Origin of the sequence: Halalkalibacter lacteus, from assembly GCF_036663595.1 — a bacterium.
In the GTDB taxonomy this organism is placed as follows: Bacteria; Bacillota; Bacilli; order Bacillales; family Bacillaceae_D; genus Halalkalibacter; species Halalkalibacter lacteus.
The window spans coordinates 57,672-105,522 of record NZ_JAWRVL010000015.1; the positions used below are offsets into that span (position 1 = coordinate 57,672).

A 47,851-nucleotide genomic window follows, 5' to 3' on the forward strand; every position below is an offset into this window, starting at 1 on the left:
GGAAAGGCCAGATCGGTTATCTAGAATATTAACGGAAGGAAAGATAGCCATTTTTGTGGAGGGAACACCATTTGCTCTCGTTGTCCCTAATGTATTTCCTGACTTCCTTAAATCAACTGAAGATTACACATCTCGCTATAGCATAAGTAGTTTAATAAGAATTTTGAGATACATCACTTTTCATTTTTCATTATTTAGTTCTCCTATATATATTGCATTAATTACATATCATCAAGAAATTATCCCGACTCATTTCTTGATTAGTCTTATGGCCCAACGTGAAGGGGTTCCTTATCCAGCTCTAATTGAGGCCATGTTATTAGAAATTACATTTGAAATTTTAAGAGAAGCAGGTGTTCGTATCCCTCGGGCTATTGGCCCGACAATATCAATCGCTGGAGCTCTCGTTATTGGTGATGCAGCTGTATCCGCAGGTTTGGTTTCTCCTGCGATGACAATTATCGTTGCTTTAACTGCCATTTCAAATTTCACAATACCTTCATATACTTTGGCGAATACGACTCGAATTCTGCGTTTTTCATTTATGATTGTGGCGTCTATTTCAGGTCTTTTTGGGGTGGCTTTAGGGTATTTTATTATGATGGCACACTTATGCAGCTTACGGTCATTTGGACTTCATTATTTATCACCATTTGCCCCATTTTATTTAGCTGGCAATAAAGATGCCATTCTTCGGTTTCCATTTTCTCTTTTAGAAAAAAAGAAAAAGGCTAATACTTTTAAAAACTAATGATTCATGTAAATGAGTTGATGATATGAAATCTAGTTGGTCAAAGGGAATGTCCATTATATGTATGGCAGTAATCATACTTTCAGGGTGCTGGGATCAAAAAGAATTAGATAACATTGCTTTAGTTACTAGTGTTGGAGTTGATACAGCCCCTGAAGAAGATATGTATCTTTTTACGTTTCAAATTCTCATCCCGCGTCAAGTGACTCCAACCATTGGAGGAGGAGGGGGAGACCAAGCTCCTATTACCATTATTACTCAAAAAGGAAAAACGATGTTTGAAGCAGTGCGCAGAGCCGCACAAAAGACACCAGGTCAGCTGTATTTTCCTCATATGCGAATGGTTGTATTCAGTGACGAAGTAGCTAAGGAAGGGGTAAAAGCATTTTTAGACGTTTTTGAAAGAGATCACGAATTACGTCCTCTGACTACTGTATTAATTACCAATGGAATTGCGGCAAAGACTGTTTTAAGCACTCTGGATCCGATTGAAATGAAACCGTCTGAAAGCTTGCTTGAAAAAAGTGAAATGAGTGTAAAAAGAGGAGCTTTTACAGCGAGAGTTGATATTGATGAAATCATTAAGGCTGTTGGGACAGCAGGGAAAGATCCCTATATCGGAGGAGTGAAAGTGATTGGACAACCCCCTGAGGATAGTACTACTAATATTCAACAAGTCGAGCCCAAAGCTGTTATGATTCCCGATAATATTGCCGTTTTTCAAGGTGATAAGCTGAAGGGTTGGCTACAGGAATATTCCGCAAGGGGGTTATTATGGGTGCTAGGCAAGGTGGAAAGTACGATTGTAAATGTGGAGTGTGAAAAGAAAGAAGAGAGTATTAATGTTGAAATCATACGGTCAAAGTCTCAGGTTATTCCTCTATTAAATAAGGATCAACCAGAATTTACTGTTAAGATATTGGCTGATGCAAACATAGGAGAAACGGAGTGTTTCATTAATTTGACAGATTCGAATGAAATTGATTTGATTCAAGAAAAGGTTATGAAAGTAGTGAAGAAAGAGGCAGAAGATGCTATCTCTGAAGTACAGAAGCACCAAAGTGATGTTTTGGGTTTGGGAGCAGCTATATTTCAGGAGGATCCAGAACAGTGGGGATATTGGGAGAAGGATTGGGACAATCATTTTAGTAACGCAAAAGTCAATGTCGAAGCACAAATATTTATTCGTCAATCTGGTTTACGCAATAAACCACTTGAGATCCAGTAATGAGTTTCATTAGACATTAGAGTATCGAACGTTACGAATACTGTAAACGGAAAGGGATGGTAATCCAAGTGAAAAAAGAAAGAATTAACGCCTGGCAACTGTTTTGCTTAATGGTTTTATTTGCATTCGGTACAGCTCTTGTCGTTAGTTATGGGGCTGATTCGGAACGAGATGCTTGGCTTGCGATTCTCATAGGTGGCTCAGTGGGAGGAACCCTTATTTTTGTGATTTATGGCTCTCTCTATAAACTATTCCCTACGCTTTCGTTAATTTCATATTCCCAAAAAATAGTCGGGAGATGGATTGGGCGTTTATTCGGGCTCGTTTTCATCCTTTATTTCCTTCATGGTTCTGCAAGGGTTCTCAGGGATTATGGAGATTTAATTAATGCATCTATGTTTACAAGCACACCCTTATTTTTCATACATTTCTTGATGATACTAACAATGATATTAGTATTGAGACATGGCGTTGAAGTTTTAGGAAGAATGGCAGAGCTTTCTTTTTTTATTATTATTGTCTTAGGTTTTTTGGGGGGTATATCAGTTTTAATATCGAATAAAGTAGATACTGAGAATTTATTTCCTATCTTAGAACATGGTTTTTTGGGGATGCTTTCCACATCGTTTCCAAGTTTATTTGTAGTTCCTTGGGGAGAAATGTTGGCCATTACTTTACTTTTACCTTATTTAAATAAACCACGCTCAGTAATGAAGGCAGGTTTATCAGCCATCCTTTTTAGTACGGTCGTTCTAAGCTTCACCATTATGTTAAATATACTAGTTCTTGGTGTTGATGTATTTACTCGTTCCAATTTTGCTTTGTTTGACACAATTGGAAGAGTGAGCCTGATGGAATTTATTGACCGTTTAGATCCGATTGTTCTTTTAACTCTTATTATTGGTGATTTATTTAAGATGGGGATTTTCTTTTTAGCAGCTGTTATCGGTACTGCGGATCTTTTTAATGTAAAGGATTACAAATCACTTGTTTTTCCTATTGGGATAGTCATCTTGTTACCATCCTTAACGGTGGCTGGGAATTTTGCGGAGCATATTGAAATTGGAGGGGGATTGCTTCCTCCTTATGTGCATGTCCCAATTGCAGTTATTATTCCAGGTTTATTATTGTTCATCGCGTTGATTCAAAAGCATATGAAAAGAAGCTAAGTTTTTTTTGTGCGCATTTTTTTATAAACAGGATAAAGAATCGTTTTAAAAAGAAGAAACAATAAACTTATTAAGATAAGGTACTCAACGGTATCCATCATCTTATACTGATGTACAAAAGATTCGATGGTAGGATAAGAATTTCGACCAATCAATAATTGAAAAGAAAAGTCAACTAAATGAATTAGCAAAAGTAAAATTGAAAAAATTAGCACTATTTTCAAACTCAATCAACTCCTCTAAGTGGTTACACTTCTATGGTTACTGTTTCCCTATTTAAATATTCATTAGAGGGACAGGTACTCTGTCCCTTTTTACTGTAGACGTTGGATTACACTTTTGGAGATACCGGTTATTCTCGACAATTGTCGGATAGATACCCCTTCTAGCTTTTTTAGTTTCCGCAGTATCATCCCTATTTTCTTTATCCAATTGCTGTCGAATACGTTATTTGCAAGACCTGCCTTGAGTGGGTTTTGATGAATATATCTAAGAACCGTTAGAAAGTAGGCTCGTTCTTCTACATTTTCACTCTTAAATCGCTCTTGAAAAAGGTGACCAGACCGTTCATATTTCCTATTCTACCAATAGACGTAGCTGGAACTGATTCTTTTCATGATCAAGGAAACCGACTCCTCTCCCTCCTTCAATAATATATGGATCTTATAAATTGTGTCTTTCACTTCCGTTTTCCCCTTGAATATGGTTCAATAAATGATAAGCCATCGTCTTCATCTCCTCTGATGAGAGTTTATAATTGGAAGTACTGTGGTAGGTCCTTCTATTTTACAATGAAAACGGTGTCTTTCTTATGGCTTTCTTATTTCCTTGAACTATTTTCTATACTAGGCACGAGAAATTCAAACAAGTCAAAGAAGCCGAGGTGAATATCGTGTTACGTGATGATCAACTACGAGTTTTTTGGATATCCCGCATTGATTATGAGAAGAATACTGGTGTTAAAAAGCATTACCATGATGATCTATATCAGCTACTTTATTTTATAGATGGAGAGGGAACCATACAAATAGAGGGAGAATCGTATGCCTTTCTTCCTAAGCATGCTTATTTTATATCAAAAAGGTATGATCATAGTTTTTATTTTAAAAGTATCTCCTCTACAATTGATATTAAATTCGATATTATTAGCGAAGAAGTAGAGGAGCTCTTAAAAGAAAATAGATTGCCAGTTCCATATTTCATTGGTGACTCCCCCAAATTGAAAGAATTATTCAAACTTTCAGTTATTAATTTCAAGCAACCTATTCCTTTAATTCCCTATCGAATCGATGTCGGGTTTAAAGATATTTTACTTTCAATTATACAAGAAAATACTATGTCACAAACGTCAAATGAGCGTTTACTATACTCAATAAAAAATGAATTTCATCCTGATTTCCCAATCGTACAGTACTTATCTGAACATCTACAATCCAAAATTACTCTATCAGATATATCAAAACAATTTAACTTCCATCCTCACTACATCATTGAGTTATTTAGAAAAAAGTTTGATACCACTCCCATGAACTTTTTACAAAGTTTAAGAATTGAAAAATCAAAAGAATACCTAGAATTCAGTAATTTTACGATTTCTGAGATTGCCGAACTTATCGGTTTATCTGCCCCATATTATTCAAGGTTATTTCATATGAAAGAGGGAGTTTCTCCAACAGATTATAGGGAACAAGCTAGAACAGTAGTAGGAAAAGATATTCTTCTTGAAGAAGAATTTTCACCCTCACTCAAAAAACAACCTAAGATCTCAAGTGACCTTTAAAGATGAATTTCTTATAACGGATCTCTATATTACTTTTCATTGAAATAAATTTGGTATAAACAATGTAATTTGTGGTATGAAAGCAACAAGTAACAGGATAACAATCATACTGATATAAAAAGGAAGCAGTGTCTTAACAACATTTTCCATAGGTATTTTTGCAATAGCACTTCCTATAAACAATGCTCCCCCAACTGGTGGAGTAACCAATCCTATCGCCATACATATCATCATCATAATGCCATAATGTACGGGATCCATCCCAATGCTTGTTGCAATTGGTAATAAAATAGGTGTTGTAATTAATATAATTGGCGCAACATCTAGAAGGGTTCCCAAAAATAAGAGAATTATAATAAGTATTAGCGTTATAAGAATAGGATTATCTGTCAAGCTTAATAGATTCTCAGAAATTAGAGCCGGGATGCGAAGCAGAGCTAATAACCAAGCAAATCCACTTGATGTTGCAATTAAGAATAGAACCAGTGCTAATGTTTTAAAGGTTCGTTTTAAGACAGGGATAATCATAGTTATTGAAACGTCACGGTTAAAAACAAAACTAATAAAAAAAGCATAAACTACCGCTATTGCTGCAGATTCTGTCACAGTAAATATCCCTGACATGATTCCACCAATTATTATCACACCAGTCATTAAGCCTGGAACACTTAACCTTGTTGCTACTAATATATCTTTTATAGACGATGGTTTTTCAGCTGGATATTTTCTTTTTACAGCAATACTATACGCTGTTACCATCAGCCCAATTGCGAGCAAAATACCGGGTAGAATCCCACCTAGAAATAAAGAACTAATAGAAATGCCCCCTCCTGCTGCTAATGCATAAATAATCATGTTATGACTTGGGGGTATAACAATGCCTTGCGTTGATGAAGTAACAGTTACAGAAACAGAATAATCAAGATCGTATCCCTTTTTTTTCATCATAGGAATCAAAACTGAGCCAGTGGATGAAGTATCTGCCAGTGCTGAACCTGAAATGCCTCCAAAGAGCATACTAGAGCTTACATTAACCATACCTAATCCACCGCGAAATCTTCCTACGATTACATCAGATAGTTTGATGAGGCGTTGTGAAATCCCACCTGTATTCATAATTTCACCTGCTAAAATGAAAAAAGGAATAGCTAAAAGTGGAAAACTATTTATTCCTGCTACCATGCGTTGGGCAAGAACAGACAACGGAATATCTAATAGAAAGGCTACAACAATGGAAGTTAATCCCATCGCTAATGCAACTGGAACTCCTATTATTAATAAAATAAGAAACAATACAATCAAAGTCGCAATGGCCATTACTACTCCCCCTCACTTTCTTCATTAATGCCTTTCCATTTCCCTAAAAACTCAAACAGTAAATAAACAATAACAAGTACACCAGCTACCGGCACAGCAGCATAAAGAATGGCTGAAGGCATATTGAGTCCTGAAATATAAGAGTCGATCATGTTATATGAGAATTTACCCCCTTCGACAACCATAAATAAACCAAATAGAATCGCTACTACTCGTTGGAATAAATGTAATAATCGTTGAATGTTATCAGGCATTTTGGACACAAAAAAGTTTATTTTTATATGACTGTTATCTTGAATACCAATAGCGATCCCAAGAAAGCCAACCCAAACCATAAATAGCAATGACAAAGGTTGTATCCATGATGGTGTATAGTTAAATACAAATCTTGATATAACTTGGTAACTAATGATAATCGTCATAAGAACGATCATAAGTAAAACAAAGGATTCGGTTAATTTTCTTACTGTTAAGAGAACTTTATTCGTCACATTATCTCTCCTCCGAACGTATTACGCTACTTTTGAATCTGGCAAAGAGTATTTATCTACCCTTTGCCTATGTGATATTGTTATCTTGTTTCGTCAATTGCATCAAAAAGGGAGCCGTACGTTGATTCATACTTTTCATATAGTGTCTGTACACGTTCTCTAAACTTATTACGTTCTTGTTCAGAAAGTTCAATTACGTTATTTCCCGCCTCAACTACTCTATTCATAGCTTTTTGTGAGAATTTATCATATTCTTCTAATTGAGTTTTTTCTGAGTCTAATGCAGCCTCTTGAATAATTTGTTGATCTGCTTCAGAAAGTTTATCCCAAGAGCTTTTACTCATAAATAACACACCTGGGATACGCAAGTGTTCTGATAAAGTAAAGTTTTCAGCTACTTCATAATGACCATCTGCCACATATGTAGCTACATTATTTTCTCCGCCCTCAATAACCCCCATTTGCAATCCACTGTATACTTCTGAAGCAGCAAGTGGGGTAGGGGAAGTCTGTAATTCCTTAAACGCATCAATTAAGATATCGTTTTGCATGACACGAATTTTCATACCTTCTATATCTTCAGCTGTTTGAATTGGTTTTTTTGAATAGAAACTTCTAGCACCAGCATCATAGAAGGCCAGACCAATTAAATTTGATTCCTCTAAATCTGAAAATAATGCTTCCTTTAGAGTAGAATCCAGAGCTTTCCACATATGTTCTCTGTTATCAAAAAGAAAAGGGAAACTGAAAACACCAAGACTATCTGCAAATTGAGTTAAAGGACCGGCATTCGCTCTCCCAAAATCGATAACTCCTACTTGAGTCTGCTCAATTGTGGTTGTTTCATCCCCTAGTTGACCACCTGTATATACTTCAACTTTTATTCGACCATTAGAGAGTTCTTCTACTCTTTTAGCAAATTCTTTTTCCGCTATTGAATCCGGGTATTCATCTACTTGCGGTTCTGATAGACGCAATACAATCTGATCTCCTGACAAATTGTTAGCGCTGTCATTATTCGCAGTTCCTTCAGAAGAACAGCCTACTATAAATAGAACCATTCCTAATAAAAACACAACCAAACCATTTGTCCCTTTCACCATGTTATTTCCTCCTCTTTTTCCAACTGTACTTTAATCTTTTCAATCAGTTGATGATATTCGGATTCAATTACAAACTTTTTTTGTATAGGAGCATTAACAAAAGCTTCTCCCCAGTCTCTTCCATTTTCATATTTAGGTACAATATGAAAATGGAGATGAGACACGAGATCACCATAAATAGCATAATTTATTTTTTGTGGATTAAAAGCCTCTTGCAATGCTTTTGCTACCTTCGATAACTCTTCCATAAAACTATGAAGTTCAATGTTTGATAATTGAAATAACTCTTTCTTATGGGTATGAAAGGCAAGAATACATCGTCCAAGATGTGTTTGATCTTTATTTAAATATAATGTAGAAGTCTTTAATTCTACTACTTCGATCATTAATTCTCTTAAAGTACTATCTTTTTCACAATAAAAACAGGAGTTAGTCATTCTTTTCATTAGATCCTTTTACTTCACAATCAATCATTACATGTATCGTGTCACCTTTATGATTATTTCGCGTTTTAAAAGCTTCATCAACTTTTTCCAAAGGGAAAATATGAGTAATGGTTTCTTTCGTATTTACTAGGCCATCCATGACTAGTTTTAACCCCTCATCAAAATATCGGCGATTATCGATATCTCTCTTTGGTTCAGTAGAAAAAATATCTAACCGTTTTTTATGAACTTTAAAGAAATCGATAGGTTCATGACATGTACCTATGCAACCATACATGACAATTCTTCCATTTTGCGCAGCTGCATCAATTGCATCTACCATTCCCGATCCTTCAAGTAGACATGGAATGACTATGTCAAAACCTTCTGAAAAATCATCCCCTATAATATCCATCGTTTTTGCATCATGTGAAGGGATTTTATAAGTATGAGTTGCTCCATATTTTTTCGCCAACTCTAACTTTTCATCAAACAAGTCCGTGACAACTAAATTTTTAGGACTAAACAGACTTACTACTTGTGTTAATGCAAGTCCACTAACTCCCTGACCCATAATTAACACATTTTTAGTTGGCGAAATATCCGCATTTTCTGCAGCAGATAATAATGCTGGAATGACTTCTATTAAAGACCCTTCAATAAGAGGTAACTCTTTCGGTAAGACTTTAACAGAGAATGGTTTACAGCATACATACTCTGCAAAAGCTCCCCAAATATACCGAAGAGCAACATGATCACCTACATTAAGTCCCAATACATTTTTACCAACTTTGTCGATAACCCCTGCCACTTCATGTCCAAGACGTGTTGGATAAGAAATAAACTCCGGCTCACGAGCTCCACGGTACACTTCGACATCACTGCCACATATGCCGACCCACTTTACTTTTATCCGTACTTCCCCTTCAGCAGGTTCTGGAATCTCTGCACGTTTTATTTCTACTTTTTCTATGTCTGACATAACTGCACATATTTGAGTGCCATCCCCCTCATGATCTACTAATTTCATTGGCGGCACTGTCATTTTTCTTACCATCATTGTTTCTCCCCTAACATTTTTTATTTTGTAAACACTTACATTACATCTCCTACTATAGGGCAGGAACCTATAAATATAAATGTCTATAATTCAATTACATTTAACCAATACTCAGATTCATAAAATTCCGTTGCACGCTAAATCATTCATAGTTTTTCTATTTCACCTAAAATTAAAGGGAATCTGAATTTTGGATAAGAAGTTATTTATTTTCGTCATAGATCATCTCGATTTTATATTTTAAACTTTTAGTATTAAATAAAAATGGAGGGATTCAGATGCTTTTACGTGAGGAATATGATCAAATTAAAGAAGAGACACTAGCCTATTTTCAACAATCGAATATTACGTTAACAAATAGGGAGATAGAAAAATTGGAAATAGCAGATTTCGGTCTTAATAGAATTAGAGAGTTTGGTTTACAGCTAATTGAATACATTAATACTGAACGTTGCTGTGCTAAGGACCTAGTTCTTCTACCTAGACAAACTTGTCCAGAACATTTACACCCTCCTGTTGGAGATTCGCCTGGTAAAGAGGAAACTTTCAGATGTCGAAATGGAACCGTTTACTTGTACGTGCCAGGACCAAATGTCAAAAATCCCAAAGCAGTTATTCCCAAAGATAAAGAAGATACATTTACCGTATGGAATGAGATTATACTAAATGCAGGAGAACAATACACTTTATTTCCAAACACTCTTCATTGGTTTCAAGCGGGCGATGAAGGAGCAATCATTTCTGAATTTTCCACAAAAAGCACTGACGAAAATGATATATTTACCGATTCAAGCATAAAAAGAATGCCTGTTGTAGAATAGGAAAAAGGGACAGGTTCCTCTGTCCCTTTTTGCTGCTTCCAGATCGCCCCGGAGCACAACACATGGTTTTAAAAGTTAGTTGTGACGTGCAGTTCCAAGTTATTTGAAATGTAATTTATAAATTAGTCTTAGTACTAAAGTTCCGATTCCTATTGGGGTTATGATCAGAAATGTATTATCAACCAATGTCGTTTAGAATAGTTTTGACGTATTTCATCTTAAAGATAGGAAAATCAATGAAAAGTAATTTCTTAATCTTTTGTCTTTTACATACAAATAGCTGACTCACCATTTTTCTTGGAGGGCAGGAACACCGTTCGTCGCTTAGAAATAACTCCCACCTCCCCATCCTTTAGCTGCAACGTTAATAATCCCCCCTCAATCCTAACAATAGACTTCCAATCTATTACCAGCATTCGTCTATAGATACTATCGATTGATTTTGCTTACGTTTCTCTTATGGGAAGAAGAGACAAGGAACCTGTCCCCCCCTAAAACGGATTCGTCGCCCAATGTGCAGCGCTTTTAATAAATGTCCGCTGTTCCAGCTTGAGCTGACTTACCATATATTCTGCTAAGTCCTCAGCTTGCATAAATTTTTCGGGATTTGGTTCGTGATCTCTTCCGCGTGTAAAGTCTGTTTCCACAAGACTTGGCGTTAATACACTAACGCGAATGTTATGTTGGCGCACCTCTTGCATGAGCGACTCGCTCAAACCAACCACAGCAAATTTGGATGCACTGTAAGCGCTCGATCCTACAGTACCTTTTAGCCCCGACATGGAGGAAATGTTAATGATATCCCCTTTATTTTTCTCAATCATCCCAGGTAGTGCTGCTTTCGTGACATGTACAATGCCCATAACATTAGTGTCTAGCACCTTTTTCCACTGATCGGTTGAGAGTTCTTGAAAGGATCCTCGTACTCCAACCCCTGCGTTATTAATCAGGATATCAATGCCCCCAAGTTGATCTTCTATCTCTTTAATCGCTTGCTGAACCTCATCTTCTTTAGAAACATCCGCAACAGCAGTGACAAACGTTGCGCCAAGTGCAGTTAATTCGTTTCGAACCACTTCAAAGCTTTCCTCTGAACGCGCAATAAGACCGAGTTCCACACCTTCTTTAGCAAGTGCAATAGCAGTTGCTCGTCCAATTCCTCTGCTTCCTCCTGTAATAAGTGCTTTTTTCCCATTTAACGATTGCATGTTCATCCACCCTTTCTTTATATACGCTTTCCCCTATTTAAACATGGAAAGGTGCAAGAACAAAAGTCTTGAACTCTATCGGGGGATGACAAGAAGGGACAAGGAACCTGTCCCCCTATTATAATTGTTCACCATTCGTCTCAATTACTTGCTTATACCAATTAAACGAATCCTTCTTATAGCGCTTCATCGATCCTTTTCCCTCGTTATTACGATCGACATAAATCATTCCATACCGTTTTTTCATTTCACCTGTTGTAAATGATACGATATCGATGATTCCCCAAGGTGTATAACCGATTAAATCAACACCATCGTACGTGACTGCTTTTTCTAATGCTTCAATGTGTGATTTTAAATACTCGATTCTTTCTGGGTCATGGATTGAACCATCCTCTTCTAACGTATCGACTGCACCGAATCCATTTTCTACGATAAATAAAGGGATTTGGTATCTGTTATAAAAACGGTTTAATGTATATCGTAAACCAGTTGGGTCGATTGCCCAGCCCCAATCACTAGATTTAATGTATGGATTTTCAACACCGTTAGGTAATCCGCCATTAACAATATTTCCAGTGTTATCATTTGTAACATCACTTTTCACAGTTGTTGACATGTAGTAGCTGAAACCTAAGTAATCAACCTTACCGTTTCTTAAGATTTCTTCATCGCCGTCTTCGAACTTGATATTGTATCCTTCTCTTTCAAATTCTTTTAACGCATAACTAGGGTAATAGCCACGAACGTGAACATCAGGAAAGAAGTAGCGTTGTCTCATTTCCTCTTCCGCTAACATCACATCTTCCGGGTTTGAAGAATACGGGTAAATAGGTACATGGGAAACCATTGCTCCAATTTGGAACTCTGGGTTAATTTCTTTTCCTTTTGCTACCGCTAAAGCACTTGCAAGCAGTTCATGATGTCCCGCTTGATACATCACTTCTTTTGCATTTTCTCCTTCTTTTACAGCCACCCCTGAGTTGGTCCATAAAAATAGAGGATTATTCACATCCATTTTATTATTGATTTCGTTAAAGGTCATCCAGTATTTCACTTTCCCTTTATAGCGATTGAAGCAAACCTCAGCGAATTTTGCGAAGAAGTCTACTACTTTTCTACTTCTAAATCCACCATATTCCCTTGCTAAATGTAATGGCATTTCAAAGTGAGATAACGTGATGACAGGCTCAATTCCATGCTTCAGCAATTCATCAAATACATCATCATAAAATTGCAGCCCTGCTTCGTTAGGCTCAGCCTCATCACCTTTTGGGAAAATTCGGCTCCAGCCGATAGATGTTCGTAAGCACTTTAATCCCATCTCAGCAAATAAAGCAATATCCTCTTTATAGCGGTGATAAAAATCGATGGCTTCATGATTTGGATAAAATTCATTCACTTCGATTGTGTCTGTTATCTTTCTCGGTACGCCATGGGCACCGGCTGTCATGACATCGACTACGCTTGGCCCTTTCCCGCCTTGATCCCATCCACCTTCAAATTGATGAGCGGCTAAAGCGCCGCCCCATAGAAAACCTGCTGGCATTTTTGACATGTTAACTTCCCCCTATTTTACTACTGTAAATAATTCCTGGTCTAGTGTACAAGCTGTAAGTTCTTCGATGATTACATCTTTATAAGCGTGTGAATTCGTTATGATGATCGGCGTAATCGTTTTTAACCCTTTTTTCTCGATGAATTCTTTATCAAAACTGACGAGTAAGTCACCTTTTTTAAACTTATCTCCGTCTTTTACATGTAAAGAGAAAGGTGTTCCATTTAATGAAACCGTCTCTAATCCAATATGCACAAGTAATTCAATTCCTGAATTTGAACGCAGACCGATCGCATGCTTTGTCGGTGCTACCATAACAACCATTCCGTCAAACGGAGCATACAATTTGTTGTCTGAAGGTTCTATTGCTACCCCTTTCCCCATTGCTCCTGAACTGAATACTTCATCTGGAACCTCTGATAAAGGGATAACTTTTCCAGTAAATGGAGCATCTACTATTTCTTCATTATTGTTGGAACTTTCCTGTAACTTTTCCCCACTTTGACCTTGCTCTTCTACTAAGCTATCACTGCCTGCTGCTTTTGCTGTATCTTCACCGTACCCAAAAATTTGAATGAAAATGACAGGAAGAATAATGGCAATTGCAACTCCGATTAAAATCCCCCAAATCGACATTGGGTAGTCTGAACTGATACCGTTTACAATCGTTAACGGACCAGGTAAACCCGCATAGGCAAAGTAATAAGGATTAAAGAAACTTGCTACAATTGCACCGACTGCACCTGAAATACAACCAAAAATAAACGGCTTCTTAAACCTCAACGTTACACCATAAATGGCTGGCTCTGTAATTCCAAACAAACCGGTTATCCCAGCTGAAACGCCGACTTTTCGCGTTTCTTGACTTCGTGCTTTCAAAATAACTCCAAGGACCGCACCAACCTGCGCAATAACAGCAATCGTTTGATACGCTTGGAATGAATCTCGGCCATATAAATCATAGTTCGCTAATACCATTGGTGTAATTCCCCAATGCACACCAAAAATAACGAGCACTTGCCAGAAGCCTCCAATAATCGCTCCCGCAAGAGCAGGTGCATTTTCTGCTAAGAAGTTATAACCATTGGCAATTCCACTTGCTCCTGCTGTTGAAATAGGACCAATTAATGCAATCGTTAAAGGAACCATGATTAACATACACAAAAATGGAACAAATAACGGTCGAATGACTTCATTCATGTTCTTATTTAAAAACTTTTCCAGGTAAGACAAAATCCATACTAAAAATAGTGGCGGCAGCACTGAAGACATATACACCGTTTCAGTTAAGCCAAACCCTAAAAACGTAATGCTCTCTCCTGCTGCAATTCGTCCAGCCATCTCTGCCCATGTCGGACTAACCAAGGCAGCACAACAAGCGACTGCAATATATGTGTTTGTTCTAAAATGCTTCGATGCTGTAATGGCAATGAAAATCGGTAAGAAAGCAAATGGTGCCCATGATATAAAACTTAAAACCTCATAAGTGCCAGTTGCTGCAAAACTTGCAAACAATAAATTAATTATGATTAACGAACCTTGTAAAATACCGGCTGCAGCTAAAATGTAAATAAATGGTGCAAACACGGCTGACATTGTAGCAATGACACGGTTTAAGATGGTTCCTTTGTTCTCATTGTTGTCATCAGATGTATCAAGGTTTACTAAGCTTGAAAATTTTTCATAGACCTCTCCAACATGCTGACCAATAACAACTTGAAATTGGCCACCGTTTTCTACAACTGTAATAACACCAGGCATAGATGCTACTTTTTCTTTTGCCTTTGGATCTGAGCGTTTCAGTACTAATCTAAGTCTGGTGGCACAACGTGTAGCTCCAATTACATTTTTTTCCCCGCCAACAGCTTCTAGAATGTCTTGCGCAAGCTTCGTATAATCTCTAACTTTACCCGACACTTTAAACCCCCCTTTTAATATTTTAGTATACATTCACATTATAATTGTACCGGTATAATTTATCAATACCTTAATAACAATTTTATTTGTTTATAATTAGATTAGATGTTCCTTGGTTAAGTTTATGTTATAATGCTGATAATGTAGTGGATAAATAAAATAAAGAGGAATGTCTATGTTAAAGTACCAGCAAATCGCAATCGAAATTGAGAAGTATATTGAAGAAAATGAGCTTCAACAAGGAGATAAGCTGCCAGTATTGGAGACATTCATGGCTCAATTTGAAGTGAGTAAGAGTACGATCACGAAATCTTTAGATCTGTTAGAGAGAAAAGGAGTCGTCTTTCAAGTCAGAGGCAGCGGAATTTTTGTTAGAAGGCATAGGAGAAAAGGATATATCAGTCTGCTATCTAATCAAGGGTTTAAAAAAGACCTTGACGACTTTAACGTAACGTCAGAAGTTATTGAATTAGAAGTAAGAAAACCGACAGAGGAAGCGGCTGTCAATTTAAATATTGAACAAAGTGACGATGTTTATTATGTAAAAAGAATCCGAAACATTAATGGGCAAACACTATGTTTAGAAGAATCTTTTTATAATAAATCGATCATTACTTATTTAAATAACGAAATTGTCTCTGAATCAATATTTCATTACATTAGGGAAGGACTTGGATTAAAGGTCGGTTTTTCGGATATGTATCTTCAGGTCGATCAGCTAAACGCGGAAGAAGCGAAGTATTTACAATTAGAACCCGGATTACCGAAACTTTGCGTTGAAAGTATCTTTCATCTAACCAATGGCCAGCCATTTGACTTTTCAAAGGTTACTTATAACTATCAACAATCACAGTTCTTCATCCAAGCGAATAGTTATTAAGAGGTTGTTCAAGGGGTGTTTTCGCTTTTTGAACAACCTCGAAGCAATGAGCAAAGCCACTACATGCCCTTAAGGCCGTGTTCAAGAAGCCATTGCCAGCTTCTTGAACACGCTCTATAAAATAAAAGCTTGGCTGCCAGTGTCTGGTCGCATCACCTAAAGGGGAATTAGTTGAAAAATTATGTAGCTTACTTCTATACAGACGATATTAGTAAGCTCATTGCAACCAAACCTAATCCCTATTATACAAATCCCTCGTATAAACCTTCTCTTCGACATCAGCCAAATCCGCATCTAATCGATTAGACACAATCACATCAGACATTCGTTTAAACTCTTCTAACTCTCTAACAACTCTAGAATTATAAAACGTATCTTCCTCAAGTACTGGCTCATATACGACGACTTCAATTCCTTTCGACTTGATTCGTTTCATAATGCCTTGGATCGCTGAGGCTCTGAAGTTATCTGAGTTGGTTTTCATTGTAAGCCTGTAGATCCCAACGACTTTCGGGTTCTTTTCGATTATTTTTGCTGCTATGTGGTCTTTTCTCGTTGTATTGGCATCTACAATTGCTCCGATGATGTTATTCGGAACATCTTCATAGTTTGCTCGTAACTGTTTTGTATCTTTTGGCAGGCAATATCCACCAAAGCCAAAGGATGGATTGTTGTAGTGGTCCCCTATTCTCGGATCTAGACCAACCCCTTCAATAATTTGCTTTGTATTTAAGCCTTTTTCTTCTGCATACGTATCAAGCTCATTGAAGTAAGCTACTCGAAGGGCTAAGTACGTATTGGAGAACAGTTTAACTGCTTCTGCTTCTGTAGAATCCGTAAACAGAACAGGAACATCTTTTTTTATGGCTCCCTTCATTAATAAAGAAGCGAACTTTTCCGCACGTTCTGATCGTTCTCCGACAATAATTCTAGATGGGTACAAGTTATCATGTAATGCTTTTCCTTCACGTAGGAACTCTGGAGAAAAGATAATATTCTCTGTCTCGTATTTTTCTCTTATTTCTTTTGTAAATCCAACTGGAACCGTTGATTTGATCACCATTAAGGCAGCTGGGTTAATTTCTAAAACGGTTTCGATCACACTCTCAACTGATTTCGTGTTGAAATAGTTTTTCTCTGGATCATAGTCCGTTGGGGTTGCGATAATTACAAACTCTGCACCTTCGTATGCTTGGTATGTATCCGTTGTCGCAACAAGATGCAATTCTTTTGTCGTTAAAAACTCTTCAATTTCTTTATCGACAATTGGAGATTCTTTTCTATTGATCATGTCTACTTTTTCTTGAATGATATCGATTGCAACGACTTCAAAATGTTGAGATAATAGCACCGCATTTGATAATCCTACATAACCTGTTCCGGCTACTGCTATTTTCATTTGTCAACACATCCTTAATTAATTTAAATTATAGATCCTACCTATTCCTTATAACACAAATAGAAGCACTTTGATCCATTGGAATTTCGCCAGTCCATGCTTAAGCACGAAAAAGATACCAGTCTCCCCACCGTATTTGTGGAAGACAGTCACTCTTTTCACCTAAATTCACTTTAACACACTACTGTGTCAGGAGACAGGAATTAAGATACGCTACCTATTCAATAAAAAGGTTTTCTTTTACTAACAAAGTTTTATGTAATACAATTAACATTCGTTATCGACAAATTCTACCTATCTTTCGGGTTGTGTGGCAATGAATGAATTCTACTTTTGGGAAGGACTCTTTTTTGTCTTGAAAACCTTGCGAGACTAAAGATTCAAATGATGAAATTTACTCAAGAAAAAAATAACATTATGAGAGGTGTTTTTTATGAAGAAGGGATGGGTGATATTAATAAGTCTCTTATTAATATCAGTTATTGGTCTATTAATGCTTACAAATAGCAAGGAAGGTGATGAAGTGTCAGGTCTGTTTAACCGTTTGGAAAATGGACAAGATGTCCGTTTTCTTGTTATTGGAGATAGTATAGGACACAGTACAGGAGTTAGCAATCTAGAAAACAGTTGGACTGAGTTAATTTCTAATTCATTTGAAAATGAATTTAACGTGAGACCAACTATTGATCTTTTGACAAAAGGGGGATCCGACTCTTTTGATGGTTTACTAGAGTTAAATAAATTTGAAACAGAAGACAACTATGATTTGGTATTTTTGGTATACGGACAGAATGACCAGAAACTAATTGAATCTGATCAATTTAGTAATACATATGAAAAATTAGTTAATAATGTTATCGTCAAGTTCCCAACTGCAGACGTTGTAACGATCACCGAAAGCCACGTAGAAAACGAAACGATTCGAAATGCAATTGCAAATATCTCAGCAGATTATGGACTATTACATATTGATACGTATCCTCCAGTTCAAGAGGTAGAACAAAGTGGAACTCCATTAGCTGATGATGGTGTTCATCCAAACGACAAAGGTTATGAAATTTATGCCAATTTAATATTCGATTCATTAAAGAAAAGGTATGAAGAGATGGAAATATATCAGTTACCTTCAGGAAAAGAAGTGATCTATTCTGAAACAAAACTAAACAAACATCCGCAATATATTAATGGTTTTCTAGATAAGGAAACTTATTTAGTTAGTAATTCTAAAAATGCTTCACTAGAATATGAGTTTAAGGGTAATTTAGTTGGAGTGGCAGTAATTAATAATAGAGATGGCGGGAAGTTTGACGTATATATAGATGGTGAAAAAAGAAAGACCATTGATGCTTATTCTGCTAAAAATGTAGAAAGGTACTTCTTAGTTGATGATCAATTAGAGTATGGGGACCACACAGTTACTATCATACCTACTGAAGAAAATAGAAGAACATCAATTGGTAACATTGTCAGAATTTCCGGTATCATTACTTCAGATGAAAATTAGTCTTTTCTTGTAGGAGATAATTACCACTGTCTCCTACTTTTTCTCCTCAATTTAACACACTACCGTGCCAGGGGTCAGGAACCAGAATCCCGCATGAAAATGATAACCCTTTCATTAAATGAACCCTATCAATCTTTCATTTTTTAACACACCACCGCACTAAAGGATAGGCACCATACTTCCTAGGTTCATCTTAGGAAGTATGGATTACTTTATGAAAAATTGTGAATTAATTTCATTGAATTTTCTGGGTCGTCGGCATCGTTTCTTTAAAAGCCCCTTGTAAATGGTCGATTTTTGATGAATCATGTTACAAAGAGCTTTTAAGAGAGGAGTCTTATAAGATGGAACTATTTTTATTAGCCTTTTTCTGTTTATGTCTATTTTTCCCTCTGCTACATTTATTTCATTGCTTGCCCTGGTTTCGTGAAGAGGATGAGCTTGTCAAACGAAACCCGGAGTCAGAAAAGGGAATCAGCATTTTAGTTCCTTGTTATAATGAAGCCGGAATTATCGAAACATCGGTTCATAGTATGAGGTCCTTGGCTTATGCAAATTTTGAAGTTATCTATATCAATGATGGCTCAACGGATGAGACTTTTTCGCTCTTACACCATCATTTAAATTTGAAGCAATGCTGGAAAGCTCCCCTTGGTAAATTGTTGCACATGGAAGTCGTGAGGGTTTATCAATCCGATCTTTATCCGAATATTTATGTCGTCAATAAAGTGAATGGCGGAAAAGCGGATGCTTTAAATGCAGGGATAGAACATGCGTCGAAAGAATTGGTCGTGACATTGGATGCTGATACGATATTGACAGCTCCGTCTTTAACGGTTGTGAATGAAAAATTTGCTGATCCGGATGTTGTAGCTGCGGGCGGGATGATTCATGTATTGCAGACAAAGACAGCCAATCCGTTGAAAAAGTTGTCATTGGCCGGGACAAACATGCTCATTCGTGTACAAATGCTTGAATTTCTGAAGGCATTTTATGTAACGAAATTATCACTTGCACGTTTTCAAGCACTAGCTATCATATCCGGTGCATTTGGTATTTTTACAAAAAAAGCTCTGATTGATGTCGGTGGCTACCGATCATCTGTCGGGGAAGACATTGATATCACGCTAAAGATCCACCGGTATATAGCCAAACAAAAGAATAAAAAAGTCCTGCTGATTACGGAAGCAATCAGTTATACTGAGTTACCTGAAACGTGGAGAGATTTATTCAAGCAGCGGATTCGTTGGCAAAAGTCCTATATGGATTGCCTCGTCCATTTCCGCTACTTCCTGATAAAAACAGTCGTAACAAAAGCTGTTTCGTTTTTCTATATTGTTGAATCTTTATTTGTTGGGATTCTGGCTGCATATTTTACAGTAGGATTTTTTATTACTAATGCTTTCTTGAACGTGCACTTTGCATATATCGGATTTATTATTGTTTATTTATCCTATATTTTCTTATTTAATTTTATTTATAATTTATTGGCACTCCGACAGGTGAAGCGTCACGGATTTACGTTTGAAAAAGGCGACTGGTTTCGTCTATTCCTAACAGTCATTTATGATGTGTTTATTCACCGCTTTGTAACGATGTATTTTGTCATGTACGGCAGTATCGCTTATTTCTTTAACAAAGATTGGAAGAAAGTATCCCGGACCGGTAGAAAATATGAGATGGATCCAGTTTCTCAGGTTCCGGCGTATAAACGAAAAGTTTAGGTGAGATTATGATAAATAAAATAAAATGGAAGAAAATACTGCTCGTCACGGTTACCATGATTAGTGTGATGATTGTAGTTGCAGGAAGCTACGGGTGGAATCTGGTCACGTCAACATTTACAAATATCCAGGAAAATATCGACCGGAAGGATTCGGAAAAGCGCCTCGCATCGATTAACTTTGATGAAGGGGATCCATTTTCTATGTTATTATTTGGGATTGATGAACCTGATGAAGATGAAGGTGACCCTTACCAGCGTTCCGATGCACTCGTTGTTGTAACGGTAAACCCTAGTACGAAGTCCACCCAAATGGTGAGTATACCCCGTGATACATACACCGAAATTGTAGGATTAGGTGACAAGGATAAAATTAACCATTCGTATGCATTCGGTGGAACGGAAATGACGATACGCACCGTCGAAAATTTCCTCGATATCCCGATTGATTACTTTGTACGGGTGAATATGGAAGGTTTCGAAGACATGGTCGATGCACTAGGAGGTATCGAAGTAGAGAATGATTTCGATTTCAAATATAGAGGTACCCACTTTGAGGAAGGAAAGCTTCAATTGAATGGGGAAGATGCTTTGAGCTATGCGCGTATGCGTGCACAAGACCCGCGCGGAGACTTCGGCCGTCAAGAACGGCAGCGGGAAGTTCTTCAAATATTGATCGATAAAGGTGCGAGCTTCTCCTCCGTTACGAGAATTGAAGAAATATTGAGTGTAGTAGAAGACAATATTCGAACGAATTTCAGCCTGGGCGATATCTGGTCTATTCAATCCAATTACAGAGATGCCCTGAATCAGATAGAAGAACACCAAATCGCAGGTGAAGACAGAGAGATGGACGAAGTGTATTATTATTTACCAGATGAAGAGAAAGTTCAGGAACTTTCCGAAGTGTTGAAGGAGCATTTGGAGATAAATAATCAGAGCACTGAGAATTAAGTTCCGTTTGATTAAAAGGTTAAAGCGATTGATATAGACGACTATGTTAGGAGTTCGATACCCTAACATAGTCGTCTTTTACTCTCTTAAAAATCCCACTTTCTCATTGCACACATGAGAAAGTGGGATTTGTTTTTTCATTTTATCTTTTGTTTCTACTTACCTAACAGTGTTGGAACTGTAACAAACTCATAGCCTTGTGCGCGTAATTCGTCAATGATTTCAGGCAATGCCTTAACCGTTTCAAATTTTCCCTCAACATGGTAGTTATGTTGAAGAACGATAGCCCCAGGGCTAGCGTCTTGCTTCACTCTTGAGACAATTTCTTCTGCAGACACTCCGCTCCAGTCCTTTGTATCGGCCGTCCACATGATGGAACGATAGCCTTGTTTAGTAAGCAGTTCTGCCTGCCGATCTTCAATTTCTCCATATGGCGGTCGGAATAAATCTGGTTTGAACCCTATAATTTTCTCAATTTCTGCGGTAGTGGACTGAATGCTTTCGTTCATTTGTTCGTCCGTGAGCTCAGGTAAATGCGGGTGATCCCATGTATGGTTACCGATAGCATGTCCTTCTCTGTACATTTGTTTTAGTCGTTCTGGATACTCTTTGACTCTCTCTCCTACGACAAAAAAGGTAGCCTTTACACCTTTTTCCCTTAAAATTTCTAAAATTTGCGGCGTATAGGTATCTTCTGGACCGTCGTCAAACGTAAGCGCGATTCGTTTCTTACTGGAATCCCCCATATAAATCATTTCATTTTTTATTGGAACATTGATTATTTGTCCAGGATAAATCCAATCAGGATTGTTAATAGTTGGGTTTGCTTCTAATAACTCAAGTAGAGTGACTCTGATTTCCTTAGAAATTTTATAAAGTGTTTCCCCTTCACTAACTTTGTACGTTTTAGGAGTTTCTAAATATTGACCTGGCTTAAGTTGAGTGGATAGCAATTTGTTCAAGTTAACAATTGTATCTACTGATGTTCTATACTTGTCAGCAATTTTCAAAAGGGTACCCCGCTCTTGAACCTTGTACGTCTCAGCCATGGCGGATTTATTAAACAAAGGCAGACAAACTAAGATAATTGCAAAGAAAGCGGTAACGATTTTAAACATGATTTCACCTTATCCTTTTCTATTTTACTGTTCGGATTTAACATATGGCTTTAAGACAGCTGACATTTCCTCTACTAATTGTTTTGAAGTAATAGTAGCAGAGTTTGAACCTTTTTTATACGCTTCCTCTAATATTTTCATTAGACGTTTCTGTGTTAAGGTTTCAACTTCTTTTTTCCTGCTCATTTCTTCTCTCCTCCATACTTGTAAAAAATTTTCACTTTCAAACACCATCTATCTTTTTTACATGCAGGATTGCTTATTACCTTACCAAGACATAATGAATATTGAGTATAGCCAGGCACGCAATCCAAAACTCTTCCTTTATCTCACATCCTACTATACTCAAGGTGTGCAAGCCTATGCCTTTTCTTGTAATTAGTAAATACTATTTATTTCCCCATATTCTACGACTTTTTCACAATTTTCTTCATCGCCTAGTCAAGAATATTAGGAGAATAGACTCTCGATATTTTTATGCTTGTTTAAAGAAGCTCGGAACCAAAAAGCACAAAAAAAGCCGCTCGATCCATACAGGCTGCTATTTCAAAGACCTCTATTTAAATAGCACAATACGGCATTCTACTAATGAACGACGAAAAGCGTCAAATAACCCTCTACTACTATAGAAGAGAATTATTTGACGCTCTATCGAACTTCATCCCCCCAGCCAAATTCGCAAAAACAACACCAGCTGTAGAGGAACAAGGAACCTGTCCCCAAAAAATCTGGCACCTAAACATTCCGGTTTGTGACAGGCACCGACTTCTGCCGCTTTTCTTTTGGGATCGTTAGGGGATTTCCTATCAAATACTTACTATATGGAACATAGGTAAACATTTTTGATACTACCATTGATCCAAACGTACAAAAAACAGCAGCAAATAAAAAATAGCCTAGTGGACTAAGATAAGCAATGGTTGGTAAATAATAAAGAAATACTTTATGAATTAAGTAAATCGTAAAAGAATATTTACTTATTAGAAGGATCATCTCTGGTATCCTCTTTAGTTTTGAAGTCCAGGTAATGATCAACAAAATAACACTCACCGTATAAAAAATATAGTCTACTCTTTTCGATGAAACCTCTGGTAATATGTCGCTTCTCACTAAGAAAACAATCAAAAAGAGTGCTAGTACGGGAGATATCGTTAACACCATTTTATGCTCTTGAAGCTTTCTCTTAAAAGCCTCATAATTTTTCCCACAATAATAGCCTAAAACAAAGTAAAAAAGCCAACCAACACAGAAAAGCCAATACCCTCTTTGCCAAACATACTCTCCCACAGATGTTTGAACTGGTTCTGTAAAGTTAAAGAAGATTAGATAGCTGGCATTTATGATAAAAGCTATGCTTAATACTCTAGCAGGAGACCACTGTCTTAAGTATTTATGAAAGAGTACGTGTAATAAGTAGAATTGAAAGATAATTAAGATAAAGTAGCCAGTGTACCCTCCTAAAAAAACATTTAAGACAACTTGCTGAAGAAATTCGGATTGAGACTTACTTTCAATCGCTGCAAATACCACGCCCATAAAAGCAAATGGTACTAATAAATATTTCACACGTTTCCGAAAAAAGTCTTCAGGAACTCCATTTGGATAGGCATGAGCAAGCAGCATTTCAGAAAGAAAGACAAAAGCCGGTGTTCCAAAAAACGCCATAAACCTTATAAAAATCAAGACATGTTCATCAAACTGAGAAATCGAATGATCATAATTGGCTAATGTCGTGTTAACAGCATGTGTCAAAACAACTGCTAAGCAAGAGATTGATCTAAGCCAATACGCTTCCTTTATGATTGATTTCTCTCCCAATTAGACCTCCCCCTCTCATTTAACCATTTATGAAAAGATTGGTCCAAACTCTCCCTGATTAATCAATTTAGCTGCAATTTGAATCATAGTACCTATTTACTCACTTCAGAACAAGCTGTTTAAACAATCTTTTAGTATTTTATATAATTGAAAAGGGTCAGACCCACTATTGTTGGAGAGTTTTCGTTAATTTTAAATTAAGTTAAATAGTTATACCGTTTTTCAGTTGGTAGCCGCATTTGCCTTTGTACCGTTTAGCGTTTCAATCAATCTCCTCCTATCTTCATCTTCTCAAAGATTAATTGTTTATTGATTCCTCTTAGCATAATGTGGTAAATCCCACTTCTGTTTTTTGTCCTTGATTTTTTAGGCATATTTGATTCACCTCAAGGTTAAATTTGCATGCGCTTTGGATAAAAGATAGTTGACTGGATTTTTCGAAATGAAATAATGAAGGACCTTAGCAGAGGTTTTAAAGTTTTGATGGAGATGGAAATTAGGTATGAGTTTAATTGCAAATGCGAATTGTATTTTGCAAGGGGAAGCGGTGGGACGGTTCTAACAGAAGAACGAAATCGCTCTGCGATGGCAAAAGGTCAAAACCCCAATGCTATTTAAAGAAACATAGAGTATAATGTTGTTATAAAATTGGCAATAAATACACCTATGGAAGGAAAAAGATTGAAATTCCATTATTCGATACAAGTAGCGAAATCTCTTCTTCTGAATGTGGACATTTCGTGTCAGTTTAATAATAATTTGAAGCTATACTGGAGATCGCGACTTCATTCTTCTGGGGCAATCAAAAATTTTGCGTGTAAGTATAAATATATAGATAGATAAAGGCACAACGAGCAGATAAAAATCCGCTAGTTGTGCCTTCTTTCGCGCAAAACTCCCGATTGTCCCCTGTTAGAACCGTCCCCACGCTTCCCGGAGTTAAAAATGAGGAAATTGATATTAGGACGGACTAATTATATTATTTTTGATTGCAAATATTCGACTATAATTCTTTGAACATGTTATTTCAAGATTTTCTATCGTTTTTAGGTATAATGGAGCCATTCTTTATTATAGTTGGGCTTCTTGTTCTTGTTATTTACAAAAAAATAATAATTTGATTAATTTACCTAACGCGCCGGGGGTCAGACACCCGGAACCTAGGGGATGCTGTACTAAATAAGGTCTTGGTACTTTTGTTTGCTGTAAAGCACACGCATGACAACAACTTCTTTTTCAGCTTCACTGACTAGATGAAAAACAATGTAATTATCAATGATAAGCTTACGATAACCTTTAATTTTTTAATATTTCATCTCTTACAAAACTACAGGAAAATGGGAAATCCTTTAACCTCATAATGTTTGTTTCAATTTTTTCTAAAAGGTTATCTGCTGCATCTTCATTGTAAAGCTCATTAGCAATATAACCATATATCTCATCTAGATCTTCATATGCTTTTCGTGTAACTTTAATTTTGTATTTATTTTCTTCCATGCTTTTTCTTTAGGTCTTTAAAGACTTCATCCCCATCTAAAAGTTCTTCCCCGTTTTTAATTTGTGCCTCTGCTTCAGCTAACTTTTGGTATAACTCCAACTTTCCTAGAGACCTTTCATAAGTTTCGATACTCATTACAACTAAATCCCCATAACCGTTCTTCGTGATAAAAAGTGGTTCCTTGATTTGGTGGCACAATTCAGAGATTTCGGTTGTATTTCTTAAATCCTTTATTGGACGAATTTCAGGCATAATCACATCTCCTCGTGTCATTATTATGCCTTAATTATAACATTATTATGACTATCTACCAATCAAGTTACTCATCCATATTCCAATTTTCAGCTACGTTCCTAAATCCACAGAGAAGCGAAAGGAAGAAAAGAGATTGGAAGTAGCTACCCCTAGAGTAATTAGCATTGTAAATGAATACTCCCGCCACTTAATTTCAGAGAAATTTGAAGTGGGGGTTTCTGAGGTATCGACTTCAAACGACGATTAACCATCAGTGGAGTTGACACATTGGTGTGCTAAAAACACCCAACCCCGCTACCCCGTTGAGTTCTGCCTTCGGGATTACTTTTATTTTAGTACGAATAATGTTGGTTGAAGAAGTGTTCGAATACACGCTTAATACGCTTACCTGAAAATGATTTTTTTGAATCATCTTCACCGGGGATATCATCATTATCAAGAAAGCTTGCTTTTGAAGTGTATGATTCTTCGGTCACTTCGACTTTGATTCCATGACGTTCAACCTTGTACGTAATCATTTGAATCAAAAGACTATGAGGAATGGTCGTGAAAGATTGGTTATTCTTTTTACCCATGTTCGAGTTTTGTTTGCAATCTTTGTTTTGTCCAATGATAATGGTATCAACATCTTCCTCTAAAGCAATTTTCTCAATTTGGTAGCTTGCTTTGTGAAACAAATCTTTGATTTGCCTAAATCGTTTTTGATTGATGTTCTCTAAACGTTTGGATGTGAAAGGACCTTAGGTAGGGAAGCGTGGGAACTGTCCCCGTGCTTCCTCACGTTACCAAAGGTTTTAATTTATTTAATACTTCCTGTACTACTTCATTTGGAGCTTCATCTACCACACGTACATTCCTTTTTCTTGACTTAAGGTCTAGACTTTTTACATGGTGAACGAGGACAACGCCTTGAACTTTATGTTCATCATCACTTTCTGGTAATGATACCTCAAAGATATTCCCTTTTTTCTTTGACGTAATCGGACATACAATTGTAAATGGAGTTTTTTGATTAAAAATCTCCGGCGAGATAACTAGTGCGGGTCTGTAGCCTTTTTGCTCATAGCCACTTGCAGGATCAAAATCTAACAGAATAATATCGCCACGTTTAAAAGCCATTAAATGAGTTCCTCGCCTTCAATGCCAAAGTCGACTTCTTTATGCTCGGTAGAAGCATCGTATTGATCCATTAGTTCTTCAAGTGTCCATTCTTTTGATTTTGTTTTTTCAATGATTAATGCATTGTTCTCAATACGCATTTCTACTTCTACTCCATTTTCTATAGCAAGGACTTTTTTGAAGGCGGCTGGAATTCGAACACCGCTAGAATTTCCCCATGCTTGAACGGTTGTTTTCATCTTCAAAACCTCCTGTTTCTTCCTTTTCTTCATTTTATCACTTCTCCCTTTTAACGTATATACAAAAGTATATCCGTTGTGGAAGTAATATATGCTTCATTATGAAATGGTGTAGGAAGCGGTGAGACGGTTCTTCCCCAGTCATATTCACCAATTACTCAAACACTTTATTCTTTATTTTTATATAAATACATAGTAATAGGTGCAAATATCGCCATAATGATTACGGATGCTATAATTACCCATCCAATTTGTTCAAATGTGGCCGTACCGTGCATCAAACCTCGTGATGCTGTTACAAGCAGTGAGATTGGGTTTACATCAACGAAAGCCTGTAACCAGGAAGGTAGTGTCCTTGGATCGACAAAAACGTTGCTGATGAAAGTTAATGGGAACATGACTAACATACTTACACCCATGAGGGATTTCTCTGATCGTAAAATTAACCCGAGTGTCGTCCAAATCCAAGACAAGCTAAATGAAAATAAGATGAGAAGCGCCACTGTAGCAACTATACCAAGTGATCCTCCTTCTGGCCGAAAGCCCATGATAAGACCGAGGGAAATCATAACCGCAGATGCTAACGTATAGCGAACAGAATCCACAAGAAGCATCCCGACTAAAATAGAAGGACGCCAAATAGGCAAGGAACGGAAACGATCGAAAATCCCTTTTGAAATATCATTGTTTAATTCCACCCCCGTGTACATCGTAATCTGTACAACGGTCATTACTAGAATACCCGGAAGGAGAAACTGCAAATATTCACTTGTTGAGCCAACTATAGCACCGCCGAATAAGTAGGTGAACATTAACAGGAACATGATTGGAAATGCGGTAACATCTAAAAGCTGTTCAGGGACGTATTTTATTTTAAGAAGAGCACGCCAGCCTATTGTCATAGAAGAGCTTACACCATTAGGTCTTTGCGGACGTGTACGTACTGATAATACTTTTTGGATTTTATCCGTCATCGATTGGTCTACTGTCGTTTTATTGGATGTTTTCACTGTACTGCCTCCTTTACCTTTTTACCGTTTTATTTGCCCTTATCAGCTTCTTCTTCTAAAGGAGGTCGTCCTGTCAATGTAAGAAATACTTCATCAAGGCTAGGTTGACCAAGTGAAAAATCAGTAAGCGTAATATTAGAACGAATCAATTCTCCTAATGCGTCTGTTGCCTGCTCCGTGTCCGAAACTTGTGCTGAAAGTGCAGTCGGATCGGAGGCAAAAAGAATAGGCACATTTAGCTTTTGAGCAAGTATTGTTTCTGCCTTTTGTCTTTCTTTTGGGTCTAGTAAACGAACATGAAGCGTACTTGAACCGACAGATGATTTAAGCTCCCCACTCGTTCCTTCCGCAATAATTTTACCTTGATCAATGACACCAATCCTGTCAGCAAGTTGATCTGCTTCTTCTAAATATTGTGTAGTCAATAATACAGTAGTTCCTGAGTTAACTAATGCTCGAACGATATCCCACACTTGATTTCGGCTGCGTGGATCCAGCCCTGTCGTTGGCTCATCAAGGAATAACAATTCCGGTGTAACGACAATACTTGCCGCGATATCTAATCTGCGCCGCATACCACCAGAATATTTCTTCACTTGGCGATTTGCAGCCTCCTCCAACCCGAAGGCATTCAACAATTCCATCGCTCTCTCCTTCGCTTGCCTTCTTGAAAAACCTAAGAGCCGACCAATTAAGATGAGGTTTTCTAACCCAGTTAAAACCTCATCTACTGAAGCATATTGTCCCGTCAAGCTTACCCGACTGCGAATTTCATCTGCTTCTTTTACAAGATCATAACCAAGTATACTTGCACTGCCGCCATCTGGTGGAAGTAATGTAGCAAGCATTCTGACTGTAGTTGTTTTACCAGCACCGTTCGGCCCTAAGAAACCATATACAGTCCCTTTAGGTATCGTTAAGTTTACACCATCTACGGCACGATTTTCACCAAATTCTTTGACAAGATTCTTTACTTCAATTGCTAATTCTTGTGACTTGTTAAATGTTTTGTTCAAGCTTTTCACTCCTTCTTAAATTCCATTCCTTTTTAATCTTGGTTGTTTTTCTGTTCAATCACAACCTAAACATTCATATCGAGCATAACCTAGATCAGTTGTACTACATCGAATTGCTTTTTGTACCGTTTCTTTCATATCTTCTAGGTAAGCCTCTGGATAGGAGTCTGAATACATTTTCCAATACCTATTGAAGTGGTCTTTATAAATTTGTTTAATGATACCGCTTTTGTTACCCTTCATGATCGTACATCCCCAATATTTATACAATCATTATACTGAACACTTATCCCCATTTCGATAATTTTTATAATTTCCTTAATCCAGAAAATCGCCCGTTTGTTGAAGAAGAATGATGATCAAGTTATTAATTTACCACATACAAAAAAGCACCACTTTACTTTGAGTAATATGGTGCTTTTTAAAAAGAAAATCAACTATTATTAGCAACTTGTGTTGAAATTTGCCAGGCTACGCCGAATTTGTCTGTTACTTGTCCATATGATGGGCTCCAGAAAGTTTCTTGAAGTGGCATTACTACTTGACCACCTTCTTGTAATTTTTCGAATACTTCTTTTGATTTTTCTACATTATTTATCATGATGGCTACGGTCACTTGTGATCCAATTTGGTATGGTTGACCTGGGAATGTATCAGAAATCATAAGATCAGTATTACCGACTTTTAAATGTGCGTGTAAAACACGGTCTTTTGCATCAACAGGAATACGGAATTCTGGATTTTCAGGCATTTCTCCGAAAGTTTGAACGCCTTCAACTTTTGAAGGGAAATGCTGTCCACTTCTTTTAGAAAAGGATAATTTTCTTTCAACTGGCAAACCGCCTTTACCGAGTCGTACTTATTGAAAAACTCGCCTTTCCATTTGTTTAAAGGCAGTTGACCATTCTGCTTCATCTCTTCGACGATGTACCAATAGGCATCTTTTTCTTTCTGCTTACCAAGGAAGAAGTTGAACACAAATCTGGAACACCCAATCGTTTTATTTATCAGCTCAATTTGTTTTTCATTCGGGAAGATACGGAACTTAAAAGCCTTCTTCACTAGCATGATTTCACCCCACTTCACAGGAACGTATGTTCTCATCATATCACAGTGAGGTTCGTTTTGTCTATCGCCAACCGACATTCATCTCCCCCTTATCGCTGGGCTAAAGCCCTTCTCGCGATTGAAGAGGGAGTCTTCTGTCGTTAATGATAAAACTAAACCCTGTGAATAACTTAGGTTGTGTGGAAAAGTAGCTGTATAACTAGACGTTTATCCACATTTACTATAGATATATTGTTAGTTTTTCTATACTGGAGTTATTAAAAAATCGACAATAAGCTTGTAACAACATAGCCTTATCTAGCAATCTTTAACTCACCACCAAGTCATTCCCTTTTGCAACCTGAAAGGAGAAAACGTTCGTTTCAATTAATTGCCGAATTTGCATTCTATATATGGTCAGAACTAAAAACCCGCTCATTTTTGGAAGTTAGCGGGTTTTTAGCGTTCTACAACATCACTCCGATGTTTCCATGGACGCCTGGACAGCCGGATTAATTTCCGTGTGAGGATAGTTAATTTGTTCATCAAATTCTACCCAGTCGAGATTTGCCATCAGCAGCAGGTAGCGTTTACCGCTGGACGGGTCGCTGATGATGATATGGTCACGGCCAGCCGTTTCAACGCGCCCGTGGTAAACCATTGAATTCCACTCGTTGTTACCTTGGTAAGTAAAGTAGAATGTACCAACCTTGCCTTTATTAAAGCGCAGGATATTTTCGATAAACGATTCTTCCACCACGCCTGTCGGTAGCTGCTGCCCAGTCCCCATCGGGACCACTGGCACAGAATACGCGGGTCCAGAAGGCATACCCGCCGGAAAGCCGTTTGGTTGTTGTGCGGCACCGTTCTGCATCATGGGAGCTGGATAAAAACCACCATTCATTGGATAATAACTAGAGTTTCCACTAGTCATGAGAAGATCAACTCCTTTTTAATTTATCTATAAAACTCTGGGCAGTAGCCCGGTACAGCGACATAGAAGCAATGATTTTTGTACGCAAATTCGAACTGCGTCATAGGGGATCTTGGCATTGTGGCGGTACATGGATCGCGGTATGTTTGCCCCGGACTCGGATTAAAAAACCACAAATTCATTCTGGCTCGAGGGTTCCTATGACCTTGCAACAAATTCCTAGCCCTTTGAAGGTCTTCTTCGTTGGGACGCTGTGTATACAATGCCCCATTTAAAACAGGCTCGAAGTGAGGAATTCCAGTTCCCGGTATGGTTTGATAGATGGCATGTCTGATATTGCGCAAATTTTTGAAGTCCGGTTCACAGTCTGCCTCGACCCGATTGGCCACAACTGTTCCTACCAAGTCCATCCCTTCGGCTCCCTCACCGACCGCCTCCGCCAGCATGAGCCTTGCTAACTCCTCCACGTCACGTGAAGTATGTTTTATTCGCCTACCCATTTTCTCACCCCCTTCGCCTATACAAGTAACTTATTGCCTGAAGTGAGTTTTGGTAACTTGCCTATCCGCCCAAACCTTGGAAATTGCATTTTCAACGAAAAGAGTCTTGTCCTTTTCCCTAGTTTTTCACTACACAAATATGATTTATTTGAATACTTATTAATCAATGTAACTATAGTATTTTATAGTGGATTAGTATTCCTTCTATTTTTTGTGGGTGGGGAATCTACCAAGTATTCAAGATAATTACAAAGAGATTAACATTGCTCGTACCATTCGCTGACGTATCAATCCGAGCGTTTCTTTGAGTAACAACTCATTGATTCTGCAAATCCCCCCTCCCCCTGCTGTTCTCCTCTACTGACACTCTCCCTATTATCCGATGAACTTATAATTTGGAGGAAAATGATTTTTTCTCCTGTTAAAAAAATCAATACAGTGAGCCAGTCGCTCGATCCCTCGTTTAATTTGACTCTCGTTTACTTGCGAAATGCTTAATCGAAGGAGATTGTCCTTTTTGTATTCTGGCAAAAACATCCGTGAGGCGTCATCCACCAATATATGCTCCTCGTTTAGCTTATGAACGACTTGTTTTGCCGTTACATTCTCGGGCAATCGGATCGTTAGATAGAAGCCAGATGTCGGTTTTGAAAAATGAGTATGAGTCGGCAGCAATAAGTCACAGGCTTCTTGGAGGATGTTCATTTTGGTTTGGTAGACTTCTTTTATTTTTTTGAGATGACTAGGAAACATACCACTTTTTAAATAGATTTCGAGTGCCCCTTGCGACAGGGCGGAGCTCGTAAAATCTGCACTAAATTTGTATCGTAAAAATGGATCAACCATTAATGTAGGCAAAACAATGGTCGCTACCCGTAACCCTGGGAGGAAAATTTTCGAAAAGCTTTTCAAATAAATCACTCGCCCCGAAGGATCAAACGAAAACAAAGGGTCTGACTTGGCATTTGGATCAAGGTCCCCTAAAAAATCATCTTCAACTATATAGACATCATATGTTTCAGCTAACTCAACAATTTTTTTCTTTTCGCTATTTGAGTAACTATGGCCAAGCGGGTTGTGAAATCTCGGGATCATATAGAAAAATTTAATATCATTGTTTCGAAAAATGTATTCCAGACGATCAAGATCAATGCCTTCCATCGATAGCTCAATTCCAAATGCTGTAGCTTGTTGTAAATGGATCGACTCAATGATGCCAAAATACGTAGGCTGCTCAATGAGAATATTGCTTTTTCCATTTGGAAACGGCATAGAAACGAGTAAATTAAGAGCTTGCTGTGAGCCTGAAACAACGACTATTTTTTCCGGTTGAGTGAACACTTGTAGATTCTGCAAATATTTCGCTACCTGTGCCCGTAAAGAGGAAAGCCCTTGTTGATCAGAGTACGTAAAAAGCTCCTCCTTATATTGGTCAATGGCTTGATTCATACAATGTTGAAAATCAACATAAGGCATCTCCTTTTTATCTGGACCAGCCGACAAGAAATCAATCACGTCCTTTTCATTCGGCGTATTTTGAAAATCATTGACAACAAAGTAACCACTTTTAGGGACAGCATAAATGAAGTGCTCTTTTTCTAATTGTTCGTATGCTTTAATGACCGTATTCTTGCTACATGAAAACTGCGCAGCTAACTGACGAACAGAAGGAAGTTTGCTGCCTGCCGTAAGCGCTCCACTTGCTAACAGACGCTTCATTTCTTCCATAATTTCAACATATTTTGAGCTCATCCAACGATCCTCCCTTTCATCTGTACAGGTACAGATTGGTTAAATGATGATTTATTTTGATGAGGTGTACCTATTAATATAGTAATTATAGCAGAGCAGTTTTTCAAGAAAATGGTACAGATCTCATTCGAAGAAAAAGGGGTAGGATACGATGCAAAGAGAAACGAGAGAGAAATTGGGGTTACTGTTCGGATTCGTTGGTGTGATTTGTTTTAGCTTAACGCTCCCGGCTACAAGCGTTGCCGTCACGTATTTTGGGACGACGATTGCTGGGTTAGGAAGAACGATTGTTGCCGCTATTTTAGTAGCGATTATATTGATTGTTCGCAAAGAAACACTCCCTTCGTCTAGCCAATTCAAACGTCTACTTGTCGTTGCCCTCGGTGCGGTCTTAGGCTTTCCTCTTCTTACTTCTTGGGCAATGGAATCGCTGCCTGTTTCTCACGGAGCGGTGGAGTTAGCTCTGTTGCCATTAGCGACAGCTGGATTCGCCCTAGTTAGGGCCGGTGAAGTCCCCTCTCTCAAATTCTGGATTTCAAGTATCATCGCCTCTTTGGCTGTAATTGTGTATGCCCTTCATCTGGGATTCGGTCAATTGCAAATGGCCGATTTGGCTTTACTAGCAGCAGCGATAATCCTTGGACTTAGCTACGCAGAAGGTGGAAAACTAGCAAAACAATTAGGTAGCTGGCAAGTCATTGCTTGGGCGATTGTGATCGGCGCCCCGTTTTTCATTGTTCCCGTTGGGTTACATCTTACAACCGACATGCTCGATGCCCCCGTACATGCTTGGGTCAGTTTGATGTATCTTTCAGTTGTTAGTCAATTTCTCGCCTATGTTGCTTGGTATAGTGGAATGGCTCTGGGCGGAATCGCCAGAATTAGTCAGATTCAATACTTACAACCTTTTTTAATGATCCTATTTGCAACAGTGTTCCTTAATGAATCGATCACCTTTTTTACGCTTGTCATTGCCGTCATTGTTGTTTGTTCTGTAATCGTTGGCAAAAATGCCCCCATATCCAAAAAAAAGCACGCTCAGAGAACGACTAAGTAGCTGATCGTGGGTTCGAAGGTGTTATTTTGCAATTGCCAGAACAACAGCAATCGCTTTTTATCCTCGAATTACTGGGAAGCACTGGGACGGTTCTCACGTAGCTAAATTGCACGGGGTCTATAGAAATATAAGTAGTGACAACTGCCTCCCTTACGTAGTTGTTGCAAGAGTAAGGAACTAACAGCATTTCATATTTATCTTCCTACTGTACGTAGCAACTCAACTGTTCTTTTAGAGGAAGCATGGGAACCCGTCCCCTTGCTTCCCACTCTTAACAGAATGGTAGCCCTCATCCGACTTCCTACAATAAATTCTGCCAATCTCTCCTACTGTTGAGCACCCTAATAATTGTTACCGTTTTAATTTTTTCGGATACAATATAAAATATAAAGTAATGATCGACTATTATGGATCTAATTCCCACCTGAGCTAGACGAGCATCATTTATCAAGGTAGCTCTAAGTGGCCTATTTTCTAATGTGCTGATGGCATCTGCAATTCTAGAAATATGCCTTCTTGCCGTATCAGGTTCCAACAACTCCTTCGAAATATACCTGCCAATTTCGAACAAATCTTCCTCAGCAGGATTTGTAATGACAATGTCATATATTGCCTTCATTTTATAAATCCTTTTGCAAATCAGATAATGCCTCTTTAAAAGGACGGACTTTATTCGCTTTCATAGCATGAACACCTTCATCGATCAATTTATAAAGCTCAAATTTACCAACAAGCTTTTCATACGTTTCAATACTCATGACAGCTAAGTCCCCTTGACCATTTTTCGTTATATATACTGGTTCATTGTATTTATGGCAAAATTCCGATATTTCACTATATTTATTTCTTAGATCTGAGCTCGGTCGAATTGATGGCATAAAAGCACCTCCTATAATATATCTATATTTTATCATTTTAACGATACATATTCAATTAAAGCCTTTACCAGTAAAAGACGTGGAACAGAGAGACAGGTTCCTCGTCCCAGTGTTTCTTGCATTCTCTTTAAACCTGTAATATGAGTCATTTCAACTCTATATACGTTTGGGACACAGAAGCTGTTCCACCTAGTCTGATTCAATCCCTAAGTTAAGCAAAGAAAAAGAACCAAAGCCTGTTGGTCCTAGTTCTTCAGAGTTAACGGAAATTATCGTGTCTAATTTTAGGGATAGCAACGCACTGGTATTCAATCTCTGGGACAAGGAACTGAACCCTACCGTTGGGCAACGGATCAAAACTGAACTACATTAAATATTAGCACTCCTATTAAAAAGCAGATACACAATGCCGCACTTACGATTGTTTTCATCCCATCACTCATTGTTTTCCCCTCCAAGTCGCTTGTATCAACATTATGACCAGCTACTTGATTTGATATACTTGGTAACATATGAGTTTGAGAGAATTTCTATAAAAGAAAAGCGACTACCTTTTTCAACATTCGCATCCGTTTGTTGAATAGTCACCATAAAAATTAAAAGGCAAATATAGAATATCGTCTATACCTGCCTTTTAACAATTAGTTTCTAAATATTCGCTTGTCTATGTTTAAGGAGGGACAAACCTGTCCCCTGTTTAGACCTTTAGCGAGCCACGGAACCCCCTGGCAGCATAGTAGGATTCTGCTCCATTGTGGTACACAAAGACAGTGTCGTAGCGACGATCACAAAAGATGGCCCCGCCGAGTTTTCTAATATTAGCAGGTGTTATCACCCAGCTCGATGTTTTCGTATCGAAATTTCCAACTTTCTGCAACTCCCGGTATTGTTCTTCCGTTAAAAGCTCAATGCCCATGTCAGCAGCCATATCAATAGCGTTATTTTCTGGTTTATGCTTTTTCCTTGACTCCAGCGCTTCACGGTCGTAACAAACACTTCTGCGACCCTTAGGACTTTCCGATGAACAGTCATAAAAAATGTATTCGCCCGTCTTTTTATCATGACCAACAACATCCGGTTCACCTTGAGTTACTTCCATTTCATTAAGCGACCACAGTTTTTCAGGATTAGCTTCCAGCTTCGCTTCGACTTTAGCCCATTCAAGACCTTTATGTCGGTTCATGTTTTTCTCAAAACGGGCTTTCAATGCTCTGAGTAATTCTTCACGTTTTTCTAGTGACAACTCCGTATTGCTCTTTGTCATATTAGTTTCCCCCTCAAAGGGACAGGTTCCTAGCCTAGTCCCTTTTTTAATCTAGACGCTGGATCATTGGTGATTGTTGACACACCTTCTAACCTTCTAAGTTTACATCATTCCTATTTTCTTTATCCAATTTCTGCAATGCGTTATTGCTTGGAATTCGCATTTTATTCATATATTTCTTGATTTCGTTATCTGATATTCTTAATTTACCTTTTCCTCTGAAACATGTTGCATATGCACCTTAAACGAATTCAGTGCCTGTTTTTCGTCTCAAACCTGTCCCCTACTGTCACATCCTCAATCAACAATGACAAGTCCTAATAATGATGCGAATTGAATCGCTTGATACGTTGATACAGGAAACCAAACATTGCCGAGACGAGATTCTGTTAAATCGATCCCTACCAGTTTGCAATTTTTGAATTCTGTTCTATGGATAGACGACTGATTTAAATTTGCATTAGAAAAGTCGTAGTTTTCAAAGACAACATCCATACTATCGATATTGGCAAATTTCGTATCGTGAAAATCGCAATTTTTGAAGATCACCTTTGACAAGCGCACCTTATCAACGTTTCATTGTCAAAAGTGCAATCTTTTATTTTGCACATTTCTAATTCTGGATCTACCTCATTAAAAATTTCACTAAACTTCTTTTCAGTTAAATGATTAGGTATTTTCGGTGAGTCTATTTTCACATTTCACAACCTCCCTTTTATAGTAACTTTAAAAAATGATTCAATAGAATAAAAGACTATTATTATAAGGAGATTTGTGAGCAATGAAGAAGTTCCACGTATACAGTTAGTAAAGCGGACCCGCTTTATACCAGGTAACCTTCTAACCCTTTTAATCCAATACTTGTTATTTTTTCGGACATATGGTTTCCTCCAGACTTATAAATTGTTCATAATAGTGCTTGTTCTATTGGAAAAGATGATTGAAGATTAATTAGTGATTACATGGGGGCTTTCAAGGTGATAGATCTGTTACAGTTTCTGAGGTTTGCTATCAGATGGGAAATGTTAGAATTGGGATCAGATCATACTATTAGGATGTTGTAAACGTTAAAAGCAGATTGACTTGTCTTTAACTAGGTGAATTAATAAGAAGTTTCCTTAACGGTGGACTCTTTTGAGGTTTCATATTAAAAACGATGCACGTTGCTGCTCAAATGGTGATAAGGTGAGTGCTAGAGATTGATCAGAGGAACTGTTGTTGAATTTTCATCATTTTTTTGCAGAGGATTTTTAAAATGGGCAGAGGTAGGGAAGCGTGGGAACCGTCCCCGTGCTTCCTGCTTCGGCTCTGAGATAATTACTGTTCGGACTTAACATATGGCTTTAAGACTGTGGAAATTTCCTCTACTAGTTGTTTAGAAGTAACATTAGCAGATTCCGAACCTTTTTTATACGCATCCTCTAGTATTTTCATTAAGCGTTGTTGTGTTAATATTTCGTCTTCTTTAACGGCACTCATTTCTACTCTCCCCTACACATGTAAGAAATCACCACTAATTCTTTTTGTTGTGTTTTTTATTCGTTTTCTACTAATTGCTGCAATGCAACAGTCCAATTGAGTTCATTTACTTTACCCAGGTTTTAGATAAATCTGTTGCACCTCTTCTTTGCAATTCGACTTCTAGAATTTCAATAAAATCTTTTTCTAGATTCAATTCAATTGCCTTCTCATATACTTTTAATAAATCATGAGTCTTTAGTTTAAACATATCTCTTCTCCTAAAAAGTATTAATGATACTCGGCACTTGCCAAGCAGTGGAGTTAGTAAACCTAAAAGCTTTGCTAGACATACAGAAAGGTCAATTTTCAAGGTGCGAAAGTTGAGTCAATTATAGTTAATGTCCAAATTTTTCTCATTTGGTGTAGGAGGCATATTGAATCCCTCCTATTGAATTACATACTACTATACTCAAGGTATTGAAGCCTATGCCTTTCCTCGTAATTAGTAACTATTATTTATTTCCCCATTTTCCACAATGATTTTACAATTTTCTTCGTAGCTTAGTAGGTATAGGATAAGAGCCTCATACTTTTGCATTTCACTTTGAAAAATCAAACACACGATCTTCTTTTTGACTTTCAAATAAAGCCGTACGACGACCAAATGCGCTGTTTTCTTGACATGGGACGGGAACCGAGAACACTCGGAATCCTCAATGAAAATGCCCCTTGAAAAAGTCTAGGGGGCATTAATAGTAACTTTGATATTTTTAACATAATAAAAATAGATTTAGTTTAATTATTGCGACTTATATTCTATCTCTAGTCCACGTAACTCCAGTTTTTATTATTTTGGCTGGAGAACCTGCAATCGTACAATGCGGATCAGTAAAAGGTTTAGTCACAACAGATCTAGCACCAATGATACAATCATCTGGGATTACTGAACCTTTAGAAATAAGAACATTGGCTGCAACCCATACATGATTTCCTATTGTAACGTCTTTCGCTATATTTAAGCGTTCTTTCGTTTCTACATCAAGAACCGAATGAGCATCTGTAGTTCGTACAGCTATATCGTAAGAGAACATACAGTCCTCACCAATCTCAATGTTTTTTCCTTCTCCTGAAAGAAGGTACACATTTTTAAAGGTAGTGCGATCACCAATAGAGATTTTTTGGCGTTTTCCTTTTAGATGAATGTGACCAATAATGTCTGTTTCCACACCAATGTAGATTTCATTATTTGACCCTCCTATATGGATCAATAGGTTAGAAAGTTTAGCGTCCTTTCCAATAATAATTTTATTTTTGGAACCAGTAATTTTCAACTCAACATTTCTAAAGGTGTAATTATCCTCATGTAAATCTAACACATTGTTTTTTCCATAGATCTTTGTTTTTAACCCTTTAATTTCTTCTTGTAAAATCATTAAAGCCTCCTAATTCAAACCATATTATTACATATATTGAATTGTATCATTATTTGAATATGAGTTGAGATGAAAAAGATGGATTATAGCAAGGAATACCTTATAATCATTAGCGCCATCTGCCAATAAAATCTGAGCAAATACGAACAATTCCTTCACTAGTAAAAAAGAAAGAATCCCAGCTAAGCACACAAGAGAAACATTTAAAACGATTTGAAAAACCTTCGGAACCATTTTTAGGATATAGCTGTAATTCCTTCTCATCTTTACCACCCTCCTCCTCTTCTTTTCTATTCAACAATCATCCGATTTTACCCTCTTCCATTTTTCTTCTAGTACTGACACCTTCCCTACTCAGCCTAACGACCGCGCCTCAGACGATTGGTTTAAGCCGACAATTGATTCGTGTATTAAAAATATTACGATCTCTTTTAATTGATTGCGATCGTCAGGAACCACAATCCAAAATGTTTCAGTCATAATCTAATAGAAAGACCATATATAAGTACTAACACTTCGTAAAGGTGGTAGGATTATATGAACTATAAATACTTAGCATTTTGTACAAGCTGTGGTTTCCCTACTGAACTAACGAAACATGTATTGCATCATTACTTCTCCAACCAAACAGTTAATATTTTCTATTGTCATCAATGTCAAACAGAAAATAAAATACCAGATTATCTAAAGAAAATTGCAAAGGAATTAAAGTAAAACAAAAATAAAACGGAATCAGAGTTGCCATCCCTGATTCCATTTTTTATTTTCTATCTATTTGTTACTATAGAATGTCCATTCGATCACGAATCGGCCCTGACGCTCTCGCGACTCTTTTACCGATGCATCTGGCAATCCCACACCTCCAATTGTAAACATTTTATTAAGGAAATAAAGAAAACTGATCAAAAATCTCTAGAGAATTACGCCCGTTTCCATTCTCAATATGTAAAATCCTGTAACATATGAAAAATCAGTTTTGGATTGCCAATTGTTGTCTATAATACGGATGATACTTGTTTTTACGTCACAAAGAGAAAAAGAAACCGAGCAGACTGAAATGAATTGGAAGCTGCTCGATTAGGTAAGGAGATGATAGCAATGGGAGAATTGCGAAAACAAGTAGAAGCTCGTAAAGAGAAACTGATTAAAAAGCTTATTAACGTAGGAATCTACAAAAGTGAAGACAAGCACTTATTTGAACTAACCCTTACAGATATTGAACAAATTTACGCATCCTTAAAAAAAGAAAATCATCATAAAAAGAGCGTGCTTAGATGACTATGTTCTAAACACGCTCTTATTCATATTTTAAGAAGGATTCCATACCAACAACGACGAAGCTACATTCAAATAGGTTTTCACCTAATGAAAGAGGCGCAATCCATGATCGTAGTAAGCTCCTGCTTAGCAGGATTAAACGTAAGGTATAACGGAACACATTGTTTAAATGAAAAGATACATCAACTAGTTGATGATGAGAAGAAAGCCGTAACGGTCTGCCCTGAATTGCTTGGCGGGTTTTCAACCCCGAGAGAACCTGCTGAAATCACAGGCGGAGATGGCTATGATGTGTTGGACGGGAAGGCGAAAGTAATCGATCAGTCAGGCAATGACGTAACAGAGCTTTACCTAAGAGGGGCGTATACGGCATTCCAAATGGTAAAAGAACTGAACGCCACCCTTGTTGTTCTAAAAGAAAACAGCCCTTCTTGCGGAAGTTCGATGATTTACGATGGCGGATTTAATGGGACTAAAATTGCTGGGGATGGAGTCACTTCAGCCTTATTGAAAAGAAACAAGATACAGGTCATTTCTGAAGAACAACTGGCTGATTTTTTAACATAAAGGAGAAGCCAAATTTGACTAGTACTTCACATCACCCTTCTCCCCAGTCAACATATCGCGGTCCATCATGACTTTATTCTTCAACTTCCTTAACCTTATGGCCATTAACAGGCTTTCATTGCTTACTGACTCTTCTCCCTTTAAATCAGCAATCGTCCTAGCTAAACGAATGATTTTAAAATTAATATTTAGAGTTAAATCCTCTCATACCTTTTCCTATTCCAATGCCTAACAGTTATGAATATAATTCTTCCCCGTCTTTCATTAGTTCTCTTTATATTTTCAGCTTAGACAGGGAAATATAAAAAGATTGTAAGTTCTAAAGGAGGTTATTACATGCTGTTTATATTTGAAATCATGAAAATGACTGTCAGAATAAAAAAGTTAACCCTTCTGTTTAGTCACTGCAGATGGACAATCATTGTTAATCGTCTCATCTATTGAGAGTTATGCTGTAGAAATGAATAAAGAAATTTACACGATAGTAGAGATTCTCAAGGAAAAGCACATATCAAATTTTGAGCATTCAAATGTTGATGAATTTATTATTGCGGATGAGGCATTATCTGATCTTATGGCTAAAGCTGCAGTTGATAAAGGATCTAGTAAACTAATTATGGAACTTTTAAGTAGAAGAAGCGGCGTTGATATACGTAAAATAAAGAAAAAACAAGTTTGGGATACGTATAATGATGCTTTTGATGATTTAAAAAAGCTAGGAGCAAACTTAATCTCAGATGGAAATGACTTTAATATATTGTCTAAATTAGGTGAACGTATTCCAAGTGAATCAGAGCTTTACGTCATATGTAGTAAAGAGTCCTATAAAAAGATCATGGATGTTCGTTAAGAATATTTATATTGACAAGATCGATAAAGAGGAGTAACTTTTCTAGTAGTTAAAATATTATATTAAACCTTTATTCGCTTAATCATTCATGAGCGGGGGAACCACTATTGATGGATATTTAACCATCTTGGGGTGAATCTTACTTAGTAAGACGGGATACTCTTAGTCCCTAATCCGACAGCTAACCTCGTAAGCGTTATTAAAGAGAAGGTTCTTTGGGACCATTCTTTGTGATGGTCTTTTTTATTTGGAGAAAAAGGAGCAGCTTGGAGTGGCAGAAAAAAAGAAACAGTTTGCAGTTATTGGTTTAGGTCGTTTTGGAGGAAGTATATGTAAAGAATTATTTAGGATGGGCCATCAAGTATTAGCTATTGACATTAATGAAACAAAGGTTACTGAATTTGCTCAATATGCTACGTATGCTGTTATAGCAAACTCTGCAGATGAAAAGGCATTACTGACTTTAGGGATTAGAAACTTTGAACATGTAGTAGTTGCTATCGGAGATGATATACAAACCAGTATTTTAACAACGCTTGTGTTAAAAGAAAATGATATACCTAACGTCTGGGTCAAAGCGCAAAATTCTTATCACCATAAGGTTCTTGAAAAGATAGGCGCTGACCGAATAATCCATCCAGAACACGATATGGGCATACGGATTGCCCAACATCTAACCTCCGAAAAAATTGTAGACTATATCGAACTATCAAATAAGTACAGCATAGTGGAGTTATTGGCTACAAATAAGGTTAATAATAAATCACTTATTGATTTAAATATACGAGCTGAGTATGGATGTACCATTCTAGCCATTAAACGTGGTGAGGATGTGAATGTGTCACCTATACCTGAAGAAGTCATCATAGAAAAAGATCTCCTTATTGTCATTGGACATAAGAATGACTTAAAACGTTTTGAAGATGAAGGCTTGTAGATAAGTAATGTTATGAAGTAAATAAACTATTAAAGAAGGTTTTTTATATGGCTAAAATAAAAGAGCATTTAAGTCATCTATCAGCTGTGCAGATTATTGTTTTGTATTACGTTGTTGCAGTAATTGTTGCAATGATTTTATTTAGTTTACCTATTGCACAAAATCCTGGTACTCAATGGGGTTTTATAGAAGCTCTATTCACTGCTGTAAGTGCGGTAAGTGTAACAGGACTAACGGTTGTTTCCACCGCAGAAACCTTTAGTGTGCCAGGGACCTTTATCCTTGCTTTTGTTCTGCAATTTGGTGGAATTGGGATTATGACATTAGGAACTTTCGTCTGGATGCTCTTTCGCAAAAAGATTGGATTACGAGAAAGGCAATTGATCATGACGGACCAAAACCGTGGAGAAATGGCAGGGTTAGTTATGATCATGAAACAGATTTTGATTATGATTCTAGCTATTGAGGCTGTTGGTGCTCTAATTCTCAGTATACACTTTCTACAATATTTCCCGACTTGGCAAGAAGCATTTATCCAAGGTTTCTTTGCATCAGTAAGCGCCACAACAAATGCTGGGTTTGACATTACCGGTAGTTCACTAGAGCCCTTTGCTCATGATTATTTTGTTCAATTTGTAAATATGATTTTATTAGTATTAGGTGCCATTGGCTTCCCTGTTCTAATTGAATTAAAAGAATTTCTTACGTCAAAAGAAAAACCATTTAATAAGCGTTTCTCCCTTTATACAAAATTAACAACAACAACGTTTGGGTTGCTTGTTCTGGTTGGGTTTCTTGGTATCCTTTTATTAGAAAGAAATCACTTTTTCCTTGATAAAACTTGGCATGAAACGTTTTTTTATGCTTTATTCCAATCTGTAACTACCAGAAATGGTGGACTAGCAACAATGGATATTGCAGAATTTTATATTCCTACACAGTTATTCTTGAGCGCCCTTATGTTTATTGGGGCATCTCCAAGTAGTGTAGGTGGAGGAATTCGAACCACCACTTTTGCCATTATTATTTTGACAATTTATACTTTTGCTCGTGGAAGAAGTTCTATTAAAATATTTGGAAGAGAAATTGATCAAGAGGATATGTTAAAGTCATTTATAGTCATTAGTGTTGCAATTATGCTCACAGGGTCAGCTGTTATATTTCTTTCCTATATTGAGCCTTTTCCTTTAATCGCGATCATCTTTGAGGTTTGCTCGGCATTTGGAACGACAGGATTATCTATGGGGATTACTCCTGATCTAACTACAGCTGGTAAATTAACGATCATCTTTCTGATGTTTGTCGGTCGAATTGGAGTGTTTGCATTCTTATTTATCATTAGAGGAAAGCTTACAGATGAGCACTATCATTATCCAAAAGAGAAAGTGATTATTGGGTAACCTTGAGCATCTATTAGGTATTTTACCTTAACTCAAGACAATGACGTTCTTACGAGTTAAATGTATATAAGGACAATAGTTACCTAAAAATAAAGCCTGTATCTTAGATTACCAAGTAATCATTGATACAGGCTTTTTTTCCTCTTTTATTCTTGCCTGCATATTGAACAATTATATTCCCCTTTTTAAAGTAATGAGGGTCCGATATATAACTAAATAAAGCATTTCCAATATTCTCATTTGGATGGATACTAGAAGCGTCTTTTTCCATATCCTCTTTTGTTGGATACTCGTATATCAGAATATATTCTCGATTTACATCAATCGCCTTTGGTGGATCGGAAAAAAACTGGGTCTTTCTCATTATTTTCTATAACGCTATAATTCACTTTTGCTTTTTCTAGTTCCTTTACATAAAGATAGAGCGCAATTCTTATTCTGGAATTGCGCCCGATTGCTGAAAATCAGACATAGATTCTATTAGCTGTTACTTTAATAAGAGTATACTTCTATTTACACTCAAAAGAATATTCATTTTTTAATCTCTTTTTTAGGATTAAAAGTGCATAATTCGCAAAAAAACCGACTTAATGTCGGTTCTTTCAGTTCATTTTATTTAGTTTGTGAAATTGCATTAACGAGTTGGGTAAGAGCTTCGTTAATTGGAGTAACTGGACGACCAAGTACTTTTTCAAAATCATTGCTTTCAACTTCTAGTGAACCGTTTCGAATGCTTTCTTGAATTCCTACTACAATCGGAATCACAAAATCAGGTAAACCTAACCCTTTCATGATCTCTGCATATTTTTCGTCACTAATTTGTTGTACAGGTAGTATTTCATTACCCAATACATTACCAAGAGCAGTTGCCAATTCTTCTTGAGTTAAAAGAGGACCAGAAAGTTCATAAACTGTATTTTCGTGACCGTTTCCAACAAGAACCGCTGCCGTTGCATCTGCATAATCTTGTTGCAGTGCCCAGCCTACCTTACCTTCTCCAGCAGAAGTTACCCATGGAGCTCCCCCCATAGCACCTTGAATGCTTCCGAGTTCGTTTTCCAAATACCAATTGTTACGCAAGAAAGAATATGGGATACCTGTCTTAATGATGGCTGCTTCTGTCGCAACATGAGGAGGAGCCATTAAGTTTTTACTTTCTGTTGCATTTGCTAAACTTGTGTAAGCAATAAATTTTACCCCTGCATGCTCAGCTGCTTGGACAGCATTAGTATGTTGATGAATTCTTGTTTCATTGTCACCATCGGCAGAAATAAGTAATAAGCGGTCAATCCCTGTAAAAGCACTATCTAATGTTTCTGGACGATCAAAATCTCCTTGACGAACTTCCACTCCACGAACACGAAGTCCTTCTGCTTTCTCTGGGTTTCGAACACTCACTGCCAGTTCACTTGCAGGTATAGATTTCAATAATGATTCTACAACCTTTGAACCTAATTTCCCTGTTGCTCCTGTAACTAATATTTTCATTTTGTATTCCTCCCATTCGACTTTATCTGTAACAACATTGATTACATGTAATCATTCTAACTACATGTAATCAATTTGTCAACACGTAAAATGCTATTTATTATTTTGTTCGTAATTTGGTATAATAAACTTGTAACCAATTTAACTACATGGTGAAGAAATATAAAATTAAATAACGGAATAATTAATAGAGGTGGTGACTGAACATGTCCATCAGCAGCCGATTCGCTGTCGGAATTCATATATTGACTCTAATTGAATTAAATAAAGATGGAGTAACATCTTCTGAATTTTTAGCTTCAAGTGTTAACACGAACCCAGCCGTGATAAGAAAACTAATGGGAATGCTAAAAAAAGCTGGTTTGATAGAGGTACATCCAGGTATTGCAGGGGCTAGACTCGCAAAGGAATTATCTGATATTACACTGTTCGACGTTTATAAGGCAGTGAATGTTGTACAGGAGAAAGAATTGTTTAGCATACATGAAAGTCCACATCCTGATTGTCCCGTAGGTAGGAACATCCAGAATACAATTGAACCATTATTCACAGCAGCACAATTGGCAATGGAGAAGGTTTTAAGAAATGTTACTTTAGAAGATGTTGTGAAGGATATTGCTACTAAAGAAAATATCTGTTAATAAAGGCATTCCAAAGGAATGTCTTTTCTCTTTATTTCTCAACTAATCTGCTCCGTTTAGCTTAAGTACAGTCTTTCACAATGTCAACTTAAAATGAAGATATTTATTGCCCAGTATGTGTCTACTACGTAATACAAGAGTTAATCTGACCCAAATTTTTATAACACTTTTGAGTCTAAAAAATATGGTTTTATATCTTTTATCACCAGAAGGATTGCAGTGGTAAACAGTCTGTCATTCTTTGGTACACTTTTCGTCATTTGGTGGTAAATGATATGTCAAAGGTGGTACATTTCAATGGCTGTAATCAGCGTTACTCAAACATCAGTTTTTCATAAGATATTTATAGTATCTTCATACTCCCTAACCAGCTTACTAATAAGTCGTCTTTTTCACTCCAATTTCCTGCATAACACTTACAGCTGCTATCTCTCCTGATTTCCATCATCTACAAGGGTGTACCCTTAATGAACAACAAAAGAAAAAATAATACTAATATTTTAGGTTAATAACAAGACAAAAAAGTACAAATTAATTTTTTTCTACAAATGAATAATTTTTCTGAATTTTTTTAATTTTTAGTATTTACAATGAGGAGCTTTTTTTATATAATTAGTACAAGCTATAGCTAATACATAAAAAAGAGGGTGATTCCACCAGATTAGCGAAAGGCGAAAGTGTATTTATGCATACACTGGGTATCAGAATAATCATTATCTAATGGAAAATGAAACAGGTTAAGTACTTTTTAAAAAATCAGCTTCTTGTAACAATGAAAGGATTAGTAAAATCAATGAGTAATGAAATAGCATAAGCGATCTTGTTATTCTGGTCAGAATGAATAACAAGATCGCTTATTTTCGTTGTAAGTGTTAAATATAAATAAAGTTGTTTACTAAATCCCTTTCTTCCACAATAGCGCCCTATCGTATTATAAGGTCATCCAGATTAATATTTATCTGGTTGGCCTATTTTTTTATAGGTTATTCTTTAGGTAGTCGGG

51 protein-coding genes, 3 pseudogenes and 1 riboswitch (1 of these 55 running past the window's edge) are annotated in these 47,851 nt (G+C 37.1%); of the genes and pseudogenes, 17 read left to right on the plus strand and 37 right to left on the minus strand.

Features of this window, described 5'->3' with window-relative positions; all coding sequences use genetic code 11:
- From SAZ04_RS12465 to SAZ04_RS12475, 3 genes are all read left to right on the plus strand, one after another.
- Nucleotides 1-751, plus strand: the 3' portion of a protein-coding gene (locus SAZ04_RS12465) for a spore germination protein (protein ID WP_332695562.1). Its footprint begins 827 nt before the window's first position; 751 of the gene's 1,578 nt are visible here — the last part of the coding sequence; its start codon lies beyond the left edge, outside the window; it ends in the stop codon at nucleotides 749-751.
- Nucleotides 752-776: 25 nt separating this feature from the next.
- Nucleotides 777-1,979 carry a Ger(x)C family spore germination protein gene (locus tag SAZ04_RS12470; RefSeq protein ID WP_332695564.1) on the plus strand — a complete coding sequence of 401 codons (1,203 nt, stop codon included), beginning with the start codon at nucleotides 777-779 and terminating at the stop codon, nucleotides 1,977-1,979.
- 68 nt (nucleotides 1,980-2,047) lie between these two features.
- The gene (locus SAZ04_RS12475) at nucleotides 2,048-3,148 is read left to right on the plus strand and encodes a GerAB/ArcD/ProY family transporter (protein WP_332695565.1); all 1,101 of its coding nucleotides are present in this window, start codon (nucleotides 2,048-2,050) and stop codon (nucleotides 3,146-3,148) included.
- Here the strand turns inward: SAZ04_RS12475 and SAZ04_RS23710 are convergent.
- Nucleotides 3,145-3,363 (minus strand): YczF family membrane protein, encoded by a 219-nt coding sequence (locus tag SAZ04_RS23710; RefSeq protein ID WP_488803345.1) that lies wholly within the window; start codon nucleotides 3,361-3,363, stop codon nucleotides 3,145-3,147. The two genes, SAZ04_RS12475 and SAZ04_RS23710, sit on opposite strands and share 4 nt — an antisense overlap.
- A gap of 677 nt (nucleotides 3,364-4,040) precedes the next feature.
- On the opposite strand from SAZ04_RS23710, the gene SAZ04_RS12480 reads away from it, so the two are divergent.
- On the plus strand, nucleotides 4,041-4,928 hold the full coding sequence (locus tag SAZ04_RS12480) for a helix-turn-helix domain-containing protein (protein ID WP_332695567.1): 888 nt from the start codon (nucleotides 4,041-4,043) through the stop codon (nucleotides 4,926-4,928).
- Between the two features lie 36 nt (nucleotides 4,929-4,964).
- Here SAZ04_RS12480 and SAZ04_RS12485 read toward each other — a convergent pair whose 3' ends face one another.
- The 5 genes from SAZ04_RS12485 to SAZ04_RS12505 all read right to left on the minus strand — a co-directional run bounded on the left by SAZ04_RS12485 (nucleotide 4,965) and on the right by SAZ04_RS12505 (nucleotide 9,324).
- A complete protein-coding gene (locus SAZ04_RS12485; RefSeq protein WP_332695569.1) occupies nucleotides 4,965-6,245 on the minus strand; it encodes a TRAP transporter large permease in 1,281 nt (426 codons plus the stop codon).
- A 2-nt stretch (nucleotides 6,246-6,247) separates the two neighbouring features.
- A complete protein-coding gene (locus SAZ04_RS12490; protein ID WP_332695571.1) occupies nucleotides 6,248-6,736 on the minus strand; it encodes a TRAP transporter small permease in 489 nt (162 codons plus the stop codon).
- Nucleotides 6,737-6,816: 80 nt separating this feature from the next.
- Complete coding sequence (locus SAZ04_RS12495) at nucleotides 6,817-7,839, minus strand: TRAP transporter substrate-binding protein (RefSeq protein WP_332695573.1); 1,023 nt, start codon at nucleotides 7,837-7,839, stop codon at nucleotides 6,817-6,819.
- The gene (locus SAZ04_RS12500; protein WP_332695575.1) at nucleotides 7,833-8,225 is read right to left on the minus strand and encodes an HIT family protein; all 393 of its coding nucleotides are present in this window, start codon (nucleotides 8,223-8,225) and stop codon (nucleotides 7,833-7,835) included. The genes SAZ04_RS12495 and SAZ04_RS12500 overlap by 7 nt, the downstream gene beginning before the upstream one ends.
- 43 nt (nucleotides 8,226-8,268) lie before the next feature.
- Entirely contained in the window at nucleotides 8,269-9,324 is a 1,056-nt protein-coding gene (locus SAZ04_RS12505; RefSeq protein ID WP_332695577.1) for a zinc-dependent alcohol dehydrogenase, read from the minus strand.
- Between the two features lie 278 nt (nucleotides 9,325-9,602).
- Between SAZ04_RS12505 and SAZ04_RS12510 the strand changes: the two genes are divergently transcribed.
- Complete coding sequence (locus SAZ04_RS12510; protein WP_332695579.1) at nucleotides 9,603-10,145, plus strand: D-lyxose/D-mannose family sugar isomerase; 543 nt, start codon at nucleotides 9,603-9,605, stop codon at nucleotides 10,143-10,145.
- Nucleotides 10,146-10,636: 491 nt separating this feature from the next.
- Here the strand turns inward: SAZ04_RS12510 and SAZ04_RS12515 are convergent, their stop codons facing one another.
- The 3 genes from SAZ04_RS12515 to SAZ04_RS12525 form a co-directional block, all read right to left on the minus strand.
- Nucleotides 10,637-11,353 carry a 3-ketoacyl-ACP reductase gene (locus SAZ04_RS12515; RefSeq protein ID WP_332695581.1) on the minus strand — a complete coding sequence of 239 codons (717 nt, stop codon included), beginning with the start codon at nucleotides 11,351-11,353 and terminating at the stop codon, nucleotides 10,637-10,639.
- A gap of 118 nt (nucleotides 11,354-11,471) precedes the next feature.
- Nucleotides 11,472-12,911, minus strand: a complete 1,440-nt coding sequence (gene bglA / locus SAZ04_RS12520) for a 6-phospho-beta-glucosidase BglA (RefSeq protein WP_332695583.1) — start codon at nucleotides 12,909-12,911, stop codon at nucleotides 11,472-11,474.
- 12 nt (nucleotides 12,912-12,923) lie between these two features.
- The gene (locus SAZ04_RS12525; RefSeq protein ID WP_332695585.1) at nucleotides 12,924-14,828 is read right to left on the minus strand and encodes a beta-glucoside-specific PTS transporter subunit IIABC; all 1,905 of its coding nucleotides are present in this window, start codon (nucleotides 14,826-14,828) and stop codon (nucleotides 12,924-12,926) included.
- 175 nt (nucleotides 14,829-15,003) lie between these two features.
- Here SAZ04_RS12525 and SAZ04_RS12530 point away from each other — a divergent pair, with 175 nt between their 5' ends.
- Nucleotides 15,004-15,708: a GntR family transcriptional regulator gene (locus SAZ04_RS12530; RefSeq protein ID WP_332695587.1), complete on the plus strand. Its 705-nt coding sequence runs from the start codon at nucleotides 15,004-15,006 to the stop codon at nucleotides 15,706-15,708.
- Nucleotides 15,709-15,940: 232 nt separating this feature from the next.
- Here the strand turns inward: SAZ04_RS12530 and SAZ04_RS12535 are convergent, their stop codons facing one another.
- Nucleotides 15,941-17,107 (minus strand): nucleotide sugar dehydrogenase, encoded by a 1,167-nt coding sequence (locus SAZ04_RS12535; RefSeq protein WP_332695589.1) that lies wholly within the window; start codon nucleotides 17,105-17,107, stop codon nucleotides 15,941-15,943.
- A gap of 433 nt (nucleotides 17,108-17,540) precedes the next feature.
- Here SAZ04_RS12535 and SAZ04_RS12540 point away from each other — a divergent pair, with 433 nt between their 5' ends.
- The 3 genes from SAZ04_RS12540 to SAZ04_RS12550 all read left to right on the plus strand — a co-directional run bounded on the left by SAZ04_RS12540 (nucleotide 17,541) and on the right by SAZ04_RS12550 (nucleotide 21,288).
- Nucleotides 17,541-18,611, plus strand: a complete 1,071-nt coding sequence (locus tag SAZ04_RS12540; protein WP_332695591.1) for an SGNH/GDSL hydrolase family protein — start codon at nucleotides 17,541-17,543, stop codon at nucleotides 18,609-18,611.
- Nucleotides 18,612-18,955: 344 nt separating this feature from the next.
- Nucleotides 18,956-20,335 (plus strand): glycosyltransferase family 2 protein, encoded by a 1,380-nt coding sequence (locus SAZ04_RS12545; RefSeq protein ID WP_332695593.1) that lies wholly within the window; start codon nucleotides 18,956-18,958, stop codon nucleotides 20,333-20,335.
- A gap of 8 nt (nucleotides 20,336-20,343) precedes the next feature.
- Nucleotides 20,344-21,288: an LCP family glycopolymer transferase gene (locus tag SAZ04_RS12550; protein WP_332695595.1), complete on the plus strand. Its 945-nt coding sequence runs from the start codon at nucleotides 20,344-20,346 to the stop codon at nucleotides 21,286-21,288.
- 155 nt (nucleotides 21,289-21,443) lie between these two features.
- Here the strand turns inward: SAZ04_RS12550 and SAZ04_RS12555 are convergent, their stop codons facing one another.
- From SAZ04_RS12555 to SAZ04_RS12630, 16 genes and pseudogenes are all read right to left on the minus strand, one after another.
- Nucleotides 21,444-22,406: a polysaccharide deacetylase family protein gene (locus SAZ04_RS12555; RefSeq protein ID WP_332695596.1), complete on the minus strand. Its 963-nt coding sequence runs from the start codon at nucleotides 22,404-22,406 to the stop codon at nucleotides 21,444-21,446.
- 24 nt (nucleotides 22,407-22,430) lie between these two features.
- Nucleotides 22,431-22,592 carry a YwzD family small protein gene (locus tag SAZ04_RS12560; RefSeq protein ID WP_332695599.1) on the minus strand — a complete coding sequence of 54 codons (162 nt, stop codon included), beginning with the start codon at nucleotides 22,590-22,592 and terminating at the stop codon, nucleotides 22,431-22,433.
- A gap of 549 nt (nucleotides 22,593-23,141) precedes the next feature.
- Entirely contained in the window at nucleotides 23,142-24,224 is a 1,083-nt protein-coding gene (locus SAZ04_RS12565; protein ID WP_332695601.1) for an acyltransferase family protein, read from the minus strand.
- A gap of 1,296 nt (nucleotides 24,225-25,520) precedes the next feature.
- Nucleotides 25,521-25,721, minus strand: coding sequence for a type II toxin-antitoxin system RelE/ParE family toxin (locus SAZ04_RS12570; RefSeq protein ID WP_332695603.1), 201 nt, complete (start codon nucleotides 25,719-25,721; stop codon nucleotides 25,521-25,523).
- Nucleotides 25,708-25,974 (minus strand): type II toxin-antitoxin system Phd/YefM family antitoxin, encoded by a 267-nt coding sequence (locus SAZ04_RS12575; RefSeq protein WP_332695605.1) that lies wholly within the window; start codon nucleotides 25,972-25,974, stop codon nucleotides 25,708-25,710. The genes SAZ04_RS12570 and SAZ04_RS12575 overlap by 14 nt, the downstream gene beginning before the upstream one ends.
- Nucleotides 25,975-26,213: 239 nt before the next feature.
- Nucleotides 26,214-26,717 (minus strand): annotated as a pseudogene (locus SAZ04_RS12580) (IS200/IS605 family accessory protein TnpB-related protein); the annotation flags it as partial.
- Nucleotides 26,718-26,754: 37 nt separating this feature from the next.
- Nucleotides 26,755-27,096: a type II toxin-antitoxin system PemK/MazF family toxin gene (locus SAZ04_RS12585; protein WP_332695607.1), complete on the minus strand. Its 342-nt coding sequence runs from the start codon at nucleotides 27,094-27,096 to the stop codon at nucleotides 26,755-26,757.
- Nucleotides 27,096-27,335 (minus strand): AbrB/MazE/SpoVT family DNA-binding domain-containing protein, encoded by a 240-nt coding sequence (locus SAZ04_RS12590; RefSeq protein ID WP_332695609.1) that lies wholly within the window; start codon nucleotides 27,333-27,335, stop codon nucleotides 27,096-27,098. Before SAZ04_RS12590 ends, SAZ04_RS12585 begins: the two co-directional genes overlap by 1 nt.
- A gap of 167 nt (nucleotides 27,336-27,502) precedes the next feature.
- A complete protein-coding gene (locus SAZ04_RS12595) occupies nucleotides 27,503-28,309 on the minus strand; it encodes an ABC transporter permease (protein WP_332695657.1) in 807 nt (268 codons plus the stop codon).
- Between the two features lie 65 nt (nucleotides 28,310-28,374).
- A complete protein-coding gene (locus SAZ04_RS12600) occupies nucleotides 28,375-29,361 on the minus strand; it encodes an ATP-binding cassette domain-containing protein (RefSeq protein ID WP_332695611.1) in 987 nt (328 codons plus the stop codon).
- A gap of 57 nt (nucleotides 29,362-29,418) precedes the next feature.
- Nucleotides 29,419-29,604: pseudogene (locus SAZ04_RS12605) on the minus strand (transposase zinc-binding domain-containing protein); the annotation flags it as partial.
- 190 nt (nucleotides 29,605-29,794) lie between these two features.
- Nucleotides 29,795-30,199: a VOC family protein gene (locus tag SAZ04_RS12610; RefSeq protein ID WP_332695613.1), complete on the minus strand. Its 405-nt coding sequence runs from the start codon at nucleotides 30,197-30,199 to the stop codon at nucleotides 29,795-29,797.
- 164 nt (nucleotides 30,200-30,363) lie between these two features.
- Nucleotides 30,364-30,507, minus strand: a pseudogene (locus SAZ04_RS12615) (helix-turn-helix domain-containing protein); the annotation flags it as partial.
- Between the two features lie 376 nt (nucleotides 30,508-30,883).
- A complete protein-coding gene (gene gerQ, locus SAZ04_RS12620; RefSeq protein WP_332695615.1) occupies nucleotides 30,884-31,342 on the minus strand; it encodes a spore coat protein GerQ in 459 nt (152 codons plus the stop codon).
- Nucleotides 31,343-31,365: 23 nt separating this feature from the next.
- Nucleotides 31,366-31,842 carry a cell wall hydrolase gene (locus SAZ04_RS12625; RefSeq protein WP_332695617.1) on the minus strand — a complete coding sequence of 159 codons (477 nt, stop codon included), beginning with the start codon at nucleotides 31,840-31,842 and terminating at the stop codon, nucleotides 31,366-31,368.
- Between the two features lie 375 nt (nucleotides 31,843-32,217).
- Nucleotides 32,218-33,594, minus strand: a complete 1,377-nt coding sequence (locus SAZ04_RS12630) for an aminotransferase-like domain-containing protein (RefSeq protein ID WP_332695619.1) — start codon at nucleotides 33,592-33,594, stop codon at nucleotides 32,218-32,220.
- 151 nt (nucleotides 33,595-33,745) lie between these two features.
- Between SAZ04_RS12630 and SAZ04_RS12635 the strand changes: the two genes are divergently transcribed.
- On the plus strand, nucleotides 33,746-34,651 hold the full coding sequence (locus SAZ04_RS12635) for a DMT family transporter (RefSeq protein ID WP_332695621.1): 906 nt from the start codon (nucleotides 33,746-33,748) through the stop codon (nucleotides 34,649-34,651).
- A gap of 301 nt (nucleotides 34,652-34,952) precedes the next feature.
- Here SAZ04_RS12635 and SAZ04_RS12640 read toward each other — a convergent pair whose 3' ends face one another.
- The 8 genes from SAZ04_RS12640 to SAZ04_RS12675 form a co-directional block, all read right to left on the minus strand.
- The gene (locus tag SAZ04_RS12640; protein ID WP_332695623.1) at nucleotides 34,953-35,270 is read right to left on the minus strand and encodes a type II toxin-antitoxin system RelE/ParE family toxin; all 318 of its coding nucleotides are present in this window, start codon (nucleotides 35,268-35,270) and stop codon (nucleotides 34,953-34,955) included.
- A gap of 1 nt (nucleotide 35,271) precedes the next feature.
- On the minus strand, nucleotides 35,272-35,529 hold the full coding sequence (locus SAZ04_RS12645; protein ID WP_332695625.1) for a type II toxin-antitoxin system Phd/YefM family antitoxin: 258 nt from the start codon (nucleotides 35,527-35,529) through the stop codon (nucleotides 35,272-35,274).
- Between the two features lie 697 nt (nucleotides 35,530-36,226).
- Nucleotides 36,227-36,793: a DUF4256 domain-containing protein gene (locus SAZ04_RS12650; RefSeq protein ID WP_332695627.1), complete on the minus strand. Its 567-nt coding sequence runs from the start codon at nucleotides 36,791-36,793 to the stop codon at nucleotides 36,227-36,229.
- A gap of 297 nt (nucleotides 36,794-37,090) precedes the next feature.
- Nucleotides 37,091-37,342, minus strand: a complete 252-nt coding sequence (locus tag SAZ04_RS23465; RefSeq protein WP_431309000.1) for a pentapeptide repeat-containing protein — start codon at nucleotides 37,340-37,342, stop codon at nucleotides 37,091-37,093.
- Nucleotides 37,343-38,110: 768 nt separating this feature from the next.
- A complete protein-coding gene (locus SAZ04_RS12660; protein WP_332695629.1) occupies nucleotides 38,111-38,272 on the minus strand; it encodes a YwzD family small protein in 162 nt (53 codons plus the stop codon).
- A 106-nt stretch (nucleotides 38,273-38,378) separates the two neighbouring features.
- Nucleotides 38,379-38,522, minus strand: coding sequence for a sporulation histidine kinase inhibitor Sda (gene sda / locus SAZ04_RS12665; protein WP_332695631.1), 144 nt, complete (start codon nucleotides 38,520-38,522; stop codon nucleotides 38,379-38,381).
- A 541-nt stretch (nucleotides 38,523-39,063) separates the two neighbouring features.
- A complete protein-coding gene (locus SAZ04_RS12670) occupies nucleotides 39,064-39,687 on the minus strand; it encodes an acyltransferase (protein WP_332695633.1) in 624 nt (207 codons plus the stop codon).
- A 109-nt stretch (nucleotides 39,688-39,796) separates the two neighbouring features.
- Complete coding sequence (locus tag SAZ04_RS12675; RefSeq protein WP_332695635.1) at nucleotides 39,797-39,985, minus strand: hypothetical protein; 189 nt, start codon at nucleotides 39,983-39,985, stop codon at nucleotides 39,797-39,799.
- Between the two features lie 239 nt (nucleotides 39,986-40,224).
- Between SAZ04_RS12675 and SAZ04_RS12680 the strand changes: the two genes are divergently transcribed.
- The 3 genes from SAZ04_RS12680 to SAZ04_RS12690 all read left to right on the plus strand — a co-directional run bounded on the left by SAZ04_RS12680 (nucleotide 40,225) and on the right by SAZ04_RS12690 (nucleotide 41,532).
- Nucleotides 40,225-40,401, plus strand: a complete 177-nt coding sequence (locus SAZ04_RS12680; protein WP_332695637.1) for a hypothetical protein — start codon at nucleotides 40,225-40,227, stop codon at nucleotides 40,399-40,401.
- A 384-nt stretch (nucleotides 40,402-40,785) separates the two neighbouring features.
- Nucleotides 40,786-40,965, plus strand: a complete 180-nt coding sequence (locus tag SAZ04_RS12685; protein ID WP_332695639.1) for a Fur-regulated basic protein FbpA — start codon at nucleotides 40,786-40,788, stop codon at nucleotides 40,963-40,965.
- A 105-nt stretch (nucleotides 40,966-41,070) separates the two neighbouring features.
- Nucleotides 41,071-41,532: a 2-thiouracil desulfurase family protein gene (locus SAZ04_RS12690; RefSeq protein WP_332695642.1), complete on the plus strand. Its 462-nt coding sequence runs from the start codon at nucleotides 41,071-41,073 to the stop codon at nucleotides 41,530-41,532.
- Between the two features lie 18 nt (nucleotides 41,533-41,550).
- Here the strand turns inward: SAZ04_RS12690 and SAZ04_RS12695 are convergent, their stop codons facing one another.
- A complete protein-coding gene (locus SAZ04_RS12695) occupies nucleotides 41,551-41,718 on the minus strand; it encodes a magnesium chelatase subunit ChlI family protein (RefSeq protein WP_332695659.1) in 168 nt (55 codons plus the stop codon).
- Between the two features lie 235 nt (nucleotides 41,719-41,953).
- On the opposite strand from SAZ04_RS12695, the gene SAZ04_RS12700 reads away from it, so the two are divergent.
- The 3 genes from SAZ04_RS12700 to SAZ04_RS12710 all read left to right on the plus strand — a co-directional run bounded on the left by SAZ04_RS12700 (nucleotide 41,954) and on the right by SAZ04_RS12710 (nucleotide 44,719).
- Nucleotides 41,954-42,382: a hypothetical protein gene (locus SAZ04_RS12700; RefSeq protein ID WP_332695644.1), complete on the plus strand. Its 429-nt coding sequence runs from the start codon at nucleotides 41,954-41,956 to the stop codon at nucleotides 42,380-42,382.
- A 65-nt stretch (nucleotides 42,383-42,447) separates the two neighbouring features.
- Nucleotides 42,448-42,594, plus strand: a riboswitch (cyclic di-AMP (ydaO/yuaA leader).
- A gap of 59 nt (nucleotides 42,595-42,653) precedes the next feature.
- A complete protein-coding gene (locus tag SAZ04_RS12705; protein ID WP_332695646.1) occupies nucleotides 42,654-43,319 on the plus strand; it encodes a potassium channel family protein in 666 nt (221 codons plus the stop codon).
- Nucleotides 43,320-43,366: 47 nt separating this feature from the next.
- Nucleotides 43,367-44,719 carry a TrkH family potassium uptake protein gene (locus tag SAZ04_RS12710; protein ID WP_332695648.1) on the plus strand — a complete coding sequence of 451 codons (1,353 nt, stop codon included), beginning with the start codon at nucleotides 43,367-43,369 and terminating at the stop codon, nucleotides 44,717-44,719.
- A gap of 103 nt (nucleotides 44,720-44,822) precedes the next feature.
- On the opposite strand, the gene SAZ04_RS12715 is transcribed toward SAZ04_RS12710, so the two are convergent.
- Both SAZ04_RS12715 and SAZ04_RS12720 read right to left on the minus strand, forming a co-directional pair.
- Nucleotides 44,823-45,083, minus strand: a complete 261-nt coding sequence (locus SAZ04_RS12715; protein WP_332695650.1) for a hypothetical protein — start codon at nucleotides 45,081-45,083, stop codon at nucleotides 44,823-44,825.
- Between the two features lie 248 nt (nucleotides 45,084-45,331).
- Nucleotides 45,332-46,207, minus strand: coding sequence for an SDR family oxidoreductase (locus SAZ04_RS12720; RefSeq protein ID WP_332695652.1), 876 nt, complete (start codon nucleotides 46,205-46,207; stop codon nucleotides 45,332-45,334).
- Nucleotides 46,208-46,413: 206 nt separating this feature from the next.
- On the opposite strand from SAZ04_RS12720, the gene SAZ04_RS12725 reads away from it, so the two are divergent.
- The gene (locus tag SAZ04_RS12725; RefSeq protein WP_332695653.1) at nucleotides 46,414-46,848 is read left to right on the plus strand and encodes an Rrf2 family transcriptional regulator; all 435 of its coding nucleotides are present in this window, start codon (nucleotides 46,414-46,416) and stop codon (nucleotides 46,846-46,848) included.
- The last annotated feature ends 1,003 nt before the right edge of the window (nucleotides 46,849-47,851 follow it).

Coding starts and splice junctions, on each gene's coding strand:
- SAZ04_RS12470 (WP_332695564.1), top strand. CDS start 777: ATGAAATCTAGTTGGTCAAAGGGAATGTCCATTATATGTATGGCAGTA.
- SAZ04_RS12485 (WP_332695569.1), bottom strand. CDS start 6,245: ATGGCCATTGCGACTTTGATTGTATTGTTTCTTATTTTATTAATAATA.
- SAZ04_RS12495 (WP_332695573.1), bottom strand. CDS start 7,839: ATGGTGAAAGGGACAAATGGTTTGGTTGTGTTTTTATTAGGAATGGTT.
- SAZ04_RS12500 (WP_332695575.1), bottom strand. CDS start 8,225: ATGATCGAAGTAGTAGAATTAAAGACTTCTACATTATATTTAAATAAA.
- SAZ04_RS12505 (WP_332695577.1), bottom strand. CDS start 9,324: ATGATGGTAAGAAAAATGACAGTGCCGCCAATGAAATTAGTAGATCAT.
- SAZ04_RS12510 (WP_332695579.1), top strand. CDS start 9,603: ATGCTTTTACGTGAGGAATATGATCAAATTAAAGAAGAGACACTAGCC.
- SAZ04_RS12515 (WP_332695581.1), bottom strand. CDS start 11,353: ATGCAATCGTTAAATGGGAAAAAAGCACTTATTACAGGAGGAAGCAGA.
- bglA (WP_332695583.1), bottom strand. CDS start 12,911: ATGTCAAAAATGCCAGCAGGTTTTCTATGGGGCGGCGCTTTAGCCGCT.
- SAZ04_RS12530 (WP_332695587.1), top strand. CDS start 15,004: ATGTTAAAGTACCAGCAAATCGCAATCGAAATTGAGAAGTATATTGAA.
- SAZ04_RS12535 (WP_332695589.1), bottom strand. CDS start 17,107: ATGAAAATAGCAGTAGCCGGAACAGGTTATGTAGGATTATCAAATGCG.
- SAZ04_RS12540 (WP_332695591.1), top strand. CDS start 17,541: ATGAAGAAGGGATGGGTGATATTAATAAGTCTCTTATTAATATCAGTT.
- SAZ04_RS12545 (WP_332695593.1), top strand. CDS start 18,956: ATGGAACTATTTTTATTAGCCTTTTTCTGTTTATGTCTATTTTTCCCT.
- SAZ04_RS12550 (WP_332695595.1), top strand. CDS start 20,344: ATGATAAATAAAATAAAATGGAAGAAAATACTGCTCGTCACGGTTACC.
- SAZ04_RS12555 (WP_332695596.1), bottom strand. CDS start 22,406: ATGTTTAAAATCGTTACCGCTTTCTTTGCAATTATCTTAGTTTGTCTG.
- SAZ04_RS12560 (WP_332695599.1), bottom strand. CDS start 22,592: ATGAGCAGGAAAAAAGAAGTTGAAACCTTAACACAGAAACGTCTAATG.
- SAZ04_RS12570 (WP_332695603.1), bottom strand. CDS start 25,721: ATGGAAGAAAATAAATACAAAATTAAAGTTACACGAAAAGCATATGAA.
- SAZ04_RS12575 (WP_332695605.1), bottom strand. CDS start 25,974: ATGCCTGAAATTCGTCCAATAAAGGATTTAAGAAATACAACCGAAATC.
- SAZ04_RS12585 (WP_332695607.1), bottom strand. CDS start 27,096: ATGGCTTTTAAACGTGGCGATATTATTCTGTTAGATTTTGATCCTGCA.
- SAZ04_RS12590 (WP_332695609.1), bottom strand. CDS start 27,335: ATGAAAACAACCGTTCAAGCATGGGGAAATTCTAGCGGTGTTCGAATT.
- SAZ04_RS12595 (WP_332695657.1), bottom strand. CDS start 28,309: ATGACGGATAAAATCCAAAAAGTATTATCAGTACGTACACGTCCGCAA.
- gerQ (WP_332695615.1), bottom strand. CDS start 31,342: ATGACTAGTGGAAACTCTAGTTATTATCCAATGAATGGTGGTTTTTAT.
- SAZ04_RS12625 (WP_332695617.1), bottom strand. CDS start 31,842: ATGGGTAGGCGAATAAAACATACTTCACGTGACGTGGAGGAGTTAGCA.
- SAZ04_RS12630 (WP_332695619.1), bottom strand. CDS start 33,594: ATGAGCTCAAAATATGTTGAAATTATGGAAGAAATGAAGCGTCTGTTA.
- SAZ04_RS12635 (WP_332695621.1), top strand. CDS start 33,746: ATGCAAAGAGAAACGAGAGAGAAATTGGGGTTACTGTTCGGATTCGTT.
- SAZ04_RS12640 (WP_332695623.1), bottom strand. CDS start 35,270: ATGAAGGCAATATATGACATTGTCATTACAAATCCTGCTGAGGAAGAT.
- SAZ04_RS12645 (WP_332695625.1), bottom strand. CDS start 35,529: ATGCCATCAATTCGACCGAGCTCAGATCTAAGAAATAAATATAGTGAA.
- SAZ04_RS12650 (WP_332695627.1), bottom strand. CDS start 36,793: ATGACAAAGAGCAATACGGAGTTGTCACTAGAAAAACGTGAAGAATTA.
- SAZ04_RS12660 (WP_332695629.1), bottom strand. CDS start 38,272: ATGAGTGCCGTTAAAGAAGACGAAATATTAACACAACAACGCTTAATG.
- sda (WP_332695631.1), bottom strand. CDS start 38,522: ATGTTTAAACTAAAGACTCATGATTTATTAAAAGTATATGAGAAGGCA.
- SAZ04_RS12670 (WP_332695633.1), bottom strand. CDS start 39,687: ATGATTTTACAAGAAGAAATTAAAGGGTTAAAAACAAAGATCTATGGA.
- SAZ04_RS12680 (WP_332695637.1), top strand. CDS start 40,225: ATGAACTATAAATACTTAGCATTTTGTACAAGCTGTGGTTTCCCTACT.
- SAZ04_RS12685 (WP_332695639.1), top strand. CDS start 40,786: ATGGGAGAATTGCGAAAACAAGTAGAAGCTCGTAAAGAGAAACTGATT.
- SAZ04_RS12690 (WP_332695642.1), top strand. CDS start 41,071: ATGATCGTAGTAAGCTCCTGCTTAGCAGGATTAAACGTAAGGTATAAC.
- SAZ04_RS12710 (WP_332695648.1), top strand. CDS start 43,367: ATGGCTAAAATAAAAGAGCATTTAAGTCATCTATCAGCTGTGCAGATT.
- SAZ04_RS12715 (WP_332695650.1), bottom strand. CDS start 45,083: ATGAGAAAGACCCAGTTTTTTTCCGATCCACCAAAGGCGATTGATGTA.
- SAZ04_RS12720 (WP_332695652.1), bottom strand. CDS start 46,207: ATGAAAATATTAGTTACAGGAGCAACAGGGAAATTAGGTTCAAAGGTT.
- SAZ04_RS12725 (WP_332695653.1), top strand. CDS start 46,414: ATGTCCATCAGCAGCCGATTCGCTGTCGGAATTCATATATTGACTCTA.